The organism is Arthrobacter sp. CMU6, from assembly GCF_059090205.1.
In genome coordinates this window covers 171,424-226,479 of the sequence record NZ_JBNHFL010000002.1, presented here as the reverse complement: position 1 = coordinate 226,479, position 55,056 = coordinate 171,424, and the positions used below count along the sequence as shown (strand labels likewise).

Genomic DNA, 55,056 nt, shown 5'->3' with positions numbered 1-55,056 from the left:
CAAGATCGCCGAGGACTTCGCCATGCTTCAGCACCTGTCCGACGGCCGCGTGGACCTGGTGCTGGGCCGCGGCAACACGGCCCCGGTCTACCCCTGGTTCGGCAAAAACATCCAGGACGGGATCGAGCTCGCCATCGAAAACTACAGCCTGCTGCGCAAGCTGTGGGACGAAGACACCGTCAACTGGTCCGGAAAGTTCCGCACGCCGCTGCAGAACTTCACCTCCACCCCGCGCCCGCTCGACGGCGTGGCCCCCTTTGTATGGCACGGCTCCATCCGCACGCCGCAGATCGCGGAGGTGGCGGCGTACTACGGTGACGGGTTCTTCGCCAACAACATTTTCTGGCCCAAGGAGCACTACCAGCAGCTGATCGGCCTGTACCGTGAGCGCTACGAGCACTACGGCCACGGCAAGGCGGACCAGGCCATCGTGGGGCTGGGCGGGCAGTTCTTCATGCGGAAGAACTCCCAGGACGCGGTCAGGGAATTCCGGCCGTACTTCGACAACGCCCCCGTCTACGGCCACGGCCCGTCGCTCGAGGACTTCACCTCGCAGACCCCGCTCACCGTCGGCAGCCCGCAGGAGGTCATCGAGAAGACCCTCACGTTCCGCGAGTTCTTCGGCGACTACCAGCGCCAGCTGTTCCTGATCGACCACGCCGGCCTGCCGCTGAAGACCGTCCTGGAGCAGCTGGACCTGTTCGGCGAGGAAGTCCTGCCGGTCCTGCGCAAGGAGTACGCGGAGCGCACCCCCGCCCACATCCCGGCTCCGCCCACGCACGCCGGACGCGTCGCCGCACGGATCGCAGCCGAAGGCGCTGCCGGCGAGGGAGTTGCCTCCGGCGCCGGGATCGGCCAGGACACGGCTGCCGTGTCCTCCCCGACGGAGGCGTGATGGCACCCCGGAATGCACCGGCGACGTCCGCCGTCAGGCTGGCTGCAGAAACCTGGGAGTCGCTGTTCCGTGCGCAGGTCGCCGTGATGCGCCGGCTGCAGTCCGGCCCTGCATTCCGGAGCCTGGCGGTCAATGAGTACGACGTGCTGTTCACGCTGTCGCGGTGCCCGTCAGGCTGGCTGCGGCTGAACGAACTGAACGACAACGTGCTCCTGAGCCAGTCCAGCCTGAGCAGGCTGGTGGACCGGCTGGAGAAGCGCGGCCTGGTGGAGCGCATGGCGGCCCCGGACGACGGCCGCGGCGTGCTGCTGAAGCTGACGGAGGAGGGCGCGGCCCTGCAGAAGGAAATCGGCCGGGAGCACGTGCGGGACATCGCCGAGCTTGTTGGCCCGGCGCTGACGGCGGCGGAGCAGCGGGAGCTGCTCCGCCTCACGGAGAAGCTGCGCGCGTCGCTCCCGCCCCGTTAGCGGGACGGCCGGCGGCCCAGGTTATCGGGATGGACGACGGCGGGACCCCGGACCCGCCGTCGTCCGCCTTCCCCGCCCTGCGGTCAGCGGATGACGGCCAGCTTGTCCGGATCATCCGCCGGCAGGTCCCCGTTCACCGTGGCGGAGACCCTGATCTCCCGGAGGGAGAGGCTTCCGCCCACGGTGGACAGGAAGGCGGTGTCGGAGGAGTCGCGGCCGGAGGTGATGCGCAGCATGGCAGTCCTGGGCGCCAGGCCGGTGGGGTCGATCACGTGCCAGGCCCCGTTGATGTGGGCCTCGGCCACGGCATGGAAGTCCATCGGGGACAGGCCCGGCGCATACACGGCCGCGAGCCGCGCAGGCACGTTCTTGGCTCGCAGCAGCGAGATCGCCAGGTGGGCGTAGTCGCGGCAGACGCCGCGCCGGTTCAGGAGGGTCTCCACGGCGCCGTCCGTGCCCCGGGAGGAGCCGCTGACGTAGCGCAGTTCGTTGAACACCCAATTGCGTATGGCGTGCAGGAGTTCCTCGCCCTGGAGTCCGCCGAACTCGGCATAGGACGTGGGAAGCAGGCGGTCGGACTCGGCGTACCGGCTGGGCCGGACATAGCGGATCAGCTCCATCAGGGAGGGCTCCTCCGGTTGCGCGAGGCCTGCAACGGTAGCCGAGTAGTCCACGGTGACCTCAGTGGGTTCAGCAAACTCCATGTAATGGAACCTGCCCCCGTGGTGGTCCGAAAGCTCCGTCAGGGGAACCTGTTCCCCGTCGGCCGTGACGCTGAGGTTCTCGTCCAACGACGAGTAGCCGGCGTTCCTCGCCACGGAGATGGCCATTGCCACCTTGGTGTCGGCCACGGTCTTGAATACCAGGCGGGCAGCAACAGTACGTTCCATCGGTCTCCGGGGTTTGAGGCGCCGTCAGTCGCGGCTGCGGGCTGGGGTGTGCTGGAGGCAGCGGGACTAGTTCTTGATCTCCAGAGACATTAGCATCCGCTGGACGTTGGCGAATTCGGAGCCCTTGTTGACGTAGCCGGCGGCCTGGTCGAGGGTGTCGAAAGCCTTGGCCGGAGCCACCTTTTCATCCGGCGCAAACGCCTTCAGTGAGCGCACGTCGCTGAAGGAGTAGTTGCCCTTGCCCGCCAGGCCCAGCACAACGTTCTGCAGCTGGCAGGCCTTGGAATCGGCGCCGCCCACCAGGTTGGTGATGCCGTAGGAGCCGAAGTAGCGGTAGCCCTGGATCACCCTGAACACCACGTGCGGATCGATGGTGCCCTGCCCGCCGCTGTGCGGCAGCTCCACGGGAACACTGCTGACGACGACGTAGGGCTTGCGGGCAGATGCGGCGCAGCTCGCCGCGTTGGTGTCGGGCAGGCCTGTCTGCAGGGTGGCGAGGTAAGCGCCGTCGGCATCCTTGACCTCGATCTTCACGGCGCCGGGAAGGGTTCCCTTGTCAGGGTCAACGGACTGGGCTATCCAGTCCTGCGGCAGCTCGAAACTCACGGTCTTGGCAGGGTCGCTGAAGACCTTCCAGGCGGCTGCCGTGGCCCCGGCTGTTGCGGTGGCACTGGCCGAGGCGGTTGCGGAAGGCCCCGCGGAACCCGATGCGGGACCGGCAGCCGTGCTGGTGCCCGGCTCCGCGGTCCAGGCGGGGGTGCCCTTGCCGTCGCTGCTGCAGCCGGTCAGCAGGCCCGCCGTCAACAGTACGACGGCGGCGATGCCCCTGCGTCCAGAAGCCGTGATCCCTGTCATGGCTCCAGCCTAACCGCGAGGCCGGTCCCATCCGGGGGCTGCCGGCCAGCGTTTCGCGGTCCCACCGCTTCCCGGCGGCCTGGGCAGACGGTCATCACAAAGGGGCTAGGCTGAGATCATGGCCGAACATGAGCTGGACCCAGCGGAGCAGACCCTGGCGAACATGTCCGCGCTCGACATTGCAGACTGGCGGCTGCGGACTTTCGCCCTCTACGACACCGTGCGCAAGATTGCCGCAGACAGCCCGGAAGAGGCCCACGCCTACTGGCGCCAGGAGCGCGACCGCATGTTCGGCACCCACCCCGCCTCGGCCCTGACAGCCGAGGCCAAGGCGTCCTTCTACGGCCTCAAGACCGCCGACTACGATCCCATCTACCGCTTCTACGTACCCCTGACCAAGGAGGGTGCCGGGCGTGAAATGAACGTCGACACAGGGACCGACGGCGTGGTCCGGTTTGTCCGGCTGGGAACATTCGACCTGCCGGAAATGGGACAGCTGGCCGTGTGGAAGCTGATGGGCTACGGGGGCGGGATCTTCGTTCCGTTCCGGGACGCCACCGCTGGCCAGCCCGGCGGAAGCTACGGCGCTGGCCGCTACCTGCTGGACACCATCAAGGGCGCATTCCATGGCGTCGTCCGCGGTCCGGGGCAGGACGTCCAGTATGTGCTGGACTTCAACTTTGCCTACAACCCGTCGTGCGCGTACAACGAGGCCTGGGCCTGCCCGCTCGCCGGCCCGGCCAACCGGTTGGCTGTGGAGATCCCCGTCGGTGAGCTGTACTGATCCCATGCAGTTCCGGATGGCACTGTCACACAGTTCCTGACGGCACTGCCATGCAGTTGCGGACGGCCTACGATGGCTGAATGACCCCAGCTCTCCCGCGGCGAATCGCCCGCGTCCGGCCCCTCGCCCCTGCCCCGGGGCCGTCTTCAGTCTCGTCGCCGTCCACGGCCCCAGACTCAGATTCAGACGCAGCTCAGCTCCCTGAACAGTTCTTCATAGCCAACGACGCTGCGGACTTCACGGGCACCGCGGGACGGACATGGACGGTGGTGGAGTCGCCGTTTCCCGGTTCACGCGCCAACGCCGGCAGCGGCCACCGCAAGGGATGGGAACCAGGGGCTGAGGTCTCCGAGGACAGCTTCACGTTCCTGGCGCCCAGCGTGCCGGCCAATGTCCTAGGAATGGCCCACAACACGGGGCAGGCCGGGCGGGACCTTCCCCCACAGGCCTTCCACAAGGCGGCCACCAGCGTGATCGGGCCGGGCGAGGCGATTGAGCTGCCCGGCGGTATCGGACTGGTGGAGCCGGAAGCGGAACTTACCGTCGTCGTCGGACGGACCGCGAAAAACCTGACGCCCGGCAACGCACGGACCGCAGTACTGGGCTACACCATCGGCAACGACGTCACCGCGCGCCGGCGGCAGAAGTCGGATGAGCTGTGGCTGAGCGCCAAAAGCCAGGACACCTTCACACCGGCCGGCCCGTGGATTGTCACCGGGCTGGACCACGCGGACCTGCCCGTCGGCGTCGTCCACAACGGCGCCGAACTGCCCGCGGCATCCACGGCGGACCTGGGCTGGAAGGTGGACGAGATCCTCGTCTACCTCACCTCGTTCATGACCCTGCACCCCGGCGACCTGGTGCTCACCGGGTTCCCGGCCGCGAGCGCCGGCATCCAGCCTGGCGACACGGTCACCTGCAGGGTGGGCGGAATCGGCGAGCTGTCCAACCCCGTCACGGCCGCTGGCTCAGCGGCACCCTAACCCGGAATCAGGCCCAGGTTCCGGACGCTTCCGACGGCGGCCGTCACCGCCTCGGCGGCAGCTTCCAGGTCGGCGGCGGTCACCGATGAATCAAAGCTGAACCGCACGGCGGTCTGTGCCGCCTCCGCCTCGATGCCGAGGGCCACCAGCACCGGCGACGGAGCATCCGATCCGGCCGCGCACGCCGAGCCGCTGGAGCACACCACATCCTGGCGCTCGAGTTCCAGGAGAACGGACTCGCCGCTGGTTCCCGGGAAGCAGAAGGACGCCACCGAGGGCAGCCGTTCGGACGGATGGCCGGTCAGCACGGCACCGGGAACGCTGCTAAGCACCGCGGCGACAAAACGGTCGCGGAGGCCCGTGACGCGTCCCGCGAGCGCGGGCCGGTCCGCGTGCGCCAGGGTGAGGGCGGTGGCCAGGGCCACGGCGCCCGCAACGTTTTCGGTGCCGGACCGCCGGCCGCGTTCCTGGCCGCCGCCATGCACCAGCGGCTCGACGCGGGTCCGGCCCCGAACGAACAGGACCCCGTTGCCCTTGGGCGCGCCGAGCTTGTGCCCGGAGATGCTCAGGGCGTCCACCCCGAGTGCCTTCACGTCCAGCGGCAGCCAGCCGGCGGCCTGCACGGCGTCAGTGTGGAAGGGAATCCCCTGCCTCCTCGCCAGGGCCGCGAGTTCGGCCACCGGCTGGACGGTGCCCACCTCGTTGTTGGCGTACATGATGCTGACTAGCGCGGTTTCATCCCGCAGCACCGCAGCGAGTGCCGCCGGGGTCACCGTCCCGTTCCCGTCGACCGGCACGACGTCCACGGTGAAGCCGTGAAAGCGTTCGAGGTAGCGTGCGGACTCCTCCACGGCGGGATGCTCGACGGCGCTGATCACCACCCGGTTCAGGGCCGGGTCCGCGGCCTGCCGCGCCAGGCCAATACCCTTGACGGCGAGGTTGTCCGCCTCCGTGCCGCCCGACGTGAAGGTGATCTCCGCGGCCCTGCAGCCCAAAACCGCGGCCACGGTCTTGCGGGCATCCGCGAGCGCCCGCGCGGCCGAGTCACCGAGCGAATGGTGGCTTGACGGGTTGCCGAATTCGCCGGTGAGGTAGGGCCACATGGCCTCCAGCACTTCGCGGCGGACGGGAGTTGTTGCTGCTGCGTCCAGGAAGATCATGGTGCGTTCACCCCACTGTCAGTTCGACGTCCAGGCCAAGGTCCAGGGCCGTGACGCTGTGCGTCAGGGCCCCGACGGAGATGACGTCCACACCGGCGGCGGCGATGTCCGCCACCGTGCGGAGGTTGACGTTGCCGCTGGCTTCCACCACGGCCCGCCCGGCGACCTGCTGGACGCCGGCGCGGAGTTCCTCAAGGCTGAAGTTGTCCAGCATGATGGTGTCCACCCCGGCGGCCAGGACGGGTTCGATCTGGTCGGCGCTGTCCACCTCCACCTCGAAGTGGGTAGTGTGTCCGAGCTGGGCCTTCGCGTCGGCCAGCAGCGCGGTCAGCCGTGCCGGGTCTCCGCCGGTCATGACGGCCAGGTGGTTGTCCTTGGCCAGTACGGCGTCGGAAAGGCTGTAGCGGTGGTTGGCGCCGCCGCCGCAGCGGACCGCGTACCGTTCCAGGACGCGGAGTCCGGGGGTGGTCTTGCGGGTGTCCGTGATGCGTGCCTTGGTGCCGGCGGCCAGGGCCACGAATTCCGCGGTCTTGGTGGCGATGGCGCTCATTCGCTGCGCCAGGTTCAGGCCGACCCGTTCGGCGAGCAGCACGCTTCGTGCCCGGCCGGTGACCCGCGCGAGCTTTGTTCCGGCCGCGAAGGCCTCGCCGTCGGCCACGAGCAGCTCCACCTGCGTGTCCGGATCCACCATCAGCATGGCGTCACGGAAGACGCTGCCGCCGCTGAAGACCCCCGGGACGCGGGCGTTCAGCACGGCGGTGGCGCGGGCCTCGGCCGGGATCAGCAGCTGCGAGGTGATGTCACCGCTGGGCGCATCCTCCGTGAAGGCCCGCTCCAGGATCTCGCGGACGGGTGCTGCTGGGAGGGTCAGGCTAGTCATGGACAAGGCTCGCTTTCGGGCTCATTCTGAATTCTTCGTCTAGGTCGTGTGCCTGGCCGTCCAGGCTGGTGACCGGTTCCAGCAGGCCGTCGTCGCGGTAGTGCGCGCCGAGCGACGCCCGCCGCTCCCTCGCCGCGTGGACCAGCAGCTGCGCGGCGAGCAGCAGGTTGGCGTCCTCGTGGGTCCGCGGGTCCGCTGCCTGCGGCACCGCTTCAGGGCGTACGACGGCGGCCCACGCCGCCAGCGTGGCCCCTACCTCCCGCAACAGCTCGCCACTGCGAAGCACCCCAGCCTTGGCAGTCATCACCCGCCGGAGAGCACCACGGGAGAACTCCCCAGGTGCGGCATCTCCCAATATCTCCTCGGGGTAGGGCTGGGCGACTCGGTCACTAGCCTCTCGGTCGCGGGTCAGGGCAAGGTTAGCCGACGCCACCGGCGGAGTAGTGCTGTCTTGCGACGCCCCGAGCGTAGGAGCGTCGCCAAGAAACGCCTCAACAGCCCGCCGGCCGAACACCAATCCTTCGAGGAGCGAGTTGCTGGCCAGGCGGTTGGCGCCCTGGACGCCGGTGCAGGCCACTTCGCCGGCTGCGAAGAGCCCGGGAACGGTGGTCCGGCCGTGCAGGTCGGTGGAGACCCCGCCCATCCAGTAGTGTGCCGCCGGCGCGACCGGGACGAGCTCCCGGGTCCAGTCGATGCCGGCCTCCAGGGTGCGGCGGGTGATCGTGGGGAAGCGGCGCGCCAGGAACCCTGCTCCCCGGGCGTCCTCGATGCCCCGGGCATCGAGGTAGACGTGGCCGTTGGGGTCGCCGAGCGCGGCCAGATGCAGGGCAATGCTGCGGGAAACGACGTCGCGCGGGGCGAGTTCGGCGTCGGAGTGGTAGCCGTGCAGGAACCGGCTGCCCCGGGCGTCAACGAGGATGGCGCCCTCGCCGCGCACAGCCTCGGAGATCAGCAGCGGATCCTGGCCGTCCCCGGCCGCCGGCCCGCCGTCGGGCCGTGCCAGGCAGGTGGGGTGGAACTGGAAGAATTCCAGGTCCGCGACGGCAGCACCGGCACGCCAGGCGAGGGCGAGACCGTCCGCGGTGGCAACGGAAGGGTTGGTGGTCTGCGCGAATAGCTGCCCTGCCCCGCCCGTGGCCAGCAGTACGGCGTCGGCCTGGATCCTGCCCGGCCGGCCGTCCTGCAGGAACTCGACTCCCGTGACCCGGCGGCCCTGCTGCAGAAGGGCGGTGACGCTGGCGTGGCCCAGCAGCCGGATCCTGCCTGTGGCCTGTGCTGCCAGCACGGCGCAGATCAGGGCGTTCGCGATGCCGGCGCCGGTGGCGTCGCCGCCGGCGTGCAGGATGCGCGGCGCGGAGTGGGCGGCTTCGAGACCCAGGGCGGGGTCGCCGTCGTCGTCCAGGTCGAAGCGGACGCCAAAGCGGCCGAGCCCGGCGATGTCCCGGCGCGCCTCCGTGCAGAGCACGCGGACAGCCTCCGGGTTGCAGTGCCCGGCGCCGGCCCTCAGGGTGTCGGCGATGTGGGCGGCCACGGTGTCGCCCGGCGACGGTTCGTCGAGGACGGCGGAAATGCCGCCCTGGGCGAAGTAGGTGTTGCTCTCCGCGAGCGCGCCCTTGGTCAGCAGCACCACGTCGGCGCCTGCCTCCGCCGCGAGCAGGGCGGCGTAGAGGCCGGCGATGCCGCTGCCGACGACGGCGAACCGCCGGCGGCCGGCCCTTCCGTTTTCGCTGGTCATTGTGGGCTCTCTATCAGGGCTTGGCGGCGAGCATGCGCTCGAGTGCCGTCCTGGCGTCCTGCTGCACGTCATCATCGACGGTGATGCGGTTGACCACGCGGCCGGCAACGAGCTCTTCGAGGACCCAGGCCAGGTAGCCGGGGTGGATCCGGTACATGGTGCTGCAGGGGCAGATGACCGGATCCAGGCAGAAGATGGTGTGCTGCGGGTACTGGGCCGCCAGCCGGTTCACCATGTTGATCTCGGTGCCGATCGCGAAGACCGTGGGCTCGGTGGCCGCCGCAATGGCCTTCTGGATGAAGTCCGTGGACCCTGCGGAGTCGGCTGCGTCCACCACTTCCATGGGGCATTCGGGGTGCACAATGACGTTGACGCCGGGGAAGTCGGCGCGGGCCTTCTCGATCTGGGCGACGCTGAAGCGCTTGTGGACCGAGCAGAAGCCGTGCCAGAGGATGACGCGGGAGTCCAGCAGCGCCTGCTCGTCGTTGCCGCCGAGCTCCTTGCGCGGGTTCCACATGGGCATCTGTTCAAGCGGGACGCCCAGCGCCTTCGCCGTGTTCCGGCCGAGGTGCTGGTCCGGGAAGAACAGGACCCGCTGGCCGCGCTCGAAGGCCCATTCGAGGACCGTCTTGGCGTTGGAGGAGGTGCAGACGATGCCGCCGTTCCGGCCGCAGAAGGCCTTCAGCGCGGCGGAGGAATTCATGTAGGTGACGGGGATGACCGGAACGCGGCCTTCGGCGTCGGGTTCGGTGCCGAAGATTTCCTCGAGCTGTTCCCAGCAGTCCTCCACGGAATCGGCGTCGGCCATGTCCGCCATCGAGCATCCGGCGGCGAGGTTGGGCAGGATGACAGCCTGCTCGGGCCTGGAGAGGGTGTCAGCGGTTTCGGCCATGAAGTGCACGCCGCAGAACACGATCGCTTCGGCGTCGGGCCGGGTCAGTGCGGCGTTGGCCAGCTGGAAGGAGTCGCCGACGAAGTCGGCGTACTGGACAACCTCATCGCGCTGGTAGAAGTGGCCCAGGATGACCGCCCGGTCGCCCAGCGCCGCTTTGGCAGCCCGGATCCGGGCATCGAGCTCGGCTTCGCTGGCCAGCTTGTACTCCTCGGGAAGCTGGCCCTGGCGCGGCGTGGAGGCAGGGGCCACGTCCGCGCTGGAGGCTCCTGGACCGTAGGCCGGAACACCGGCGAGCGTTTCCGCCAGGTCATACTCCCAGGGCCCCTTGGCAAGCGCCGGGCTGCAGGTGCCGCCGGTGCCAGCGGCAGCGGCCTTCTCGGCCTGTTCACGCGTGATCAGCTGGATGGCAGTGTTGACGCTGCTCATGGGGTGCTCCTGTTATCTGGGTCGAGGCCGGGGCGGCCGGTAAATCGGTAAAGACGCGGCGGGCGGTGCTTGCCGCCCTGGAGGTATTCACCGGTTTCTTCGATTTCCGGCGTCGACTTGATCTGCCGGCGGAAGTTGGCGGGATCCAGCTGCGTGTCCAGCACGGCTTCGTAGACCTCGCGGACCTGGGCGAGGGTGAAGTACTCCCCCAGGAAGTGGTAGGCGATGGAGCCGTAGGCCAGCTTGTTCCGCAGGCGCCAGAGGGCATAGTCCACAATCGCGTTGTGGTCGAAGGCCAGGCTGCCGAGCTTGTCCGCGCGGAACCACCGGACGTTCTCTGATTCGTCCGCGAGCGCGGCTTCGGTGGGCTGGACCAGCGCCCAGTAGACGATGGACACCACGCGCTGGGTGGGTGAGCGGTGCAGGCCGCCGAAGGCGTAGAGCTGCTCGAGGTAGCTGGGTGCCAGGCCGGTGGTTTCCCGCAGGTTCCGCGAAGCGGCGTCCTGCAGTGACTCTGCGTGCGTCAGCGGACCGCCGGGCAGCGCCCACTGGCCCTTGAACGGTTCCCGGATCCGGCGGACCAGCGGGATCCAGAGCGTGGGGCGGCCGGAGGACTCGCTGGGGCGGAGTGCGAAGATCACCGTGGAGATGGCGAGCGACGGCGGCGCGGACTGCCGCTCCGCCACATTGGCTGAGGTGGTGTACACGGTGATCACCCGCTTCGCTGCGATTGGGAAGCCCTGTCGGGCTCACCCTGGATTAGTTATAGTCATTTTGACTCGAACTGATTCTACGGCCGGTTGCCCGGGATGCAAAATGTTTCGCCGGAAGTTGGGTGTAAATTCGAAAGGTCCCAAAAGGACCAGTTCCCCCAACCCCAAGAAGGTACGCAGCATGACGATGAAGTCCACAGCAGACCGACCCGCAGTCCAGCTCCGCCACAGCATGAAGCCCCGCCAGCTCACCATGATGGGCTTGGGCAGTGCCATAGGTGCCGGGCTCTTCCTGGGCTCCGGCGCCGGCGTGCAGGCAGCCGGCCCCGCAGTCCTGGTTTCGTACCTTGTGGCCGGCACGCTCATCATCCTGGTTATGTGGGCGCTCGGCGAGATGGCAGCAGCCAACCCCGACAGCGGCGCCTTCTCCGTGTACGCCGAACGCGCCATGGGCAAGACCGCCGGGGCGACCGTGGGTTGGCTCTGGTGGCTGCAGCTGGTGGTGGTCATCGCCGCCGAGGCGCTCGGTGCCGCGGGGCTGCTGTTTTCGGTCTGGCCGGTGGTTCCGGTGTGGGCGCTCTCCCTGGTGTTCATGGTGGTTTTCACGGGCATCAACCTCGCCGGCGTGAAGAACTTCGGCGAGTTCGAGTTCTGGTTTGCCATTCTCAAGGTGGCCGCGATCGTCCTGTTCCTCGCCATCGGCGTCGCGCTGCTGCTGGGGCTCCTGCCGGATGTGGCCTCCCCGGCACTGGCCAACATCACGGGAGACTTCGCGCCATCGGGCTTGGCCGGCATTGCCACGGCACTGTTCGTGGTGATCTTTGCGTTTGGCGGCACGGAGATCGTGAGCGTCGCAGCTGCTGAAACTGAAGACCCCGAGCACAGCGTCACCAAGGCCATCCGGACTGTCGTATGGCGGATCCTCGTCTTCTACATCGGCTCCGTCTTCGTGATCGCCGCTGTACTTCCGGCCACGTCGGAGGCCCTGTCCTCGCCGTTCGCGGGCGTGCTGGATGCCGCGCGCATCCCGGGTGCCGCCACGGCCATCACCCTGGTGGCCGTCGTCGCCCTGCTGTCCGCCCTCAACGCCAACCTCTACGGGGCGTCGCGCATGGTGTTCTCGCTCGCAGAGCGCGGCGAGGCTCCCGGCTTCCTGTCCCGGCTCAGCCGCGCAGGCGTGCCCATGGTGGCCGTCGGCGTCTCCGTCGCGTTCGGCTTCATCGCCACGGTCCTGGAACTGCTGTTTCCCGAGCGCATCCTGCCCGCCCTGTTCCAGTTGGTCGGGTCCACCTGCCTCGTGGTCTGGGGTTCGGCACTGGTCTCCCAGCTCATCCTGCGTCGGCGGGCGGATCGCGAGGGTTCCCCCTTGCCGCTGCGGATGAAGGGCTTCCCGGGGCTGACCGTGTTCGGCCTCGTGCTGCTTGGGCTGGTGTTTGCCGTGGGTTTCAGCGCAGAGAGCAGCCGCATCCAGCTGATCAGCACACTGCTGCTCATTGCCGGCATCGCAGCCGCCTGTTGGGCAGGCGCCCGGTTGGCGGCATCCCGGCGCGCCCGGCGCTCCTAGCCATGGATTTCCCTGGTCCGCTGGCAGGTAGAGTGGTGCCCATCCACGGCGGACCGGCGACGAAGCAGTTCCGGCGAGCCTTGTACCTGACGAGGATTGAGACTTGACGAGGACTGAGGCGATGAGCGGCAGACACACCGGCGAACAGCACTCCCACACGGTTGAGGGCACCGACCCGCAGCTTTACGTTGAAGTGCACGATCCCCGGAACGACGCCGGCCTCCGCCCCGTCCTCCTCATCCATGGCTTCTCTGCGTCCAGCAAGCTGAACTGGGAGGACACCGGCTGGATCGCCGCGCTCCTGGAGGCCGGCCGCCGCGTCATCGCCGTCGACCTTCCCGGCCACGGCCGGAGCGGCGCGCCGGAGGACATGGACTCCTACTCCCCCAGCCGGATCAGGGCAGACCTCCTGCAGATCGCGTTCGACGCCGGCGCCCGGCCTTTGCGCGACGGTGACCTCGCCAGCGGGCTCGACGTGATCGGCTATTCCCTCGGCTCCCGGCTCGCCTGGGAGTTCGGCGCCACCCAGCCGGAGCTGGTCCACCGGCTGGTCCTGGGCGGCCCGAACATGGCCGACCCGCTGGCGGCCTTCGACCTCGTGGCCGCCCAGCGATACCTGGCCGACGGCACGCCCATTGACGACGCATCGACGGCTGGGCTGCTGAGCATGGCGCAGGCGCTGCCGAGCAACAACATCTTCGCCCTGCTGTCCCTGGTTGAGGCCATCAAGGGTGAACCGTACGATCCGGCCGAGGCCGTGCCGCACATGCCCGTGCTGCTGGTGGCCGGTGAAAACGACGAGCGCGCCGCGTCCATGCCACAGCTTGCCGAACTGGCCCTGAAGGCCGGCTCCATGGCCGAGCAGCTCGTCCTGCCCGGTCGCACGCACACCAACGCCATCACCAGCCGCGCCTTCAAGCAGGCGGCCATCGCGTTCCTCGGCAGCTAGGGCCAGCCGCAGCCGACCGGCGTAGGCTGGACTTTGGGGGCGGAGACACCGGAAGAGGAACCCATGGCCATGGTTTTTGAAGACCGGGAAGACGCAGGACGGCAGCTTGCGGCCGCCCTTCCGCAGTTCCGCGAGCGCCCGGACACCTTGGTGCTGGGCCTGGCCCGAGGCGGCATCCCGGTGGCCGCCGCCACGGCCGAGGTCCTCCACCTGCCCTTCGGCGCCCTGCTAGTCCGCAAACTCGGCATTCCGGGCCATGACGAGACCGCATTCGGCGCACTGGCCTACTCGGGCGGAAGGATCGTCCGCCTTCTCAACAGGCCGCTCGTGGAACGCATCCTTGACGACGGCGTGCGGCAGGAGTGGCTCGAGCAGGTGGAGCACCGGGAGCGGGCCGAACTGATGCGACGCGCCGGCAGCTATCCCGCAGTGGACCCCGATGTGCATGGCAAGACAGTCCTGCTGGTGGACGACGGCCTGGCGACGGGGGCCACCATGCGGGCGGCGGTCGAGGCCGTACGGATGGCCGGCGCAGCAGAAGTAGTGGCCGCCGCGCCCGTCGGATCGATCGAGGCAGAGAAGTCACTGTCCCGGGTTTGCAACGTCCTGTGCCTCCATCTGCCGGGAAGATTCCGGGCTGTGGGAGCCTTTTACCGGCGTTTCGACCAACTGAGCGACGAGGACGCCATTGCCCTTCTGCATGGCGCCCGCATCTAGGGCCGGCTTACCCCAGGTTCAGTGCCGGCTGCCAGGTTCAGTGCCGGCTGACGCCGAGCGGACGGCCCCTCGTCTCCTTTGCCAGGAGCACGCCGACGGCCGAGATGACGCACAGGATCATGATGTAGATGCCGATGGACCCGGTCCACTTCGTGCTCTGCATCAACGCTTCGGCGATGGTGGCGGCGAATGCGCCGCCCAGGATCGCACCGAAGGCGTAGCCGATCGAGATGCCGGAATAGCGGACGTTGGCCGGGAACATCTCGGCATACATGGCTGACATCGGGCCGTAGGACAGACCGAGGCTAATGGTCAGCACGAACAGCGCCACGCCGTAGAGCATGATGTCCTTCGTGTCGATCAGGGCGAACATCGGGATCATCCAGGCGAACACGATGCCGTAGCCGATGAGGAACGTCTTGACCCGGCCGATCTTGTCGGAAAGCCAGCCGCCCACGAGCGTGAAGATCAGCCAGCCGAATGACGCCAGCGTGGTGGCCAGCAGGATCTCCGCGACCGGCATCTTCAGCGTCCTGGTGGCGTAGGAGATGAAGAACGCAATCAGCAGGTAGCCCGCCGCGTTGTTGCCGATGAAGATCATCGTGGAGTAAAGCACGGACTTCTTGTGGTGCTTGATCAGCTCGCCGAGCGGGGCCTTGGCTTTCTCCTTGCGTTCGATCATTTGCCGGAAGACGGGACTCTCGGCAACTGCGCGCCGGATCAGGTAGCCCACCACGATCAGCACGATGGAGAGCAGGAACGGAACGCGCCAGCCCCACGCGGCGAAGTCTTCCTTGGACATGCTGGTGTTGATGAAGAACAGCAGCCCGGTGGCCAGGATCATGCCGACGGGGACGCCGATCTGCGGGTAGGCGCCGAACAGGCCCCGCTTGCTCCTGGGCGCGTGTTCCACGGCCATCAGGGCGGCACCGCCCCATTCGCCGCCGGCGGAGAAGCCCTGGACGATGCGGAGGGTGATCAGCAGGACCGGAGCCCAGAAGCCGATCTGGGCGTAGGTCGGCAGCATGCCGATCAGCGCCGTCGCTGCACCCATCATGATGAGCGTGAAGACCAGCATTGCCTTGCGGCCGAGGCGGTCTCCCAGATGACCGGCAATGATCGCGCCGAGCGGGCGGAACAGGAAGCTGATGCCGATCAGGGCAAAGGACAGGATCTGCGCCAGCCCCGGGTTGGACTGGTTCAGCGGGGCCAGGAACAGCGGCGAGAGCAGCGTTGCCGTCAGCTGGGCGAAGATGAAGAAGTCATACCATTCGATGGTTGTGCCCACCAGCGTGCCTGCGAGGACTTTGCGTTCCTCACGCTTACTGCTGGGGCCCGCCTCTGAATCGACGTGTGAAGTTGCGGTCATTGGAACTCCGTGGCTGAGGGCAGGGATGCTGCCGGTGATGATGAAGAGCAGTCCGATTTACTGATCGAACGGTCAGTTAGTGTGAGGATACTACGAAAGTGTGACCTGGCGCACCCCTTAGTCCGTCCGGTGCAGGAACTCGCGCAGCCGTGCCCTGGCCGGCTCGCGGTCGTAGGTGTTAACCAGGGCCCCGGCCATCCGGACCGGATCCCCGAAGAAGAAGTACTCGTAGAGGGACTGCCGGCCGGAGAAACCCGAGATCGAGGCGTCGAACGCAAGCTTGAACAGCCGGACCCGCTCCGGCCCGGTCAGGGTCTTTCCCTGCAGGTACAGATCGATGTCCGCCCGGGCATCACCGTTGACGTCCGCTTCGCCGGGCAGGGCCATCAGTCCCGAGGCGGAGAACTTACGGATGATCTGCGGGAAGCGCTGCGCCACCTTCGGATACCAGTTGCGGGCAGCGTTGAGGGTGGTCCATTTGGGCAGCAGCATGCCTGCCTCGTTGGGTTCGGCGTCGGCCTCCGACGCGCGGACCAGGGCCTTTCCGATTTCGACGTCGATGATCAGCTCGGCGATGTCCTCCTGGATGTGCTGGAACCCGTCGATGCCGATCGAATCGGCGAGTTCGGATGCGAGGCCCAGGAAGAACTCACTCTTGGCGATGGTCCGGGTCACCACCTGATGGGTCATAAGGGCACCGGCACCGGTCTCGGCGTAGAACGAGTTGCAGAGCTGCGGATTGCCGAGCATGAAGATGCGGTCGCCTGGAACAAAGACGTCGTCAAAGACGGCCACCGCATCCATTTCCTCATAGCGGGATGCCAGTGGTTCATCGTGGACACTGCCGCCGTTGTACAGGGACGTCCTGCAGAGGTACCGGAGCCCCGGCGTGTCATTGGGGATGGCGAAGGCAAAGGAATAGGGCGCGTCCTCCGGCGTGCCGCGCAGCACCGTGGACGGAAAGACCAGCAGCTCGTCGGCGATGGGTGCGATCGTGGCGAGCATGCGAGCGCCGCGGACCACGATGCCGCCGTCCCGCTCCTCTACGATGTGGGCCGTGAGCTGTCCGCCCAGCTGCTCCGAGCCGGAGACCGACCGGTTCACTTGCGGCGGGATCAGCGTATGGGTGGCCAGCATGTCGTTTTCGCGCGCCCACTCGTAGTAATTGCCAATGTTCTCGGCAAACTTGGGATCCGCTTGGGCGAACCACGTCCCGGCCGTGCCCAGGGCGGTGAGTGCGGAGTTCATGTAGTCACCCGTGCGGCCGAGGAATCCGTTGGTCGCCTCAGCCCATGTGGAGGTCGCCCGGCGGCGGTGCTGCAGATCCTCGATGGTCCGGGGCACCAGGAAGGACGCGTTGACCAGGTCCCCCGTGGTGGGCGAGGCATAGGTCAGCGCGTCCTGGTACCGAGGGTCGTGCTGCATGTCGAACAGCTTCGCGTACTGCCGGGCAACGTTGTGGAAGGCCGGGTGTTCGGCAACTTTTTCGCTGACCACTTCTCCGTCGATCGCGATGTGCGGGGTCATCGCATTGAGTTTGTCCAGGTACTGCTGGCCGGTCCTGATGCCCATGGCTGCCTCCATTCGTCGTTGAACTTTCAATAGGTGTGGAATGTGCCGCCTACAGCAGGTCCTCTATCCCCAGCTGGCTCTCCGGGATGGTGGTGAAGGCGCTGTTGGCGAACGCCAGCGCGTCGCCGCTGCGGTGGTCGAAGTCCACCACCTCACCGAGGTAGAGGGTGTGGTCGCCGCCGTCGTACGCTGCCCAGGGCCGGCATTCAAAATAGGCGAGCACGCCGGAGAGCCGGGGCGCCGTTGTCCCTTCCACCCATCTGGGCTCCGGACCCGGACTTCCCGCAAAGTGCATGGCCAGCTGCCGCTGCTCGGCCCCCAGGATGTTGACGGTGAAGGGCCGGCCGGCCAGTTCGTCGTGGGCTTTGGCAGTGCGGGCGATGCTGGCGAGGACCAGGGGCGGGTCCATGGAGACCGACGTGAAGGAGTTGACGGTGATGCCGTGCCGCTTGGTGACGCCGTCGAAAGTGACGATGGCAACACCGGTGGCGAATCGGCCCAGGCTGCCGCGAAAACGGTGGGCCCGGGGCACCGAGGTCCTGCCCGGAATGCCGGGGCCTGCTGCTGGATTGGCCGTCATCATTGATCCTCTGGCTGCGCAGTTCCTGTCTCTGGCGCATCATGCCGCAGTCGCTCTAAACTGTTCCGTAGATGAACTGTTCTATAGTTGAACAGGCAATTCCTATATGGAACGGTAGCCCAAGGTGACGGGCCACACAAGCCCCTTTGGCTACCCGCCCCGCTTACATGCCTAGGATGGACAGCATGACTCCCAACGCCGGTGCCTCAACGCAGGTTGCGCCCGCCCAGGCCTCCCCCTCGCAGACCCTCTCCCGGGGCATCCGCGCATTGGAAATCCTTGCCGAAGCCGACCGCCCGCTGACCATCGCCGAGCTTTCGGAGGCCATGGGCGTCCACCGCTCCGTCGCCTACCGGATTCTGCGGACCCTTGAGGACCACTCCCTGCTGGTACGCGACGACGCTGGCCGGGTCCAGCCCGGCCCCGGCCTCGCGGTGCTGGCGCGCGGCGTTTCGCGGAACCTGCAGACCGCTGCCCTTCCGGAGCTGACCCAGCTGGCCAACACACTCAACATGACGGCCTTCGTGGCTGTGTGGGACCATCAGGACTGCGTAACCCTCGTCACCGTAGAGCCCCGACATTCAGCCGCCACAGTGGTCCAGCATCCAGGGTCCCGCCATCCGATCAGCTCCGGTGCACCCGGCATCGCCATCCAGTCCGCGCTGACGGAGCACGAGTGGGGCCAATTGGCTCCCGCCGTGCCGTATCGTCCCGAAGCCGCCGAGGCGCGCAAGCGCGGTTACGCGGCAAGCCATGACGAGGTTATCGCCGGGGTTTCCTCGCTCGCCGCGCCGGTGCGGGTGCCCGGCGGACGCCCGGCGGCTGTCGCCGTCGTCTACATCCGCTCGTCGCAGGATCCGTCCGAGGTGGCCGCTGCCCTGACCGCCAGCGCGGCCCGGATCGAAGGTCAGCTCGCCTGAGCTGACCGCTTCCGGGAGCGGACGACGACGGCGGCGACCGCCCCGAGGACGAACAGCGCCGCCGCGGCGGCTGCCGAAACGAGGAAGGCGGCCTGGTGGCCCCCTTCCTGCGCCAGCTGGCCGCCGACGGACGAACCAAGGGCGGTGCCGGCGACGATGCCGCTGGCGAGCGCCGTCATCACGGTGGCCAGCCGGCCAGCCGGCGCCACGAGCCCGCCGATGGCAAACACCGTGACCATGACCGGCCCCACCGGCAGGCCCAGTGCGAGCAGTACCAGCACCATGCCCCAGCCGTCGGTGGGAAGGAACAGCAGGGCCGACAACCCGGCCATGGCTGCCGCCCCGGTCACCCAGCGCGCAGTCACCGGAAAGCGTGTCGGCCAGTAGGCCACCGAGATCGCGGCCGCGGCCGAGCTGATTCCCATGACGGCATACAGGAGTCCGGCCGCCTCTGACGTTGCGAAACCGGCGGCAAAAGCGCTCAAGGCTGCCTGAGTGGAGCCGAAAAACGTGCCCATGCAGACCATGGCCAGGACCGGAAGTGCAACGGGGGCCAGGCCGGCAAGCCTGCTGCCGGCCCGGGTTCCTGCCCGGCCGCTGCCCTTGCTTGTGCCGACAGCGGCCAGCCGCGGAACGGCCGTGTGGGTGCGGTGGGTGGCGAAGGCGGGAACGAGCGTCAGCGTGAGCGCGGCGGCCAAGGCCAGCGGCAGCCAGGGGGCGACCAGGCTGGCGAGGACGCCCACGAGGGCCGGACCGAGCACGAAGGTCAGTTCATCGGCTGTGCTCTCATAGGACAGCGCGACGTCCAGATCGGTGCTGTCCCCTCCGCGCCGGCTTTCGGCTGTGAGGGCCATCCACCGGACACGGGCCAGCGGGCCGACCTGCGGGCAGCTGAGGCCTGCCGCCAACGCGGCCGCGATGACGCCCCACGCGGCGCCGACGTCGTGCACCCCGGGAAGCAAATACGCGGCCCCTATGACGGCAAGCACGGCCACAACATTCAGGACCGCCGAGATCAGCAGTACCGGTCGCTGGCCCAGCCGGTCTGCCAGCCAGCCGAGAATGGGCGCGCCGACGGCCGAGCCGATACCGACGGCCCCGGCAGCAGCTCCGCCAACGGCGTACGAGCCGGTGACCGAGGTGGCAAGGGTGAGGGTTCCCAGCGTCAGCATCGCGAGGGGCAGGCGGGCAAACAGGCCCACGGGCAGGAATCCCTTGCCTGCCAGCGCCGGCAGGCGCGCGAAACGGCCGCCGAACTGCGGCGCTGACGCCGGAGTGCTGGCGGCGGGGGTGACGGGGCGGGGGTTGGCGGATGGCTGGGGCGCCGTTGAAGTGTTCATGTATGCGGGCTCGTTCAGTCGTGCGCATCGTCCCTCCTCCCGATGCGCCGAACCCGGTAACAGTCCAATGATAGTGGACCCGTGATACCCGCCTCACGGCGGGCATCACCGGTCAGACCGTTACGAGTGCGTCAACGATGTGCACCGTGGAGCCGTTGCGCTGCTTCACTACTTGAAGCTGGCTGCCGATGCGCTGCTTCATCTCACCCACGTGGCTCACCAGGCCGACCACGCGGCCTCCGTCCCGGAGGCCCTCGAGTGCATCCATGACCTGCTCCAGCGCCTGCTCGTCGAGGCTGCCGAAGCCCTCGTCGACGAACAGCGTTTCAATGTCAACACCGCCAGCTTCCTGCTGGACCACGTCCGCCAAGCCCAGGGCGAGCGACAGCGAAGCCATGAAGGATTCCCCGCCGGAGAGGGTGGAGGTGTCGCGGCGGCGGCCGGTCCATTCGTCAACGACTTCCAGCCCCAGCCCGGACTTGGCGTTCCGGGCCGCTCTCGCGTCCGAGTGCTGCAGCGTGTAGCGGCCGTCGCTCATGGCGACGAGCCGTTCCGACGCGGCGATGGCAACCTGCTCGAGCCGCGCCGCCAGGACGTACGCGTTCAGGCTCATGCGGTAGCTGTTGTCGCCTGAGCCGCGGGCCGCTTCGGCGAGGCTTTTCAGGGCTTCCGCGCGTTCCCGGGGCTCCCGTCCGGATTCAGCCAGTTCCTCATACTCGGCACGGAGGCGTCCCAGGGTCTTGGCTGCCTGCCGCGCCATGCCCGCCGCGAGTCCAATCTCCTTTGCCGCCTGCGCGGCCTGTTCGGCTTCGGCGCGCAGCACCTCCACGTCCGGTGCGGCGGCCACGTAGCCGTTGTCGCTTTCCCTGGCTGCCTGTTCCTTTGCTGCGACAACGAGCTCTTCGCTGGCGAACAGTTCCTCAAGCCGGGCCTCCTCGTCCCGCCCGGCCTGGACAACAGACTCCAGCCGCCCCGCCTCCGCCGCCGGCAGCAGGGCCTGGCGGGCCTCGTCAGCCGATGCAAATCCGGCCTCGGGAAGCGCGCGGTCCAGTTCGCTCCGGGCCTCTGCCAGTCGGGCCGCAGCCTGCTCCAGCTGCGTGCGGGCAGTGTCAGCCTGTTCGAGAATACTGACGGCTCGGGCGATGGCGTCACTGCGGAGACCGAGGCTGGCGTGTTCGGCACGAAGCGCTTCGAGCGACGATTCCAGGGCGGCCGACTGCTCCTCGATTTCGGTCAGGGCGGATTCCGTCTGCGCCAGCTGAGACAACGCATCCACGCGTACCTTCTCTGTGGCGTCGATGCGTTCGGCCAGTTCCTCCTGCCGGCTCCTGCTGGCTGCCAGCTCCGTTACGGCTGCTGCCGCCTCGGCAGCTGCTACCCGGGCGGCCCTGGCGGCCTCTTCCGCCTCGCCGGGATCGGTGTCGCCGCCTTGGCCCGCGAGAACCGCGACCAGCTGTCTGGTTTCGGAGAGCTCAGCTTCCACTGCAGAGAGCACCCTCTCGGCCGCTTCGCTGCGCTCCTTGGCTCGTTCCTCTTTCTCGGCAAGCCCCAGGACGGAGTCCCCTGCGGGTACCGGCTCGGGGTGCTCCGGGCTGCCGCAGACGGGACAGGGCATCCCGTGTTCCAGGCGCGAAGCCAATTCCGCGGCAGCATTGGACAGGCGTTCCTCCCGGACGTCCAGCCACTGGCGGCGCAGTTCCTGGTGGTGTTCCCGGGCTTTGAGGTGCCGCTCAGTGACGGCAGCGCACCCGGCCGCCGCCGTCCCGTAGCGCCGAACTACATCCACCAGCTCGTCGGCGGCTGCCGCCTCCTTGGTGCGCAGTACGGATTCCCCTGCCAGCTGTTCAAGCGGCTGCAGGGCTGCACGCAGGGTTTCCATCTCGGTGCGCAGGGAAAGCAGCCGAACGGCGTGGTCATCTCCGGCACGGCTGAGTTCCTGACGCCGCTGCGCAAGTCCGGCGGCCCGCGCGCGCAGGCCGCCCAGCCGGCCCTCATCAGCCAGGCGTTCGCCGATCACGGCGGCCAGCGCCCGCAGCCGCGAAAGCTCCGAGGCCACGTCGACGGTGCCGTGTTCGGCAGCGCTGCGTTCTGCAGCGCCCTGTACTGCAACGCTGGACTTCGTGGCGACCACTTCCGAGCCGGACCTCGCTGCCTCCCGCACGCCGGCGGAGGCGAGATCCAGGGCTCTTTCCGCCCGGGCAAACAGAGCCTCGGCGGTGGTCACGGCCTTCAGCTGGCCGCCGAGGAGCCCGGCCTTCCGGTGCAGGTCAAGCGCGGCTCCCGCGCTGGCCAGTCCGGGGGCGGCGGCCTCTGCGTCTGCCCTCCGGCGCAGGGCGGCAGCAAGCTTCAGGCGTCTTCCCTCCCGTGCCAGCTCCGTTTCGAGCCGCTCCGCGCAACCGCGGCGCTGCTCCTCGCAGGATTCTGCGTTCACGGCCAGTACCGAGGCACGCTCCGCGGCTGCAGCCTCCAGCCACGACAGGAGTTCGGGATGACCGGAAGGTTCCGGCGCGGCGTCCGGATCGACTTCGAGGGCCGTGGCCTCCGCTTTGGCCCTCTCCACCAGCAGGCCCAGCCTGCCCTCGAGATCGGCTACCTGCCTCGCGGCGCCGGCAGCCTGTAACGCAAGCTCCCGCTCCACTGCCTCAAAACGTTCGGTTCCGAAAAGCTTCTGCAGCAGTTCGAGGCGGTCCGAAGCCTTGGACCGGAGGAACGCGGCGAAGTCCCCCTGGGGAAGCAGGACCACGCGGGTGAACTGCTCGCGGTCCATGCCAAGGAGCGCGGTGATTTCCGCCCCGGCTTCGTCGTTCCGGCCGGACTTTTCCACCCACGCGCCAGCCACCCGTTCGCGCAGGAGGGTCTTGGCCTGCTGCGTGGTGAATCCGTTCCGGCCGCGGGCGCTGGGCTTGTCCCAGGCCGGCATCCGCGAAACCTCAAACCGCCTGCCCCGGGCTGTAAATTCACAGGTCACGCGGGGTTCAGCAGCCGCATCCGCATGGTCGCTGCGCAGCCGCTTGCCGTCCTGCCGTGCGCCGGGAACGGACCCGTAGAGGGCATAGCAGATGGCGTCCAACACGCTGGTCTTGCCGGCGCCGGTGGGGCCATTGAGCAGGAACAGACCGTGGGCGCTCAGCCGGTCAAAATCGATTTCCTCGGTTCCGGCAAAAGGCCCGAACGCGGAGATTTCCAGACGGTGAATCCTCACAGTGATGCCTCCTGCAGACGCACGTTCTCCAATGCTTCGGTCAGGGCGGCCTGTTCCGCGGTGTCCGGCTCCCGGCCGCGGACGTGTTCCAGAAATCCGCAGCAGACGGCGAGGTCGTCCTCGGCCTCCGCCAGCCGGCTGCTGTAGCTGGCGCCGGAGGCGGCGGGTGCCCCCTCGGGCTCGAAACCGAGGACGAGTGTGTCCGGGAACCTGGCCCGCAGCCGTTCCATGGCCTGGGCCGGACGCTGGGCGTCCGTGAGGGTTACCTGGCAGTAGGCTTGCTCGGCCCAGGCGTGTTCAGGTGACTCCAGCAGCGCGCCGAGCGTCCCCCGGAGGATGGCAAGTTTCCGTGGCGCGTCCCAGAGGATCTCCTCCACCGCCGTAATCCCGGACTCGTCAACGTCAACAAGCCAGCCGCCCTTCTGGTGCTTTGCTTCCGAGAAGGAGTAGGCCAGCGGCGAGCCCGAGTACCGCACCTCCGCGGACAGGGACTGTCGGCCATGCAGATGGCCGAGTGCCGTGTAGCTGAAGCCGTCGAACAGGTCCAGCGGCACGGCCCCCACTCCCCCGATGCTCAGGTCGCGTTCGCTGTCCGAGCTGATGCCCCCGCTGGCAAAAGTGTGGGCCAGCACAACCGAATGGACCGTCCCGGATTCGGCCCGCGCGGCGACGTCGGCCCTGATGCGTTCCGTAGCAGCGTGGGTGACTTCGAAGTGGCTGGCGGTGTCCACCCCAAGCTGATCGGCGACCAGCCGGGGTTCGAGCCAGGGGATGCCATAGATCGCCAGTACCGGGTCAGTCCCTGCGCCGCCGAGCGGCAGGATCACCGGGACGTCCAGCTCCTGGAGGCGCGTGCGCAGGTGGACGCCGCCCTTCTCCAGCAGCCGGGAGGCGAAGCCGAGCCGGATGGCGGAGTCGTGGTTTCCGCTGGTCAGCATCACCTGTGCGCCTGCCCCAGTCAGCCGGACCAGGGCGTCGTCCAGGAGGTTGACGACGTCGACGCCGGGCAGCGCCCTGTCGTAAACGTCACCGGCGATCAGCACGACGTCGACGGAGAGTTCCCTGACCCGGGACACCAATTGGTCGACAAAGGCGCGCTGGGCGTCCAGCATGCCGACGCCGTGGAAAGACCGGCCCAGATGCCAGTCGGAAGTGTGCAATAACCGCATATTCATAAGCTAGACGCGGGCACTGACAATTTAGCCGACCCCGCGCTTCGGCGCGTCAGGACTCCTTGCTGCGCGGCCCGTCGAACTTGCTGCGGGACCCGTCGAAGAAGTCGCGCGCCTCGTCGGGGCCCGCGTCGGCCGATGCGGCACCCCGGGATTCCACGTCGGCCGCTGGCAGCTGGTCCGGCTCTTCGTCGAAGTCGGCAGTGAGGTCAGTCTCAGGGTCTGCCGCGTCGCGGGAGTGGGCCGCGTCGGCTGCACTCCGGCCCCGGGCGTCGGCGAACCCGCGGAAAACAAGGCCTGCAATGCCGGCACCGACGATCGGGGCCACCCAGAACAGCCACAGCTGCCCCAGCGCCCAGCTGCTGCTGAAGAGCGCGGAGGCGGTGGCCCGGGCCGGGTTGAAGGGCGCGTTGCCAAGGGCCTGGCCCAGCTGCAGCAGCACGGCAAACGCCAGCCCGACGGCGAACGGGGCGGCGGCCGCGTGATTGTTGCGGCGGGCCGTCGTGCCAAGGAATACGGCGACCAGGAGTGCTGCTCCCAGCACTTCGGCGAGGAGCACGCCGGCCATCGACGTCTGGATCACGGAGTGCTCGCCGAATCCCGCGGTGACGGTGTCAAACGCCGTGCGCGCGTCCGGAATGTTGGGCACCGTGCGGAGGATGCCGAACAGCGCCAGCGCGCCCGCCGCCGCGCCGACCAGCTGCGCGCCGATGTACGCCGCTGCGGCGGCGATCCCGATCCTGCCCGCCACCAGGTTGCCCAGCGTGATGGCCGGGTTGAAGTGCCCGCCCGAGATGTACGCGAAGGCCAGCATCGCCGCTGTCACGGCGAGGCCTCCCGCGAGCGCTCCGGGCAGCGGGTTGGACTGCGGCAGGGTGAAGAGCGGCACACCCAGCCCGGCGACCACCAGAAACAGTGTTCCGAACGCCTCCGCGCCAACCCTGGACAGCAGCCCTGGCCGGAATCCGTTGTCACCGGCAGCATGCCGGTCGTCGGTCGGGGGAACGGACACAGGGGTGGTCATGGCGTAGGGAATTCCTTTGTTTCGGTCAGCGGGGAACGCCGCTCACGTGGGGAGCCGGCCCCAGCAGTCTGGCAGCAAAGTCTGGACGGTTGCTGAATCCGAGCTTATCGTCCGGTGGCCGGACACCCGGCATTGGGAGTGCCCCATCACAGCAGGGACCGGGATCACAGCGCTCAACCTCTCCAGCGTCCAACCACGTCCGAAACCATGTCCAAAACCACTGAGTCGGGCGATGTCCGGCGGGGAGGTAAATTGGCCTGCATGAGCAATAATCCCGGTCCCGGTGTTTCTCCTGGCACAGCGCCGTCCGCTGAGTCCCGCATCCATGGCTGCCTGCTCGGCGGTGCACTGGGCGACTCGCTCGGCTACGCCGTCGAGTTCGATCCGATAGGCGAGATCCGGCGCCGTTTCGGTGCCGCCGGGCTCCGGGATTTTTCCGCGCTCGACGGCGGCACCCACTTCTCGGACGACACCCAGATGACGCTGTACACAGTCGACGGGATCGTCGAGGCCCTGGAGTGGGCCAACTCGGGTGTCGGTGCAGACGCCAACGCCTGCGTGTGGCTTGCGTACCTGCGCTGGCTGGACACGCAGGGCGTGTCCCTTCCCGAATCGGCGCCGCGGCCGCAGCCCCGCTGGATTGACGGCCAGGAAGTGCTGCGGCACAGGCGGGATCCCGGCAACGCGTGCCTGAGCGGGCTGGCCACCGGCGAGATGGGAACGGTCTTCCGGCAGGTCAACCCTGATTCGAAGGGCTGCGGAACCGTGATGCGCTCGGCGCCTTTCGGCTTGGTTCCGCACATCCCGGCAGAGTCCGTCTACAAGCTGAGCACCGACGCGGCCTCACTCACGCACGGGCATCCTTCGGCCCGGCAGAGCGCAGGTGTCTTCAGCCTGCTCATCCATTCACTGGTGCAGGGCTCCAGCCTGGCCGAGGCGGCGCAGGCAGCCCTCGCCCATGTGCAGGCTGATCCGGAGGCGGCCCCTGAGCTCCAGGAGCGGCTGGAGGCCGCAATCCGCCTGGCGGGCAAGGCCGGACCGGATACAATGCTCAGCCCGGAGGAACTGGTCCGTGAACTGGGTGAGGGCTGGGTGGCGGAGGAGGCTCTCGCCGTCGGGCTTTACTCTGTCCTGGCCACAGCTCAGGGGACGCAGGGAGGTGGCGCGGCCGGTCCGGCGGAGCACTTCAAGGCCGCCGTCGCCCTGGCGATCAACCACAGCGGTGACAGCGATTCCACCGGCTCCATCGCGGGCAACATCCTGGGTGCGTACTACGGCACGGACTGCCTGCCCGAGGACTGGGTGGCGGCTCTCGAGGCCCCCGAGGTGATACGCGGCATGGCCGGGCAGCTGGTCGCCGTCACATCCGGCTGAGGGGAATGTTGTTGCACGCCTCGCAGACGTCCCCGGGGATGAGGCCACGGCGCTGCAGCAGGCCGAAGATCGCACAGCCGAGGCAGAAGCCGGCGAAGGCCTCCAGCGAGGCGGCAACAATCAGCACGGCCAGCAGAATCCACGCGGCGGGGGCAAGGCCGGCGGCCAGCAGGATGGCGGCAGCCGTGGACATCGCGGCGCCGATGCCCTGCGCGAAACGCTTCGGCGGCCCTGGCACCAGCTTGACCCGTCCCAGCCGCGGAGCGAGGACCCTCACCGAGAGCAGGGCGAGCGGGGATACCCTTGGGCCGAACAGGACACGCAGCCAAAACCCGGCCGCAATGGCCGAGAGGCCCCAGCCGAAGCCGGTGAGCAGTGTGACGGCCGCCAGCAGGACCACCAGTCCGGCAGTGATGCGGGCCGCGTATTCGTTGACCGGGTTGGGAAAGGCGAAGATGGAACCAAGCCCCCCAGTTCTGTTCAGTCTGCCCATGGGGCAAGGCTAGGAGAGGCGCGGCGGCGGAGGAAGCTTTATTGCGCCATGTGTAGGGGTGCGCCGCCCACCATCTGCAGGAATTCCCCTTCGGAGATCACCTCGATGGCCTGGCCGCGGTCATGCAGCTCCAGCACGCGCTTGGCCTTGCCGGTGAGCCGGCCGGAGCGCAGGTCGCCGGCCACGAAGCCGTCCCCCACCACCAGGACGCTGGTCCGCGCCGTGACCCGGCTTTCCGGACGTGCCCCCAGTTCAGCGGACCGCGTCTTCGCTTCCGGCCGCGGCATCGCGAGCTGGCCGGTGAACACGACGGTCTGGCCGAACAGCGGGTTCCCCGGTTCGGCGCCGGGATTGGGCTCGGGGTTGGGACCTTCCTCAGGCCATCCGCTGCGGAACGGCCGGGCCACACCGGTGCCGCCCGCGGCGGCTAGTGCCGAAGCAGTTGCCTTTGACAGCTCACCGCTGGAAGGATCGAACGCGGCCTGCTGCGGGATGGACAGCCCCAGCGAAAGGTAGAGCTCGGCAATGCTGTTGGCCCGGTTGCGCCCCGCGATGTCGATGAGGATGCCGGCGCAGGCCCGGGCGTCCTCGGCCGCGTCGTGGTGGTTCACGAGGGGCACGCCCGCCTCCTCGGCGGCAAAGGGCAGTGAGTTTGAAACCAGGGAGTAGCAGCGCCGGGACAGCATTACGGTGCACACATAGTCGTAGGCCGGGCCTGGTAGCCCCGAGACCTCAAGCCCGGACCGGATCACCCCGAGGTCGAAGGCGGCGTTGTGGGCCGCGAGGATATCGCCGCCGATGAACGCGCCGATTTCCGGAAACAGCTCCCCGAAGCGTGGCCGGTCCGCAACCTGTTCGGGCCTGATGCCGTGGACCCGGACGTTGTGGTAGTCGAAGGAGTCGTGGTTTTCGGGCGGCCGCATCAGCCATGAGGCTTCCTCGACGATGACGCCGCCGCGGACCTTGGTGAGGCCAACGGCGCACGGCGAACCGCGGAAGCCGTTGGCGGTCTCAAAGTCGATCGCCGTAAAGTCCAAACTCACGGGGACAACTGTAGCCCGGCGGGGGCGCCGAGCCCGTCAAGTACCCTTGGAAAGTGAACTTTAATGCATTGAGCGACTTTGCCGTGCCCGCGCTGGGTGGCGCGGGCCCCGTCCAGCCGCATCTGGCATCATTCCTGCCCGATTGGCTCAACCCCCAGGTCTTCCTCGCCGACCCGGCCCTTGCCCCGTGGGTTGTTTTGCTGGTGTGCGGGATTATCTTTGCCGAAACCGGGCTGCTGATCGGATTCTTCCTGCCCGGCGATTCCATGCTGTTTACGGCGGGCCTGCTCGTGGCCACGGACACCATCAAATTCAACATCTGGCTGTTCGCCGCGCTGATTATTGTGTCGGCCATCATTGGCAACCAGACGGGCTATCTCATCGGGTCCAAGGCCGGCCCTGCCATCTTCAACAAGCCGGACTCAAGGCTCTTCAAGCATGAGAACGTCGACAGTGCACACAAGTTCTTCGAGAAGCACGGCGGCAAGGCCCTGATCCTCGCCCGCTTCGTCCCCATCATCAGGACGTTCGTTCCCGTCATCGTGGGCGTGGCCCAGATGGACAAGAGGAAGTTTTTCCTGTTCAACGTGATCGGTGCGCTCCTGTGGGGCGGCGGCGTGACGCTCCTCGGCTACCTGCTGGGCGACAGGATTCCGTGGGTCCGCGAGAACCTGGACATCATCTTCATCGTGATTGTCCTGCTCTCGGTGATCCCGGTGGGCATTGAAGTTGTCCGCGGCATGACCGCGAAGCGCGAGGCGGCCGCCTTCGGGACGGATCCGGTGGAAGAGTTCATTGAAGAGCACGCGCCCGAGGCCGAGCGCAAAACGAACCTCGACTGACTGACCGGATCTCCGGCAGGCTGCAAAAGAGACAGCGGAACCCAAACGCGGAAAGGCACCTCAATTCTGAGATGCCTTTCCTGTATACCGAAGCATCTGTTGACAGAGCCGTCTGCCTACAGCGACTTCACCGCAGGGCCTCGATGATTGAGGGAAGCAGCGCACGGAACGCCCGGCCGCGGTGGCTGATGGCGTTCTTCTCCTCCGGGCTGAGCTCGGCACAGCTGCGGTCCAGGCCCAAGGGTTCCAGGACGGGGTCGTAGCCGAAGCCGCCTTCGCCCCGCGGTTCATGCAGCAGCGTGCCGGCAAGCTCCCCGTACTCCACCACTTCGCGGGCCCCGTCCGCGGATGCAGACGCCGGCACGGCAAGGGCCGCCGCGCACACAAAGGCGGCACCGCGGTGGCCATCCGGCACGTCCGCCAGCTGGGCAAGCAGCAGGTGCAGGTTGGCGTCGTCGTCACCGTGCCGGCCGGCCCAGCGCGCGGAGAAAATTCCCGGCGCACCGCCGAGGACATCCACTGCCAGTCCGGAGTCGTCGGCGATGGCCACCAGCCCGGTGGCTTCGGCCACGGTACGTGCCTTCAGCAGCGAGTTTTCCGCAAAGGTCACCCCGGTTTCCGCTACATCGGGGGCTCCGACGGCGGCGGCGTCCACCACCTGCGTGTCCACATCGAGCCCCGGGATCTGCCCGCGCAGCAGCTCACGCAGCTCCCGCAGTTTGCCGGCGTTTCGGGTGGCCAGCACAAGCCGCGGTGCAGGTCCGCCGTTCACAGCGTTCCCACTCACGGCGCTTCGGCCAGGGTCTCGCGCTGGATGGCCGCAAGCTGTTCGGTCCCCAGCAGGGCCAGGTCCAGCAGCTTGTTGAGTTCGTCCCGGTCAAAGGGAGCGCCTTCGGCCGTGCCCTGGACCTCCACGAACTTGCCGGAGCCGGTCACCACCACGTTCATGTCGGTTTCGGCCCGCACGTCCTCGATGTACGGCAGGTCCAGCATGGGGATGCCGTCGATGATCCCCACGGACACAGCGGCAATGGTGTCAATCAGGGGCTGGGCGTTGCGGGCGATCATCTTGTTCTCGCGGGCAAAGCGGATGGCCTCGGCGAGCGCAACGTAGGCGCCGGTGATGGCCGCCGTCCGCGTGCCGCCGTCGGCCTGCAGGACATCGCAGTCCAGCACGATGGTGTTCTCGCCCAGGGCCTTGGTGTCGATGATCGAACGCAGCGAGCGCCCGATGAGCCGGGAGATTTCGTGCGTGCGGCCGCCGATCTTGCCCTTGACGGACTCGCGGTCGGAGCGGGTGTTCGTGGCACGCGGGAGCATGGCGTATTCGGCCGTCACCCAGCCGCGGCCTTCGCCCTTGAGCCAGCGCGGAACGCCTTCGGTGAGGGAAGCGGTGCACAGGACCCGGGTATTGCCGAACTCGATGAGGGCCGATCCCTCGGCCTGCTTGGACCAGCCGCGGGTGATGCTGATGGGCCGGAGCTGGTCCGGGGTGCGGCCGTCGGCACGGATGACGGGGGCAGTGGTTGCTTCGGAAGTCATGCCTTTAGCTTATCGAGGCTGCAGGCGGGACGGAGCCACACGGGACCGGGCCCCGACAGACCAGTGCCACAGACAAGTGCCAGGGTCAGACGGTGTAGTGCACGCCCGCCACGGCCACGGCCACGTCACCGGCGAAGGCGGGACGCGCCTCGGACATGACCTTAGTGTGCGACGTCCACACCGGAATATGGGTGAGGAGGAGGCGGCGGGCGCCGGCGGCGGTGGCTGCCTCCCCGGCCCGCTTGCCGGTCAGGTGGACGTCTTTGATGCCGTCGTCGCGGCCTTCCTCGAAGGCCGCCTCGCAGAGGAAGAGGTCGGCGTCCTTGGCCGCTTCTTCCAGCCCGCGGCATGAATCGGTGTCGCCCGAATAGGTCAGCACGCGGGTCACGGCATTGCCGGCGGCGTCCGGTTCGGTTACCTCCACGCGCAGCGCGTACGCCTCCTCCACGGGGTGGTTCACGGCAAACGGCGTCACGGTGAAAGGTCCGACGGTGACGGACTGGCGCTCGGTCCAGTTGGTGAAGTCGAACTCCTCGTGCATCCCCGGATCCAGGTCCAGCCCGTACGCGGTCGCCATCCTGTCGGCGGTGGCGGCGGGGCCCCAAACGGGGATCCGTCCCCTGTCCCAGCCGCCCGGCTTCCAGCGCACCGCAACGTGCAGCCCGCAAAGGTCCATACAGTGGTCGGGGTGCAAATGTGTGAGGAAAATCGCGTCGATGTCCTCGAGGTCGGTGTACCGCTGGATGGCGCCCAGGGCCCCGCTGCCGAGGTCCATGACCACCTTCCAGACCCGTTCGCCGTCGTTGGCGGTCAACAGGTAGCAGGAGGCGGGTGATCCGGGGCCGGGAAAGGAGCCGGTGCAGCCGACGATGGTGAGTTTCACAGGAAGGTCCCCCCGGGGGCTGCTCCGCTGCCGGCGGTCTGCCCGACGAAGTTGGAGATGCGCGGGCGAGCTGCCGCGTTCCGCGCGGCGGCAATCATTTCAGGGGTGATCCGTGCCAGGCTGCCCGTGGGGTACTGCGCCGCAACGTGGTCCACATGCTTGACGCTGAGCACCTCCGGCCCGAGGAACCTGCGGGCCAGGGCTTCGAACTGGCCCGGATCCCCGGTGGCGATGAAGCTGTGTTCCGGGGGCGCCGGGTCCGTCCGTTCCAGGCCGTTGCTGGCCAGCGCCCGGTAGACGTCCTTGGCGGTTTCCTCGGCGCTGGAGACCAGGGTGACGTCCTCACCCATGACGTAGGAGATCACGCCGGTCAGGAGCGGATAGTGCGTGCAGCCCAGTACCACGGTATCCACGCCCGCCGCCTTCAGCGGTTCCAGGTACTCGCGGGCGACGTCGAGCAGTTCCGGCCCCGTGGTGATGCCGGCCTCCACATAGGGCACGAACGCCGGGCAGGCCACGGACGTGATTTCCAGGTCGGGTGCCGCGGCGAATGTGTCCTCGTAGGCCCGGGACCCTACCGTGGCGGAGGTGCCGATTACGCCCACCCGGCCGGTGCGGGTGGCCGCGACGGCACGGCGCACGGCCGGCTGGATCACCTCGATGACGGGAATGCCGTAACGGGCCGTGTAACGCTCACGGGCGTCCCGGAGCACCGCGGCCGACGCCGAGTTGCAGGCGATGGTGAGCAGTTTGACGCCGGAGTCCACGAGTTCGTCCATGACACCGAGGGCGTTGGCGCGCACCTCCGCGATGGGCAGCGGCCCGTACGGGCCGTGTGCGGTGTCGCCGACGTAGAGGATGGATTCGTTCGGCAGCTGGTCGATGATCGACCGCGCCACTGTGAGGCCGCCGACCCCGGAGTCGAAGACGCCGATCGGCAGCGATCCCACATTTACGCCGTCGGCCGTTGCGGACTCCGCTGCAGCTCCTGCTGCCGGATCCATGCTCGATGCTGAAGTCATGATTATCTGAGGATAGGTCTTCCCGTGAGGTGCGGCCATCACTTGTGGCGAGCGACTCATGTCGAATTTGTCACATCCGGCGCAGCCGATACCGGTCAGGGCCGAAGGGGCCTCCCGCCGGCGGAACCGCTCAGGGCCGCGAGTCCAGCGACTGCAGCATCGCCTGCACCAGCGACTCCTGCAGCCACGTGGTGAAGTTGTAGACCAGGGCGAGGTAGCTTTCCACGTCCTCGGCCTGGGACCAGTCCTGCATCTGGTGGACGTGGTCGGCGTCCGCTTCGTCCCGGATGTCGAGGCGCTCTGCGAGCACCAGCCGTACGTCGTTGAGCGCCGTGGACCAGTGCCGGGCATCAGCCGGGGTCAGGACGAGCTCGTCCTTGTCCAGGCCAAGCGCGGCAGCGCGCAGCGCGCCAATCTTGCTTTCCCGCAGTGAGCGTTCGGTGAGCTGGCGGAACTCAAGCGAGGCAGCGGCGTCGTCCTTCACTGCGTTGGGCAGCAGCCGGCGGAGTGCGCGGTCCGACGGTTCCCGGACCTCCATGTCCAGTCCGATCATCGCCGCGAGCGGATCCTCGGAACCGCGGTCCGCCGGCTCCAGCATGGAGATGACGTCGGCGAACAGGCTGCGCAGCAGTTCCCTCTCGGCCGGTTCCAGGAAACCGGTGATGCCCTTTAGTCCGTACTTGAAAGCCTTAGCCACGTTTTCCCTTGCCCTTGCCCGGGCCGCCGCTTTTGCCGCCCCCGCTGTCTCCGCCGGTGGCCTTCTCCACGGTGGCCCACAGGCCGAACCCGTGCATGGCGACCGCATGCTGCTCCACCTGTTCCTTGCTGCCGTGCGCAACGATGGACCGGCCCTTCCTGTGGACCTCGAGCATCAGCTTGTTGGCCTTCGTCTCCGAGTAGCCGAAGTAACTCTGGAAGACGTAGCTGACGTAGCTCATCAGATTGACTGGGTCATTCCAGATGACAAGGTTCCAAGGGACGTCCGGGGCGGTCAGGGCATCGGTGGACACCGCCGTTCCGGTCTGGATGCTCTCCTGGGTGTCAGGGCCGAGCGCAACGCTTAAGGTCATCTGTCCATTCTATGGCGATGCCGGGCCCACGCCGGCGAGGGCCCCGCGGCGAAGCGAAGCGAGACGTGGGAGCCGGTGCTGGGCCCACGCCGGCGAGGGCCCCGCGGCGAAGCGAAGCGAGACGTGGGAGCCGGTGGGGACTAGAGTGATTTTTGTGAGTAACTCCGCCGGCTGGGAGCAGCCCCGCACGTCCCTGTTCACCGACCATTACGAGCTGACCATGCTGCAGGGGGCCCTCCATTCCGGCGCCGCGCACCGCAAAGCAGTGTTCGAGGCGTTCGCGCGCCGTCTCCCGGACGGCCGCCGCTACGGGATCGTGGGCGGTACGGGCAGGCTGCTCGAAGGCATCATGGCGTTCCGGTTCGGCGAGGCGGAGCTCGAATTCCTGGCCCGCACCGACGTGGTCAACAAGGAGACCCTCGACTACCTGGCCGATTTCCGGTTCACCGGCGACATCTGGGGCTATGCCGAGGGCGAGGCGTACTTCCCCAACTCCCCCATCCTGATTGTCGAATCGACGTTTGCCGAGGCGTGCATCCTGGAGACGTACGTGCTGTCCGTCCTCAACCATGACAGCGCCATCGCTTCGGCGGCATCGCGCATGGTGATGGCCGCCGGCCAGCGGCCCTGCATCGAGATGGGGTCACGGCGGACGCAGGAGGAATCAGCCACGGCTGCCGCCCGCGCGGCTGTCATCGCCGGGTTCGACAGCACCTCGAACCTCGAGGCCGGGCTGCGGTACGGCCTGAAGACGGTGGGCACCGCCGCCCACTCCTTCACGCTGCTCCATGACACCGAGCGGGACGCCTTTGAGGCGCAGGTCGCCGCCCTGGGGGCCGGCACCTCGCTGCTGGTGGACACGTACGACGTCGAAACCGCCGTCCGTACGGCCGTTGACATCGCCGGGGATAAGTTGGGCGCCGTGCGCCTGGACTCCGGCGACCTGGTGGAGCAGGCACAGTGGGTCCGGCAGCTGCTGGATGACCTCGGCAACGAGCGCACCCGCATCACGGTGACCTCGGACCTGGACGAATACGCCATTGCGGCCCTGCAGTCCGCCCCCGTTGACTCGTACGGGGTGGGCACCTCCCTCGTGACCGGCTCCGGGGCACCCACCGCAAGCATGGTTTACAAGCTGGTCAGCCGGACCGACGACGCCGGGGAGTTCGTCTCCGTCGCCAAGGCGGCCAAGAACAAGGCGAGCAAGGGCGGGCGGAAGTACGCCCTCCGCCGGCTCAACGAGCACGGCACGGCAACCCAGGAGCTCATCGGCGTGGGCCACAGGCCTGCGGACGACGGCAACGACCGCGCGCTTCTGCAGCAGTTCATCAAGAACGGCGAGCTCCTGCCGGGCTGGACCGGCCACGAAGGTGTCCTGCGTGCCCGGCAGCGCCACGCCGATTCATTGGCCGAACTGCCGGCTGTGGTCCACCGCCTGCACCGCGGCGAGCCGGCCATACCGACGCTCTATGAGGACAACTGAAGGGAACTGAGGAGATCTGATGGCACGTGCACTCATCATCGTCGACGTCCAGAACGACTTCTGCGAGGGCGGCGCGCTTCCGGTGGAGGGCGGGGCTGCCGTGGCCGGGGCCATCAGCGAGTACGTCGAGAACCACCACGGCCAGTTCGACCACATCGTGGCGACGCAGGACTGGCACATCGATCCGGGCGCCCATTTCTCCGAAGCCCCGGACTTCAAGGACACCTGGCCACCGCACTGCGTCGCCGGGACCCCGGGCGCCGAGCTTCATCCTGAGCTCGACACCGAACACATCCAGGCGTACTTCCACAAGGGCCTGTACACCGCTGCATACTCCGGGTTCGAGGGCCTGCTGGCACCGGACGACGCCGTCCCCACGGGTGAACGGCAGCCCGGCTCCCTGCCCGGACCGGCCGATCCCGGCTACGCCCCCGAGGAAGACGCGATCGGCCTCGACGACTGGCTCCAGAGCCATGACGTGGAGGACGTCGTGGTGGTGGGCCTCGCCACCGACCACTGCGTCATGGCCACATCGCTGGACGCGGTCCAGGCCGGCTACTCCGTCACCGTGATCAAACGCCTGACGGCGGGCATCGCCGATAACCTCGACGACACCTACGCCGAAATGGAGCTGGGCGGCGTGGACCTCGAGTAGGTTCAGCCGCGCTACTTCCTGCCGATGAACCAGTCCTGAAGCTTCTTCAGCCGGGACTGAAGCTGCTCCTCGTTCGCCTGGGCCACGGGAGGCCCGCCGCAGACCGTACGGAGCTTCGTGTGCACCACGCCATGCGGGGTGCCCGTCCGCGCAGACCAGGCCGCCACGTTCTTCGCCAGCTCGTTCCGCAGGTCCATCAGCATCCGGTGGTCCGGTACCGCGGGGGCCGCAGGCTCGGCAGCCGGACCCTGGCGTTTCTTCCGGCCCTGCTGCTCGTGCTGGCGCTGACGCAGCAGCATGCCCACCTGCTCGGCGTCCAGCAGGCCCGGAATGCCGAGGAAGTCGAGTTCGTCCTCGGAGCCGATGTCGCCTCCGGTGCCGAACTCGCCGCCGTCGAACAGCACGCGGTCGAAGGACGCCTGCGAGTCCAGCGCCTCGAACTTGCCCTTGGTCAGGCTGTCCGAGGCCTTCTCCTCGCGGTTCGCCTCGTCCATCAACGACTCTTCGAGGTCCATCAGACCGTCCGGGTCATCGTTCTGCGGCCGGTCCAGGGCATGGTCACGTTCGGCTTCCATGCTGTTGGCCAGCGCCATCAGCTGGGGAACGGACGGGAGGAAGACAGAGGCCGTCTCGCCGCGCTTCCGGGAACGCACAAAGCGCCCCACGGCCTGGGCGAAGAACAAGGGGGTGGAGGTGGAGGTGGCATAGACGCCCACCGAAAGGCGCGGCACGTCCACGCCTTCAGACACCATGCGCACGGCTACCATCCAGCGCTTGTCGCCCGCGCTGAACTCCTCGATCTTGTTGGAGGCCTTGGCATCATCGGACAGAATCACCGTCGGCGACTCGCCCGTGATCTTCTTCAGCTGGCCGGCGTACGCCCGGGCGTCCTCGTGGTCGGTGGCGATCACCAGGCCGCCGGCGTCGGGAACGGACCGCCGGACCTCGCTGAGCCGTTTGTCCGCTCCTGCCAGAACGGCGGGGATCCATTCCCCGGCCGGATTCAGGGCGGTCCGCCAGGCCTGTGACGTGATGTCCTTGGTGACCGCCGCCTCGCCGAGGGAAGCGGCCATCTCGTCACCTGCGCTGGTGCGCCAGCGCATTTGCCCCGAGTACGCCATGAAGATAACCGGACGCACCACGTGGTCACGCAGCGCGTTGCCGTAACCGTACGTGTAGTCCGACTTCGAGCGGCGGATGCCCTCGTGGTCCTCGGTGTACTCCACAAACGGAATGGGCGAGGTGTCCGACCGGAACGGCGTACCGGTCAGGGACAGCCGCCGGGCTGCGGGGTCGAAGGCCTCGCGGAGACCGTCGCCCCAGGACAGCGCCTCGCCGCCATGGTGGATTTCGTCAAGAATCACCAGGGTGCGGGCCGCCTCGGTCTTGGCGCGGTGCAGCATGGGCTTGCTGGCCACCTGCGCGTAGGTCACTGCCACGCCGATGAACCCGCGGCCGTGCTGGCCGTCGGAATTCTTGAAGTTTGGGTCAATGGCGATGCCGACTCGCGCGGCGGCGTCAGCCCACTGCCGCTTTAGGTGGTCGGTGGGCGCGACGATGGTCACACGGTTGACTGTGCCGGCCTCGATCAGCATGGAGGCCACCCTGAGTGCGAAGGTGGTCTTGCCGGCGCCGGGGGTGGCCACGGCCATGAAATCGCGCGGAGCCTTGCTGAAGTAGAGGTCCAGGGCTTCCTGCTGCCAGGCACGGAGCTTCGGGGCGGTTCCCCAGGCTGCACGTTCCGGATAAGCCGGGGGCAGGGTGGGTCCGCCGAAGAGTGTCTCCGTCACTATTTGTTGTTGCCTGAGTCTCCGCCGGACCCGCTGCCGCCGTCGTTACCCGGGCGGAGGCCGTCATAGACCTCTTTGCACATTGGGCAGACCGGAAACTTCTGCGGATCCCGCCCGGGCGTCCAGACCTTGCCGCACAGCGCGATGACCGGTTCGCCGGTCATGGCGGACTCCATGATCTTTTCCTTGCGCACGTAGTGTGAAAAGCGCTCGCGGTCGCCGGGCTCCACTTCCTGGCGCAGTTCCTCGCGCTCAATCGTTGCGGTGGACGATCCGGCGCCGGAAAGCTCACGCATGGGGTCGTTGTCGAGAGGATCCGTCATGCTACTCATGGCATCCATCTTAGCCGTTCCGCAGGTGCGGCCGCGGGAGGACCCGGACGCAGGTTCCGGTCAAAGGCCCTGCCACGCCGGTTTGTGGTCGTAGGTGTGCCGGTAGTAGTCGGCGAGCTTCAGTGACGACGCGGCGGCCTCGTCCACCACGATGGAGGCGTGCGGGTGCAGCTGCAGGACTGAGGCCGGGCAGATCGCGGCGAGGGGCCCCTCCACCAGGTCGTGGACGGCTTGCGCCTTCTGGGCTCCGGTGGCCAGCAGGATGGCGTGCCGCGACTCGAGGATGGTGCCCAGCCCCTGGGTCACCACGTGGTGCGGCACCTCGTCAATGCTGCGGAAGAAGCGGGCGTTGTCGCGGCGTGTCTGCTCGATGAGCGTCTTGATCCGGGTGCGGGAGGCCAGGGACGAGCCCGGCTCGTTGAAGCCGATGTGTCCGTCGGTGCCCAGGCCCAGAAGCTGCAGATCGATGCCGCCGCGCTCCCTGATCCGGTCCTCGTAGGCGCGGCAGGCCGCCGGGATGTCCGGGGCGGTTCCGTCCGGTCCGAGGATGTTGTCCGGGTCGATGTTGACCCGGTTCGCGAAGTCGCGGCGGATCACCTCCCGGTAGGACTCGGGATGTCCGGGTTCCAGCCCGACGTACTCATCCAGGGTGAATCCGTAGGCACGGCTGAAGTCCAGGCCGGCGTGCTCATGGCGCCGGGCGAGTTCGTCGTAGACCGGCAGCGGCGATGATCCCGTGGCAAGCCCCAGCACGGCGCCGGGCTTGCCACGCAGCAGGTTTTCCACTGCGTCTGCCACGAGGGAGGCAATCTGCCTGCCGCCCGGAAGAATGACGACCTCCATGTTCGGCCTTTCTCTCGGCTGTCCTGCTAGTCAACCACGGCGGGCCGCCGCCCGGCAGATGCATCCGGCGGCGGGGGTTTCAGCGGTTGACGCTGACCTGCGCCAGGAGCTCCGGGCCGCGGGCATCGAGCCAGCGCCCGCCCACCCGGACCCCCACGATGAACAGCGCCGCGCCCAGGACGGGCCCCAGTGCCAGGTTGATCCAGCCAAACAGCGGGTCTCCGGTGAGCACCTGCGCCAGGATCAGGCCAGCCTCCGGGAGGACCAGCACCAGAAGGACACCCATCCCGCCAAACTGGACGGCGAGGGTCTGCCCCACATTGCCCGGGGGCTTTTTGAACGGGCTGTCGCCGGGAAGGGGCACGGCAATCGTGTAGCGGGCGGACACCACGGAGGACAGGCCCAGCCCGGTCAGCAGCACCCCCACGGACATCCCCAGGATGGCAGGGCACCACGCCCAGTCCCCCGTGATGAAGAACGGCACGACGGCGAGGATCAGCACCGCCGGCAACGCGAAGGCAAGGCAGGCCAGGGCACGCCCCAGCCGGTCATGGACTCCCCGCACCCCGGCCGCGACGTGCAGGGCAAATGCCGTGTTGTCGTAGGACACATCCCCCGAAATGGACCACGCCAGGAGGAACGCCGTGAGCGGCCCGGTGATCATCAGAACGCCGTAGTCGTTGGTCTGGCTGCCCTGGAAAGCCAGCACAACCGGCAGCAGCGGAATGACCACCAGCGAACCTGAATACCGGGGATCACGGAACCAGTAGGTAAGGGCCCGTGCCGTGACGGCACCGGCCGGCGTCGCGGGCAGCAGGGAAAACAGCCCCAGCCGCCCGCCCTTCCGGCGGTTGCTTCCGCTGTAGGGCGGCGTGACCAGGGCACGTTCCAGCAGCAGCTTCCAGCACCAGGAAAGTCCCGCCAGGGTGGTCGTGGCGATGAGCAGCTTGAGTGCAGCCGGGCCCGGCTGTCCGGCCTCGAGGTCTCCGCCCAGCGACCAGGCGGCCCCCAGCGGCGTCCAGGAAATGTGGCCGGCCAGGCCGGACAGGAAAGCCCCGGAACCGGCCATGCCCTGGAAGATGCCGGCGGTGATCGGACCCAGGAGGACCAGGGGAATCATAAAAGCGATGCCGCTGACGTCCTTGAACCGGCGTGAGGCTGCCAGGCTCGCAGTAGCTGTAGTGACGACCCGGCAGAACACCACGCAGGTCAGCACGCCCAGGACGGCACCCACCAGCGCGCCCGCGGCCGGCAGCACACCCCGGGACCAGGTCACCACGGTGCCCAGGGCTACGAGCGATGTGGCCAGCCCCGGGAGTCCGATGAGTCCGCCGAGCGCGAGGCCGGCCAGAAGCTGCGGCATGGGCACGGCCGAGGTCGTGAACCGCGCAGGGTCCAGCGTCATGTCCACGGCCGAGGCAATGACCGGCACGATTCCCCAGCCCAACAGGGCCGCCGAGCCACCAAGCACCACGACGGTCTGGGCCAGGCCCGCGTCCTCCTGCCGGAGCAGGACCAGCAGCACCACACACATGCCGACGATGAACAGTGCATACAGTCCGCCGAACGCCAGCCCAACCAGCTGCCAGGGGCTCCGCCGCAGGCCGTTCCGCAGCAGCGTGAGCTTCAGCCTCAGGAGGTGCGCAACCATTCGAGCCCCTCCGTCTGGCTCCTGCCGCCCACGAGCTGCACGAACCGATCCTCCAGGGTGGCACCGGCACGCACCTGGTCGACCGTTCCGGCGGCCAGGATCCGGCCACCCGCTATAACGGCCACGTGGTCGCACATCCGCTGCACGAGGTCCATCACGTGGCTGGACACGATCACGGTCCCGCCCGTGGCCACGTACCTGTCCAGGATGTCCCTGATGTTGGCGGCGGAGACGGGATCCACGGATTCGAAAGGCTCATCCAGCACCAGGACCTTCGGCGCATGGATCAGTGCGGATGCCAGCGCGATCTTCTTGGTCATGCCGGCGGAGTAATCCACCACCAGGGTGCCCGCGTCCTGGCCGAGGTCCAACGCTGCGAGCAACTCCCCCACCCGGGCAGACACCACGTTCCGGTCCATGCCCCGGAGCAGCCCGGCATAGGTGACCAGCTGCTCACCGCTGAGCCGGTCAAACAGCCGCACGCCGTCGGGCAGGATGCCCATCAGCTTTTTGGCTTCCAGCGGCCGCGACCAGACGTCCACCCCGTGGACCACCGCCGTGCCGAAGTCCGGGCGCAGAAGGCCCGTGGCCATGGACAGGGTGGTGGTCTTGCCAGCACCGTTGGGCCCGACGATTCCGAAGAACGACCCGGCGGGAACGTCGAGGCTGATGCCGTCCACCGCGATCTTGGTGCCAAAGCGCTTGGCAAGCCCCCTGATCGAGAGGGCTGTTAAGGGAGAGCTCATGCACTTACCCTAGCCGCGGCCTGTCCCCGGAGGGATCCCCCGGAAGGAGTAGAAAACCCAGGCGGCCAGGCCGTCAAAAAGAACGGCGCGGCACGGCCCGTTCGTACTGCGGCGCCCAGCGCAGGTCGTGGCCAAGTTCAAAGGCGGCCCGGAGCCACCAGTGCGGATCCCGCAGTGCTGCCCGGGCGATGAAGACGCCGTCAGCCTGTCCGGTGGCCACCACATGCTCGGCCTGGTCCGGGGACGTCAGCAGCCCGACGGTGCCGGTGGGGACTCCTGTTTCGCGGCGGATCCGGGCTGCGAAGTCCGTCTGGTACCCCGGTCCCGGCTGGATCTGCTGGTGCGCCACGGCCCCGCCGCTGGACACGTCCACAAGGTCCACGCCACGCTCGGCGGCCTGCGCGGCGAGGCTGACCGAGTTCTCGACGCTGATTCCGCCCTCAGCCCAGTCGGTTGCCGAAATGCGGAGCAGCAGCGGCATGGACTCCGGGATGACGTTGCGGACGGCGTCGATGACGGCCAGGGTCAGCCGGTTCCGCCCCTCCGCGTTGCCGCCCCAAGAGTCAGTGCGGTCGTTGATCAGGGGGCTTTGAAACTCGTGCAGCAGGTATCCGTGGGCACCATGCAGTTCAATGGTGTCGAAGCCGATGTCCACGGCACGGGACGCTGCGGCGGCAAAATCGGCGATGACGCCCTGGATGGCATCCTCCGTCATGGCGGCCGGCGGCGCGTAGCCGTCGAAGGCCTGGGCGCCCGGACCCACTGTCTCCCAGCCGCCGTCGGACGCCGGAACCGATCCGCTCCGGCCGGAAAACGGCCAGTAGGTGGACGCTTTGCGTCCTGCATGGGCGAGCTGGGCACCGATCTTTGTGCCGGCGACACCGTGGCGGTGCACGAAGCGAACGATCCGCTCCCAGCCCAGCGCCTGCTCGTCGTTGTACAGCCCCGCGTCACGCGGACTGATGCGGCCCTCGGCATTCACTGCCGCAGCCTCCGCCAGGATGAGGGCCGCTCCCCCGGCGGCGAACGATCCCAGGTGCATGAGGTGCCAGTCGTTGGGCACCCCGGGGGCCTCGTCAGGTTCGCAGCTGTACTGGCACATCGGCGAAACCCAGCCGCGGTGCTGCAGTTCCAGGGATCGCAGCGTCAGGGGACGGAACAGGGCGGGCACCACCACTAAAACAGCACCCGGGCCAGTGCCTGGCGGGCCTTGCCAACACGTTCGTCCGTGGTCCCGACAACTTCGAACAGTTCGAGCAGGCGCACGCGGGCGGTCTCGCGTTCCGGCCCGAAGTTCCTGCCGATGAACGCGACAACGCGGTTCAGGGCATCCTCCACGTGGCCGCCAGCGAGATCGAGATCCGCCACGCCGAGCTGGGCCGTAAGGTTGTCGGGTTCGTCCGCGGCCTGCTGGCGCAGGGCCTCGCCCTCGGGTCCGGAAAGGCTCTGCAGGCGTTCCATGAGCTCCACCTGTGCCAGGCCCGCCTTGGCTTCGGCGTCCGCAGGCATCTCAGCCAGCGCCTGCCGGTAGGCAGCGGCCGCAGCGGCGTAGTCACCCTCTTCAATGGCGTCGAAGGCCTTCTGGTGAAGCGGCGGCAAAGGGGCGGGGGCTGGTTCATCAGATGCACCTGCGCCTCCTCCGACGTTGCCGGTCACCCCGTTGGCGGCGGCAACCGTCAGCAGCTCGTCCAGCAGCGGGCGGATCTGCTGCTCGTCCGCGCCGCCCTGGAAGAGCGGAACCGGCTGGCCTTTGAGCACGGCGACGGCGGTGGGGACGGCCTGCACCTGAAAGGCCTGGGCAAGCTGCGGGAACGCCTCGACGTCCGCAGCGGCGAGGACCAGCCGGCCGCCGTAGCTCTGGATGTTCCGGTCAAGCGCATCCAGCACGCCGGCTGATTCGGGTGAATAGGCGGCCCAGAGGACAAACACCACGGGCACTTGGGCCGAGAGCTCGATAAGGCTCTGGAAGTTTGCCTCGGTGACCTCCACCCGGAGGGCGGGTCCGCCGTCGGCGTGCTGGAGCTGGGGGCCGCCTGCTGCGGGCGGATTGTTCGTTGCCGGCGGTGCCGGCCGCTGCTTGAGGGCGGAGAGATCGACGGCGCCGCGAAGATTAAGCTGGCTCGCGGCCGGAGGGACAGGGCGGGAAGCTGGCGAACTCATAGCTCCCACTCTAGCCACAAGAGCGGCCGCGGTAAGCACCGCGGCCGCTCCAGTGACGGCAGGTTTACGGAAAGCCGTTCCCTACTTGAAGCTGGCGCCAACCAGTCCGCGCGTTGCAGCCACGAGCTTCATCGGATCCTTTGAGGCAGCTGGCGGAACGTACACGGCCACGGATTCGGCGAATTTCAGCACCATGCCGGTGGTGGTTTCCTTGCCGCCGGCGAGGACGGCCGCATCGTTGCCGATGGACAGCTTGTCGCCGTCCGCCTTGGGCGTGCCGTCGAAGTTGAAGGTCAGGCGGCCGAGGACCAGGGCCCCGCCGTCCTCCGTGCGGAACACGACAGTGCTCTCCGGAACAACCTTGTGCGTGAACGCGAATTTGCCGTCCACGCCGTCCTTCACGATGTCAGCCTGGTAGGACAGGGTGTCCGCGATGTACGGGGAGGACTCCCCTTCCACCAGCTTGCTCTTGAACGTGGAATTGGACTTGGTCAGCCGGTCCGCCAGGCCGGCGAGGGCTTCCTGCCCGCTGTAGAGCAGGCCGGACTTGTCGCCCGCGGCAAGCGACTCCGTGCCGCCGCGTACGATCGCCGGGAACGTGGTGCCGGGCTGCAGCGGTGAGGTGCCCACGAGCTTGTAGTTCTCCCGCGGGGATTTCTGCACGAGCGTGAGCAGCTGCGGCACAACGTTGCCTTCACCCTGTGTGACGGCAAGGACGGAGCGCGGCCATTCGCGCTTGTCCGTGACCACCGTGGTCAGCAGCTTGGTGGAACGCACGGGCATGCGCGCATCGTAGGAGGCCACCCGCGACCTGATCTTGTAGTTCTGGGTGCGGACCTCAAGTTCCGTCCCGGCAACGCGGGCGGCAAGCTTCTTGGCGTCCTTCGCGGCGTCGCCGGCGTCGGTGGCGCTGGCCACCTGTTCGAGGATGCGGCGGAACTGGGCGTCCAGAACCACCGGAGTGCCGGCGGCCTCGGGCGCCGCGGACGCGCTCGTCGTGGGTGCCGTGGAGCTAGAAGCCGGGGCCGAGGACGTGCTGGCCTGGGCGGCAGCTGCGCCGCCGGCAAGGACAGCGGCCGTGGTGGCCGCAACCACCACGCTGAGCCGGGCCGAGGAGGACCGTTCGCCGGCCTTGGCTGCTGCCTTGGCGCGGGCGCGCCGGGCGAGCGGGCTGCCCTTGTCGCCGGCCGTGTCGCTTGCCTTGTCAGCGGGCCTGTTGCCTGCCGGCCCGCCGTCGCGGGATCCGCCCTTGGGCTTGAGGACCAGCAGAGCCCCGCCGGCGAGGATCAGGAGCCCGCCGATGACCATGAGCGGCACGGCCCACGGCATGGAGGTGTCATTCGGGAACGTCATGGAGATGGACGACGGCGCGGGCTTCTTTCCGTCCGCTGCGAGCAGCAGGGTCCAATCGCCGTCGGCCGGTGCGGACCACGTGTAGTCAAGCTCGCCGCTGGCGTTCTCGGCGCTGACCCAGAGGTCAGAGCCGGCCGGCGACGGTGCGCTGGCTTCGCCGTCGGTGTGCTTTACCTGCAGCGACTTCTTGTCATCGGAGAGTCCGGTGACCGTGTTGTGGGCGGTCTTGCCCACCCAGGCGTCGACGTCATCCGGGCGTCCTGCGGCGAGCAGGAAGCTGCCCTCGCCCTTGACGTTGATGGTGACCGTTCCACCTTCGAGGGTGCGCAGCTTCTGGTCGATAACGGTCAGGGGCGCGGCTTCGCCGGCGGCGGCCGTTGCCGTCACTGTCTCGGCGGGGGCCCAGAAGGTCTTCTGCCCGATGCCGGCCAGCAGTGTCAGGAGGCCCAGCAGCACAAGTGCAACTGCAGTCTTGAAACGCAAAGGAATACCTATCATCAGCGGGGGTTTACCCCCAATAGTAACCGTTTTGTTATCAATAGGCCGGATCGGGGGGTCCAGGGCCCCGGCTGCCACTCCGGGAAAACGCCGCCCGCCCTGCTATTCACAAGGCTGCTGATAGTGTTTGCGATGATCATCACACCCGGCCCGCAGCCGCGGCGCCACGCACGGAAAAGGCATCAAAAGCAGTGACTGAACACACGGATCCGTCCATGCGCGGCCCCGAGGATCTGCCCGAAGCCGACTCCCCCCAGAGCCTGCCGGCACCCCAGGACACAGCCGCAAAGAACCCTGCGGGTCACGGCACCGGGCCGCAGCCCGCGTTGCCGCAAAAACCTGCTCGGACGAAGGGCCGTCCCGCTGCCTTGGGCGCTGTGCTGAAGCGCCTGCGCCAGCCAATCCCCGGCGCCCAGCCCCGGCTCCGCTTTGAGTTCCCCCCGGAGCATCCCGACAACGTTGAGGCCGGGGAACCCGGGGACACCGCACGTTTCGGCTCGCCCGGCCCCCGCATCTCCGCACAGCACCCGCTCTACCTGGGATTCATGGGCACTGTAGGCGTGGGCCTGGCCCTGCTGGTCTACTGGATCGGATCCCACACCACCCAGCTCCTGCTGTGGATCGTGGCTGCCCTGTTCATCGCCCTCGGCCTGGATCCGGTGGTGCGCTGGCTTGAGGGCCGGAAGATTCCCCGGCCCGCCGGCATCCTCGTGTCAGTCTCCGTACTGATGCTCGCGGTGGTCGGATTCTTTGCCACCCTCATCCCCACGATCGTGGAGCAGGTGACCGAACTCGTGAAGCAGGCCCCGGTCTGGGTCCGCGACTTCATCAACTCGGACTTCTTCCGGACGGTGGACAACCAGTTCGGCGTGCGCGACCGCATCACGGAGGAGCTGGACAAGTTCGTCAAGAACCCGGAGGCCATGAGCGGAATTTTCGGCGGCGTGGTCGGCTTCGGCTCCACGGTGGCCAACGGCCTCTTCGGCACGCTGATCGTCCTGGTACTCAGCCTCTACTTCCTGGCGGCGCTGCCGGCGATGAAGAAGTGGGGCTACCGGCTGGCGCCCCGCTCCCGGCGCTCACGGGTCGAGGCGCTGTCCGAGGAGATCACCCGCTCCGTGGGCAACTACGTCATCGGCCAGGCCGTGGTGGCCCTCCTGAACGCCACCTTCGCCTTCATCGTCATGTCCATCATCGGCGTGCCGTTCGCCGTGTTGCTGGCGTTCGTCGTGGCGCTGCTGGCGTTCATACCGCTGGTTGGCGGGCTGATCGCCGGTGTGGTGGTCATCCTGATCACCCTCACGCTGGGGTGGCAGTCCGCCCTGGCCTACGCCATCTGCTACTTCGCCTACCTGCAGTTCGAGGCGTACTTCATCTCGCCGCGCATCATGCAGAAGGCTGTGGCGGTGCCCGGCGCCGTTGCGGTGATCTCGGTGATCGCAGGCGGCAGCCTGCTCGGCGTCCTCGGGGCACTGATTGCCATCCCGACGGCGGCTGCCACCCTGCTGCTCATCAAGGAGATCTACATCGTCCGCCAGGACAAGCACTAGGCGCAGGCCGTGGGCCTAATCGCCTCAGACGGCGGCAGTGGCCACCGGCCCTTTCCACTCCTGCGGGAGGCCCGCGGCTCCTGAGCCGTTGTGCGTAACGTCGTCGACGATCTCGTTCAGCACCCGGGCGGCCTGCTTCTCCCCCACCCATAGGTGCTTGGCGCCGTCGACCCCCACCACCCGGGCCTGGGACACGAGGCTGAAGCGGGCCTCCGCTGCGGCGGGCCGGAGGTAGTCGTCGTGCTCGGGCACCAGGACGGTCAGCGGCTTGCCCGCATCCGCCCACAGCTTCAAATGCTCGTCAGTGGCGCGGTGCAGCGGCGGGGACAGCAGGACGGCGCCTTCCACCTGCGAGGCCACCGGTTCCACGGCGCCGTACATGAGGGCGAGTTCGGTGCCGAAGGACCAGCCCACGAGCCAACGGTTGGGCAGCCCGCGTTCGACGGCGAAGCGGACCGCCGCCTCCACGTCGTACCGCTCGCCGATGCCTTCTTCAAAGGCTCCGTCACTGGTTCCGCGCGGCGAGGACGTGCCCCGGGTGTTGAAGCGCAGTACGGCCACCCCCGCCAGCGCCGGCAACCGGTACGACGCTTTGCGGTACACGTGGGAATCCATGAAGCCGCCGTGCGTGGGCAGCGGGTGGAGGGTGATCAGCGTGGCAGCGACCGGACCTGATTCCGGCAGCGCCAGTTCGCCCACCAGCGTGTGGCCGTCCTCGGTGTGGATTTCGATGTTTTCGCGCCGGGCGGGAAGCACCGTGGAGGCGCGGATCGCGGTGGCTGCTGATGGCTGGCTGAAAACGTACGACGCCGGGTCAAAAGTCATGCGCACCAGCTTATCTTCCGGCCGGGTTGCCCCGGGCACGGGCCACATTGCGTTACCGGTACCGGAAGTTGCGGGACGTCCAGCAGTTGGTGTGCCAGTGACGCCGCTCGGCGAGCCCCGCCGCTGCTCCGAACAGGTGGTCGTCAGCCCAGACCACAAGGTGGGCGATTCCGGGCGGCACAGCGGTGGAGCAGCCCGGGCAGATGTATGTCTTTTCGGCGTTGCGGGCCGTCATGGTCCGCACCATCCAGTCGCCGTCCGGCGCACTTTCCCGGCGGGCAATTCCCGCGCGCGCCCGCTCCAAGTCAAGTTCCGGCGCGGGACCGGCACCGTGCTTTCCTCTGCCCTGGGCATTCCCGGCCGTACCGCGGCCGGCTTTGGCGCGGCGGGGACGGTTGGAGCGGGGCATGCCTCCATTCTGCCTTAGCCGGCGGCCTCCCCTGCCCCCGCATGACACCGTGCTACCGCAGGCCGTGTGTCCTGCCCGTGCGCCGGCAGAGAAGGGACCGGCAAAGAAGGCACGGCGGGAGAAGGTATGGTGTAGGGCGTGCGTCTCGTCATAGCCCGTTGCTCCGTAGATTATGTTGGCCGGCTTAAAGCCCATCTCCCCCTCGCCACCCGGCTCCTGCTGGTGAAGGCCGACGGTTCCGTGCTGGTGCACTCCGACGGCGGCTCCTACAAGCCCCTGAACTGGATGAGCCCGCCCGCCGTTCTCCGCGTCACCACCCCCGAGGAGGCCGACGTCGAAGTGGGCGTCGTCGAGCAGTGGACCGTGCAGTCTGCCAAGACGGACGACCGGCTCATCATCAATATCCATGAACAGATCCACGACAGCTCCCACGAACTGGGTCAGGACCCGGGCCTGATCAAGGACGGCGTCGAGGCCGACCTGCAGCGGCTCCTCGCCGACCAGATCGAAACTCTCGGCGAGGGGTTCTCCCTGATTCGTCGGGAGTACTTTACCGCCATCGGGCCAGTGGACATCCTTGCCCGGGATGCCGACGGCGCTACCGTCGCCATCGAACTGAAGCGCCGCGGCGACATCGACGGCGTGGAGCAGCTGACAAGGTACCTTGAACTGCTCAACCGGGATCCTCTGCTGGCACCGGTCCGCGGCATCTTCGCCGCCCAGCAAATCAAGCCGCAGGCCAGAGTGCTCGCGACCGACCGCGGCATTGACTGCGTGACCCTGGATTACGACGCGATGCGCGGCGTTGACGACATCGAATCCCGGCTTTTCTGACCGCCCGGGGCCGGTATCCAAAGGGTGATCAGGCGTTTACTCCGGATTTGCCCAAAATTTCCCGGAATTCCCGTTTTGCCCGTTGACCAGACGGTTTGCCCGTGAAATTCTTGTATCAGTCTTTGTGTAGGTGTTTTTCATGCTCGCAAGACATGTTGCGAGCGCGAAGCTCCTGCAACGCAATTCCGGTTATCGGGGGTGCAGGCCAGGATTCTTCTCGCGGAGTAACCAAGACCAGTACGAGGTGTGCTGGCCTTAAAAAAGTTCCATACTGAGGAGAAATAAATGGCACAGGGAACCGTCAAGTGGTTCAACGCTGAAAAGGGCTTCGGCTTCATCACCCCGGACGACTCCGATGGCGATGTCTTCGTTCACTACTCCGAGATCCAGACCGGCGGCTTCAAGACCCTCGACGAGAACCAGCGCGTTCAGTTCGAAATCGGCCAGGGCGCCAAGGGTCCCCAGGCTACGGGCGTAACCGTCGTCTAAGTTTGTCTCAAAAAGAAATGATCCTCGGCATTCGTGCCGGGGATCATTTTTTTGTCACTAATATTTTCAGATCTTGAAACTTCAGGACGGCGTATTGGGGCCGGGGCAGCTTTCAGCGCCAGGTCCCGACGCCGATGACCGGCCCGGCTTCGAGCCACGAGGACAGGCCAGTGTAGGCGTCGAACTTCATGGCCAGGAAAACGTCCTGTCCCTCGTACCGAAGTTCCACGATTACAACGTCGGGCTGGACCTTGACCAGCTCAGCCTCCGTGGGCTGGCGCCGGCCCAGCAGCTCCAAGGAGCTCCGTTTGAAGCGGTGGCGGGGCCGGACGCTGAGCGAGATCAGTTTGAACCACTCAAGCTCATTGTCCTGATAACGACAAACCCCCATCCGCCAGCTCTTTCCAGCCGTACGAATGGAGGCGTCCACCGTGCCCAGGGCGCGCCGCAGGTTGAAGCGGCGCACCCCAAAAAGGCACAACGTAAAAATCAGCACCGCAAACACGGTTGCTATGGCGATGAACGGAAAGGAAGTAACGTCCATCAGGGTTGTGCTATCGGATCCCCGCAGTGGCCGCGTCACCCAGCTGGGCGTTGTCAGCAACGATTACCACCCGGTTGTTGTCGACGGAGAAGAACCCGCCGTCAACATCTACGGCAATGCGGTCGCCGGAAACCGGCTCGATTGCCAGCTGACCCTCGGCCAAAATCGCCAGCACGGGCGAGTGGCCGGGCAGGATTCCGATTTCACCATCGCTGGTGCGGGCCTTGACCATCTTGGCCGCTCCGGACCACACGAAGTGGTCCGCTGCGACAATCTCAACCTCAAGCTCAGCCATATTACTTGGTCTGTTCCTGAATCTTGGCCCACTGGCGCTCGACGTCGTCCAGGCCGCCGACGTTGAAGAACGCCTGCTCTGCTACGTGGTCGAGCTCGCCGTCGCAGATGGCCGAGAAGCCTTCCACGGTGTCCTTGATGGAAACGGTGGAGCCCTCAACGCCGGTGAACTGCTTGGCAGTGTAGGTGTTCTGGGAGAGGAACTGCTGGATGCGGCGTGCACGCGACACGACGATCTTGTCCTCTTCCGACAGTTCGTCAACACCGAGGATGGCGATGATGTCCTGGAGTTCCTTGTTCTTCTGCAGGATCTGCTTCACACGGACAGCCGTGTTGTAGTGGTCCTTGCCGATGTACTGCGGGTCCAGGATTCGGGACGTCGACGTCAGCGGGTCCACGGCCGGGTACAGACCACGAGAGGCGATTTCACGGGAAAGTTCCGTGGTCGCGTCGAGGTGTGCGAAGGTCGTGGCCGGTGCCGGGTCGGTGTAGTCATCTGCGGGAACGTAGATGGCCTGCATCGAGGTGATGGAGTGGCCCTTGGTGGACGTGATGCGCTCCTGCAGGAGACCCATCTCGTCGGCAAGGTTCGGCTGGTAACCCACGGCGGAAGGCATGCGGCCCAGCAGCGTGGAAACCTCGGAACCTGCCTGCGTGAAGCGGAAGATGTTGTCGATGAAGAGCAGCACGTCCTGGTTCTGGACATCGCGGAAGTACTCCGCCATGGTCAGGGCGGACAGTGCCACGCGCAGACGCGTTCCCGGCGGCTCGTCCATCTGGCCGAACACAAGGGCGGTGTCCTTGAGGACGCCTGCCTCTTCCATTTCAACCCAGAGGTCGTTACCTTCACGGGTACGCTCGCCGACACCGGCAAACACGGAAGTACCACCGAAGTTGCGGGCAACACGGGTGATCATTTCCTGGATCAGAACGGTCTTGCCCACGCCGGCGCCGCCGAACAGGCCGATCTTTCCACCCTTGATGTACGGCGTGAGGAGGTCAATGACCTTGATGCCCGTTTCGAGCATTTCGGTGGAGCCCTCAAGGGACGCGAAGGACGGGGCCTTGCGGTGGATCGGCCAGTAGTCCGAAGCCTGGATCTCGGACTCGTCGACATCCAGCGGCTTGCCGAGGACGTTGAAGATGTGGCCCTTGACGCCGTCGCCAACAGGCACGGAGATCGGCGAGCCGCTGTCCACTACGGACGTGCCGCGGACCAGGCCGTCGGTTGCCTGCAGGGAGATGGCGCGGACGAGGTTGTCACCCAGGTGCTGGGAGGTCTCGAACGTGATGGTTCTGGTCTCACCGTTGAGAGTGATCTCGGTGGTGAGTGCGTTGTAAATCGAGGGGATTGCGTCAGCCGGGAATTCGACGTCGACAACCGGGCCAATGACACGTGCAATACGGCCGGTGGCACCGGACGTTGCGGCTACGTGTTCGGTAGCGGTGGCAGTCATCTCTCTCACTTCACTCGTAGATGGCGTGGGGTTAAGTTTATCTGTTGGTGCAGGTCTGGCTGAATCCGAGATCCCGGCGGCTAGGACGCGAGTGCGTCGGCGCCGGCCACGATTTCGGAAAGCTCCTGCGTAATCTCTGCCTGGCGCGCGGTGTTGCGCAGACGCGTGTACTTCTTGATGAGGTCCGTCGCGTTGTCGCCGGCGGATTTCATCGCCCGCTGGCGTGCAGCAAGCTCAGAGGCCGCAGCCTGCAGCATGGCCGCGAAAATACGGGACTCGATGTAGCGCGGCAGCAGGGCGTTGAGCACCTGTTCCGGCTCCGGTTCGAACTCGTACAGCGGCAGCAGCTCAGCTTCGGAGGTCGCCTGCTCTTCCACAACTTCGAGGGGAAGAAGACGGATGACGGTTGGCTCCTGGGTGACCATGGACTTGAAACGGGTGTACACAACATGGATCTCGTCCACGCCGCCCTCTTCGAAGTCGATGGCGAAATCCTCAAGCAGTGCCGCGCCGATTTCCTGTGCCGTGGCGAACTCCGGGGCATCGGTGCTTCCGGTCCAGACGCGCCCGTACGGGCGGCTCCGGAAATCGAAGTACGCCTGCGCCTTGCGGCCCACCAGGTACGTCTTGACTTCCTTGCCTTCGGCACGGAGCAGTTCGTTCAGGCCTTCGGCCTGCTTGAGCACGCTGGCGGAGTACGAGCCTGCAAGGCCGCGGTCCGAGGTGATGACCAGGACTGCGGCCCGGCGGATTGACTCCGGCTCGGTGGTCAACGGGTGGTCGATTTCGCTCTGGCTTGCGACGGCGGAAACAGCGCGCGTGATCGCGTTCGCGTAAGGCAGTGAAGCTGCTACCCTGGCGCGGGCCTTGCCGATGCGCGAGGTAGCGATCAGTTCCATCGCCTTGAAGATCTTGCGCATCGACGTCGTCGAGCTGATCTTCTGACGGTAGACCCGGATCTGGGCTCCCATACTTATCCTTTCCTAAGATCCCGATGGCCGGGACTGCCGGATCCCCGAAGGGTTCCGGCAGTCCCTGCCAGCGAAACTAGCGCTTCTGCCTGACGATTTTTTCCTGGTCGACCTGACCCTCCGAGATAGCTTCATGCTCCTCGTGGCCTGCACCTACCAGCTTGTCGTCCCCTTCGCCGAAGAAGCCCTTCTTGAAGTCCACAATCGCGGTCTTCAGAGCTGCCACGGTGTCGTCGTCCAGGACGTTGGTCTGGGCCAGCGTCGTAAGGATGGAGGACTTGTGGTTGAGGTGCTCCAGGAATTCGGACTCAAAGCGGCTGATGTCCTCGACCGGGACATCGTCCAGGTAGCCCTGGGTGCCTGCCCAGATGGACACGACCTGGTTCTCAACCGGGAACGGCGAGTACTGGCCCTGCTTGAGCAGCTCCATGAGGCGTGCACCTCGGGTCAGCTGCTGGCGGGATGCAGCATCGAGGTCGGACGCGAACATCGCGAACGCCTGCATGTCGCGGTACTGGGCGAGGTCCAGCTTCAAGGTACCGGAGACCTTCTTCATGGACTTGACCTGGGCGGCACCGCCAACGCGGGACACCGAGACGCCCACGTCAACAGCGGGGCGCTGGTTGGCGTTGAAGAGGTCCGACTGCAGGAAGATCTGGCCGTCAGTGATGGAGATGACGTTGGTCGGGATGTACGCCGAAACGTCGTTCGCCTTGGTTTCGATAAGCGGAAGACCGGTCATCGAGCCTGCGCCGAGTTCGTCGGAGAGCTTGGCACAACGCTCCAGGAGGCGGGAGTGCAGGTAGAACACGTCGCCGGGGTAGGCTTCGCGTCCCGGCGGACGGCGGAGCAGCAGCGACACGGCGCGGTAGGCTTCTGCCTGCTTCGACAGGTCATCGAACACGATGAGGACGTGCTTGCCGCCGTACATCCAGTGCTGGCCGATTGCCGAACCTGCGTAGGGTGCAAGGTACTTGAAGCCGGCCGGGTCAGAAGCCGGGGAAGCAACGATCGTGGTGTACTCGAGCGCGCCGTTGTCCTCAAGGGTCTGGCGGATCGCAGCGATCGTGGATGCCTTCTGGCCGATCGCAACGTAGATGCAGCGCACCTGCTTGGTCACATCGCCCGAAGCCCAGTTGGCCTTCTGGTTGATGATGGTGTCGATGGCGATCGCAGACTTGCCGGTCTGGCGGTCACCAATGATCAGCTGGCGCTGGCCGCGGCCGATCGGAATCATTGCGTCGATGGCCTTCAGGCCGGTCTGCATCGGTTCGTGCACAGACTTACGCTGGGTAACGCCCGGTGCCTGGAGTTCCAGGGCGCGGGTGGTCTCGGCCTTGATCTCGCCGAGGTCGTCGATGGGCACACCCAGGGGGTCAACCACGCGGCCAAGGAAGGCGTCGCCGACCGGCACGGACAGAACCTGTCCGGTGCGGTGCACTTCCTGGCCCTCTTCGATGCCGGTGAAGTCTCCGAGGATGATGACACCGATCTCGCGCACGTCGAGGTTCTGGGCGAGGCCCAGGGTGCCGTCTTCGAAGCGAAGCAGCTCGTTCGCCATGACCGAGGGAAGGCCCTCAACACGGGCGATGCCGTCACTTGCGGTGGTCACACGGCCGACCTCTACGCGCTCTGCGTTTCCGGGTTCGTAGGACGCCGCGAATTCGTTCAACGCATTACGGACGTCGTCGGCGTTGATGGTCAATTCGGCCATCTGCAGTCCCTGCTCTCCTGTATTCGTGATCATCGTTGCTCACGATGACCGGGGTTTCTATCAGTTTTGTTGTGCTTGTCCGGCTAGCCGGCCAGCTGGCGCTGAAGGTCATTCAGGCGGGTGAGGACCGAAGCGTCGAGCACTTCGTCCCCCACCTGAACCCGGATGCCGCCGATCAGCGTGGGGTCAACGTTGAAGTTGACCTTGAGCTCGCGTCCGTAAAGGGAGTTCAGTCCCGACTGCAGACGGTTCTCCTGCGTCCCGGTGAGGGGACGCGTGACGCTGACCGTCGCAATCCAGCGCTGCTGGCGCTTGGCGGCGAGCTCGGCGAAACGGCTCACGAGTTTGGTTGCCTTGATGCCACGGGGTTGCGCAACCGCCTGTCCGATGAGGACCTTGGCTTCCTCACTTGCGGAAGGAACCAGCCTTCCGGCCAGGGCGATCTTTGCAGCAGCGCTGGCCTGCGGTTCAGACAGGGCACGCTGCACTTCGTGGTTGGCAGCCACAGCCTGGTTGAAGGAGAAAAGATCGTTCTCCAGCTCTTCCAGGCCGGTGATACCGGAGGCAGAAACGGCCGACTTGTTTTCAGCAACGGCAATGACCACCGTTGCGGCAAGCGTCTCGAGTGCATCGCCGATGTCTCGCGCCGATGCCCAGCGTGAGCTGGCCAGACCGGCTGCGATGTCCACGGCTTCGGCGGAAACTTTTCCGCTGAAGAGCTGCTTGATCAACGCCGACTTTTCCTCACCGCTGCGGGAGGGGTCAGTCAGGGCCCGGCGCAAGCCAGCCGAGCTGTCTACCGCTCCCAGGATCCCGAAAAGTTCCTTTGCCAACTGCAGCGATGCAAACGGAAGCTTTGGCTCCAGCTCGGTCAGCGCCTTGGTCAGCGATTCGCTCGATACACCTGCCATTACTTAGCTACACCTGCGTTCTGGGTCTCCAGATCAGCCAGGAAGCGGTCAACAACGCGTGCTGCACGTGCGTCGTCCTCGAGGGTTTCCCCAACGATGCGGCCCGCGAGCGTGGTGGCAAGAGTGCCCACCTCCGAACGCAGCGACACAACTGCCGCCTGGCGCTCGGACTCGATCTGCGTGTGT

At 67.2% G+C, this 55,056-nt stretch carries 54 protein-coding genes (2 of these 54 cut by a window edge); 15 read left to right on the top strand and 39 right to left on the bottom strand.

All coding sequences use genetic code 11. The features are described 5' to 3' along the window. Window positions 1-895: the 3' portion of an LLM class flavin-dependent oxidoreductase gene (locus tag AC5RWD_RS02435; RefSeq protein ID WP_494018520.1), read on the top strand. It extends 266 nt beyond the left edge of the window; only the last 895 of its 1,161 coding nucleotides appear in the window; its start codon lies beyond the left edge, outside the window; it ends in the stop codon at window positions 893-895. Continuing rightward, the gene (locus AC5RWD_RS02430) at window positions 895-1,362 is read left to right on the top strand and encodes a MarR family winged helix-turn-helix transcriptional regulator (protein WP_494018519.1); all 468 of its coding nucleotides are present in this window, start codon (window positions 895-897) and stop codon (window positions 1,360-1,362) included. The genes AC5RWD_RS02435 and AC5RWD_RS02430 overlap by 1 nt, the downstream gene beginning before the upstream one ends. Before the next feature lie 83 nt (window positions 1,363-1,445). Here AC5RWD_RS02430 and AC5RWD_RS02425 read toward each other — a convergent pair whose 3' ends face one another. Together AC5RWD_RS02425 and AC5RWD_RS02420 are read right to left on the bottom strand one after the other, a co-directional pair. Beyond that, window positions 1,446-2,252 (bottom strand): transglutaminase-like domain-containing protein, encoded by an 807-nt coding sequence (locus AC5RWD_RS02425; RefSeq protein ID WP_494018518.1) that lies wholly within the window; start codon window positions 2,250-2,252, stop codon window positions 1,446-1,448. Between the two features lie 66 nt (window positions 2,253-2,318). Then, window positions 2,319-3,107, bottom strand: coding sequence for a hypothetical protein (locus tag AC5RWD_RS02420; RefSeq protein WP_494018517.1), 789 nt, complete (start codon window positions 3,105-3,107; stop codon window positions 2,319-2,321). A 118-nt stretch (window positions 3,108-3,225) separates the two neighbouring features. On the opposite strand from AC5RWD_RS02420, the gene AC5RWD_RS02415 reads away from it, so the two are divergent. Beyond that, a complete protein-coding gene (locus AC5RWD_RS02415) occupies window positions 3,226-3,891 on the top strand; it encodes a DUF1684 domain-containing protein (protein WP_494018516.1) in 666 nt (221 codons plus the stop codon). 80 nt (window positions 3,892-3,971) lie between these two features. Next, window positions 3,972-4,874, top strand: coding sequence for a fumarylacetoacetate hydrolase family protein (locus tag AC5RWD_RS02410; RefSeq protein ID WP_494018515.1), 903 nt, complete (start codon window positions 3,972-3,974; stop codon window positions 4,872-4,874). Here AC5RWD_RS02410 and AC5RWD_RS02405 read toward each other — a convergent pair. From AC5RWD_RS02405 to AC5RWD_RS02385, 5 genes are read right to left on the bottom strand one after another with little or no spacing between them, the layout of a single operon-like run. Then, window positions 4,871-6,034, bottom strand: coding sequence for a cysteine desulfurase family protein (locus tag AC5RWD_RS02405; protein WP_494018514.1), 1,164 nt, complete (start codon window positions 6,032-6,034; stop codon window positions 4,871-4,873). The genes AC5RWD_RS02410 and AC5RWD_RS02405 overlap by 4 nt on opposite strands. A gap of 7 nt (window positions 6,035-6,041) precedes the next feature. Then, window positions 6,042-6,914 carry a carboxylating nicotinate-nucleotide diphosphorylase gene (gene nadC / locus AC5RWD_RS02400; RefSeq protein WP_494018513.1) on the bottom strand — a complete coding sequence of 291 codons (873 nt, stop codon included), beginning with the start codon at window positions 6,912-6,914 and terminating at the stop codon, window positions 6,042-6,044. Then, window positions 6,907-8,649 carry an L-aspartate oxidase gene (gene nadB, locus AC5RWD_RS02395; protein WP_494018512.1) on the bottom strand — a complete coding sequence of 581 codons (1,743 nt, stop codon included), beginning with the start codon at window positions 8,647-8,649 and terminating at the stop codon, window positions 6,907-6,909. Before nadB ends, nadC begins: the two co-directional genes overlap by 8 nt. Window positions 8,650-8,662: 13 nt before the next feature. Beyond that, on the bottom strand, window positions 8,663-9,970 hold the full coding sequence (gene nadA / locus AC5RWD_RS02390) for a quinolinate synthase NadA (protein WP_494018511.1): 1,308 nt from the start codon (window positions 9,968-9,970) through the stop codon (window positions 8,663-8,665). After that, window positions 9,967-10,677, bottom strand: coding sequence for an NUDIX hydrolase (locus AC5RWD_RS02385; protein WP_331574896.1), 711 nt, complete (start codon window positions 10,675-10,677; stop codon window positions 9,967-9,969). Before AC5RWD_RS02385 ends, nadA begins: the two co-directional genes overlap by 4 nt. Window positions 10,678-10,864: 187 nt before the next feature. Between AC5RWD_RS02385 and AC5RWD_RS02380 the strand changes: the two genes are divergently transcribed. The 3 genes from AC5RWD_RS02380 (at window position 10,865) to AC5RWD_RS02370 (ending at window position 13,913) form a co-directional block, all read left to right on the top strand. Further along, entirely contained in the window at window positions 10,865-12,247 is a 1,383-nt protein-coding gene (locus tag AC5RWD_RS02380; RefSeq protein ID WP_494018510.1) for an amino acid permease, read from the top strand. Between the two features lie 121 nt (window positions 12,248-12,368). Then, complete coding sequence (locus tag AC5RWD_RS02375; RefSeq protein WP_494018509.1) at window positions 12,369-13,196, top strand: alpha/beta fold hydrolase; 828 nt, start codon at window positions 12,369-12,371, stop codon at window positions 13,194-13,196. Between the two features lie 63 nt (window positions 13,197-13,259). Further along, on the top strand, window positions 13,260-13,913 hold the full coding sequence (locus AC5RWD_RS02370; RefSeq protein WP_494018508.1) for a phosphoribosyltransferase: 654 nt from the start codon (window positions 13,260-13,262) through the stop codon (window positions 13,911-13,913). A 37-nt stretch (window positions 13,914-13,950) separates the two neighbouring features. Here the strand turns inward: AC5RWD_RS02370 and AC5RWD_RS02365 are convergent, their stop codons facing one another. The 3 genes from AC5RWD_RS02365 to AC5RWD_RS02355 all read right to left on the bottom strand — a co-directional run bounded on the left by AC5RWD_RS02365 (window position 13,951) and on the right by AC5RWD_RS02355 (window position 17,434). Then, window positions 13,951-15,282, bottom strand: a complete 1,332-nt coding sequence (locus tag AC5RWD_RS02365) for an MFS transporter (protein WP_494018507.1) — start codon at window positions 15,280-15,282, stop codon at window positions 13,951-13,953. A 117-nt stretch (window positions 15,283-15,399) separates the two neighbouring features. Continuing rightward, complete coding sequence (gene hpaB, locus AC5RWD_RS02360; RefSeq protein WP_494018506.1) at window positions 15,400-16,854, bottom strand: 4-hydroxyphenylacetate 3-monooxygenase, oxygenase component; 1,455 nt, start codon at window positions 16,852-16,854, stop codon at window positions 15,400-15,402. Window positions 16,855-16,903: 49 nt separating this feature from the next. Continuing rightward, complete coding sequence (locus AC5RWD_RS02355; RefSeq protein ID WP_494018505.1) at window positions 16,904-17,434, bottom strand: flavin reductase family protein; 531 nt, start codon at window positions 17,432-17,434, stop codon at window positions 16,904-16,906. A 185-nt stretch (window positions 17,435-17,619) separates the two neighbouring features. On the opposite strand from AC5RWD_RS02355, the gene AC5RWD_RS02350 reads away from it, so the two are divergent. Next, window positions 17,620-18,354, top strand: coding sequence for an IclR family transcriptional regulator (locus tag AC5RWD_RS02350; RefSeq protein ID WP_494018504.1), 735 nt, complete (start codon window positions 17,620-17,622; stop codon window positions 18,352-18,354). On the opposite strand, the gene AC5RWD_RS02345 is transcribed toward AC5RWD_RS02350, so the two are convergent. The 4 genes from AC5RWD_RS02345 to AC5RWD_RS02330 all read right to left on the bottom strand — a co-directional run bounded on the left by AC5RWD_RS02345 (window position 18,342) and on the right by AC5RWD_RS02330 (window position 25,092). Continuing rightward, window positions 18,342-19,694 carry an MFS transporter gene (locus AC5RWD_RS02345; RefSeq protein ID WP_494018503.1) on the bottom strand — a complete coding sequence of 451 codons (1,353 nt, stop codon included), beginning with the start codon at window positions 19,692-19,694 and terminating at the stop codon, window positions 18,342-18,344. The two genes, AC5RWD_RS02350 and AC5RWD_RS02345, sit on opposite strands and share 13 nt — an antisense overlap. 112 nt (window positions 19,695-19,806) lie before the next feature. Beyond that, window positions 19,807-22,896: an AAA family ATPase gene (locus AC5RWD_RS02340; protein ID WP_494018502.1), complete on the bottom strand. Its 3,090-nt coding sequence runs from the start codon at window positions 22,894-22,896 to the stop codon at window positions 19,807-19,809. Beyond that, window positions 22,893-24,065, bottom strand: coding sequence for an exonuclease SbcCD subunit D (locus AC5RWD_RS02335; protein WP_494018501.1), 1,173 nt, complete (start codon window positions 24,063-24,065; stop codon window positions 22,893-22,895). Before AC5RWD_RS02335 ends, AC5RWD_RS02340 begins: the two co-directional genes overlap by 4 nt. 55 nt (window positions 24,066-24,120) lie before the next feature. After that, a complete protein-coding gene (locus tag AC5RWD_RS02330) occupies window positions 24,121-25,092 on the bottom strand; it encodes an MIP/aquaporin family protein (RefSeq protein WP_494018500.1) in 972 nt (323 codons plus the stop codon). 261 nt (window positions 25,093-25,353) lie between these two features. Between AC5RWD_RS02330 and AC5RWD_RS02325 the strand changes: the two genes are divergently transcribed. Then, window positions 25,354-26,466, top strand: coding sequence for an ADP-ribosylglycohydrolase family protein (locus AC5RWD_RS02325; RefSeq protein WP_494018499.1), 1,113 nt, complete (start codon window positions 25,354-25,356; stop codon window positions 26,464-26,466). Here the strand turns inward: AC5RWD_RS02325 and AC5RWD_RS02320 are convergent. Both AC5RWD_RS02320 and AC5RWD_RS02315 read right to left on the bottom strand, forming a co-directional pair. Beyond that, window positions 26,453-26,959 (bottom strand): DUF4395 domain-containing protein, encoded by a 507-nt coding sequence (locus AC5RWD_RS02320; protein WP_494018498.1) that lies wholly within the window; start codon window positions 26,957-26,959, stop codon window positions 26,453-26,455. The genes AC5RWD_RS02325 and AC5RWD_RS02320 overlap by 14 nt on opposite strands. A gap of 38 nt (window positions 26,960-26,997) precedes the next feature. Then, window positions 26,998-28,002 carry a 3'-5' exonuclease gene (locus AC5RWD_RS02315; protein WP_494018497.1) on the bottom strand — a complete coding sequence of 335 codons (1,005 nt, stop codon included), beginning with the start codon at window positions 28,000-28,002 and terminating at the stop codon, window positions 26,998-27,000. A 68-nt stretch (window positions 28,003-28,070) separates the two neighbouring features. On the opposite strand from AC5RWD_RS02315, the gene AC5RWD_RS02310 reads away from it, so the two are divergent. Next, window positions 28,071-28,844 carry a DedA family protein gene (locus tag AC5RWD_RS02310; protein WP_494018542.1) on the top strand — a complete coding sequence of 258 codons (774 nt, stop codon included), beginning with the start codon at window positions 28,071-28,073 and terminating at the stop codon, window positions 28,842-28,844. Between the two features lie 127 nt (window positions 28,845-28,971). Here the strand turns inward: AC5RWD_RS02310 and rdgB are convergent, their stop codons facing one another. From rdgB to clpS, 6 genes are all read right to left on the bottom strand, one after another. Then, window positions 28,972-29,631 carry an RdgB/HAM1 family non-canonical purine NTP pyrophosphatase gene (gene rdgB / locus AC5RWD_RS02305; RefSeq protein ID WP_494018496.1) on the bottom strand — a complete coding sequence of 220 codons (660 nt, stop codon included), beginning with the start codon at window positions 29,629-29,631 and terminating at the stop codon, window positions 28,972-28,974. Next, on the bottom strand, window positions 29,628-30,386 hold the full coding sequence (gene rph, locus AC5RWD_RS02300; RefSeq protein WP_003805875.1) for a ribonuclease PH: 759 nt from the start codon (window positions 30,384-30,386) through the stop codon (window positions 29,628-29,630). The genes rdgB and rph overlap by 4 nt, the downstream gene beginning before the upstream one ends. Before the next feature lie 85 nt (window positions 30,387-30,471). Next, window positions 30,472-31,269, bottom strand: coding sequence for an MBL fold metallo-hydrolase (locus tag AC5RWD_RS02295; RefSeq protein WP_494018495.1), 798 nt, complete (start codon window positions 31,267-31,269; stop codon window positions 30,472-30,474). Next, window positions 31,266-32,291 carry a glutamate racemase gene (murI, locus tag AC5RWD_RS02290; RefSeq protein ID WP_494018494.1) on the bottom strand — a complete coding sequence of 342 codons (1,026 nt, stop codon included), beginning with the start codon at window positions 32,289-32,291 and terminating at the stop codon, window positions 31,266-31,268. Before murI ends, AC5RWD_RS02295 begins: the two co-directional genes overlap by 4 nt. 130 nt (window positions 32,292-32,421) lie before the next feature. After that, window positions 32,422-32,988 carry a DUF2017 domain-containing protein gene (locus AC5RWD_RS02285; protein ID WP_494018493.1) on the bottom strand — a complete coding sequence of 189 codons (567 nt, stop codon included), beginning with the start codon at window positions 32,986-32,988 and terminating at the stop codon, window positions 32,422-32,424. Beyond that, complete coding sequence (clpS, locus tag AC5RWD_RS02280; RefSeq protein WP_307103739.1) at window positions 32,981-33,361, bottom strand: ATP-dependent Clp protease adapter ClpS; 381 nt, start codon at window positions 33,359-33,361, stop codon at window positions 32,981-32,983. The genes AC5RWD_RS02285 and clpS overlap by 8 nt, the downstream gene beginning before the upstream one ends. Window positions 33,362-33,515: 154 nt before the next feature. On the opposite strand from clpS, the gene AC5RWD_RS02275 reads away from it, so the two are divergent. Both AC5RWD_RS02275 and AC5RWD_RS02270 read left to right on the top strand, forming a co-directional pair. Continuing rightward, a complete protein-coding gene (locus AC5RWD_RS02275; protein WP_494018492.1) occupies window positions 33,516-34,844 on the top strand; it encodes a nicotinate phosphoribosyltransferase in 1,329 nt (442 codons plus the stop codon). Between the two features lie 19 nt (window positions 34,845-34,863). Then, a complete protein-coding gene (locus tag AC5RWD_RS02270; protein WP_494018491.1) occupies window positions 34,864-35,499 on the top strand; it encodes an isochorismatase family protein in 636 nt (211 codons plus the stop codon). An 11-nt stretch (window positions 35,500-35,510) separates the two neighbouring features. Here the strand turns inward: AC5RWD_RS02270 and AC5RWD_RS02265 are convergent, their stop codons facing one another. The 8 genes from AC5RWD_RS02265 to AC5RWD_RS02230 form a co-directional block, all read right to left on the bottom strand. Then, window positions 35,511-37,289 (bottom strand): DEAD/DEAH box helicase, encoded by a 1,779-nt coding sequence (locus AC5RWD_RS02265; protein ID WP_494018490.1) that lies wholly within the window; start codon window positions 37,287-37,289, stop codon window positions 35,511-35,513. Beyond that, window positions 37,289-37,630: a DUF3039 domain-containing protein gene (locus AC5RWD_RS02260; protein ID WP_494018489.1), complete on the bottom strand. Its 342-nt coding sequence runs from the start codon at window positions 37,628-37,630 to the stop codon at window positions 37,289-37,291. The genes AC5RWD_RS02265 and AC5RWD_RS02260 overlap by 1 nt, the downstream gene beginning before the upstream one ends. Before the next feature lie 51 nt (window positions 37,631-37,681). Further along, window positions 37,682-38,464 carry a glucosamine-6-phosphate deaminase gene (nagB, locus tag AC5RWD_RS02255; RefSeq protein ID WP_494018488.1) on the bottom strand — a complete coding sequence of 261 codons (783 nt, stop codon included), beginning with the start codon at window positions 38,462-38,464 and terminating at the stop codon, window positions 37,682-37,684. 79 nt (window positions 38,465-38,543) lie between these two features. Beyond that, on the bottom strand, window positions 38,544-40,115 hold the full coding sequence (locus tag AC5RWD_RS02250) for a transporter (protein ID WP_494018487.1): 1,572 nt from the start codon (window positions 40,113-40,115) through the stop codon (window positions 38,544-38,546). Then, window positions 40,097-40,861 carry an ABC transporter ATP-binding protein gene (locus tag AC5RWD_RS02245; RefSeq protein ID WP_494018486.1) on the bottom strand — a complete coding sequence of 255 codons (765 nt, stop codon included), beginning with the start codon at window positions 40,859-40,861 and terminating at the stop codon, window positions 40,097-40,099. The genes AC5RWD_RS02250 and AC5RWD_RS02245 overlap by 19 nt, the downstream gene beginning before the upstream one ends. 73 nt (window positions 40,862-40,934) lie before the next feature. Beyond that, window positions 40,935-42,032: an NADH:flavin oxidoreductase/NADH oxidase gene (locus AC5RWD_RS02240; protein WP_494018541.1), complete on the bottom strand. Its 1,098-nt coding sequence runs from the start codon at window positions 42,030-42,032 to the stop codon at window positions 40,935-40,937. 5 nt (window positions 42,033-42,037) lie between these two features. Further along, on the bottom strand, window positions 42,038-43,021 hold the full coding sequence (locus AC5RWD_RS02235) for a co-chaperone YbbN (protein WP_494018485.1): 984 nt from the start codon (window positions 43,019-43,021) through the stop codon (window positions 42,038-42,040). 81 nt (window positions 43,022-43,102) lie between these two features. Next, entirely contained in the window at window positions 43,103-44,872 is a 1,770-nt protein-coding gene (locus tag AC5RWD_RS02230) for a hypothetical protein (RefSeq protein WP_494018484.1), read from the bottom strand. 191 nt (window positions 44,873-45,063) lie between these two features. Here AC5RWD_RS02230 and AC5RWD_RS02225 point away from each other — a divergent pair, with 191 nt between their 5' ends. Beyond that, entirely contained in the window at window positions 45,064-46,422 is a 1,359-nt protein-coding gene (locus tag AC5RWD_RS02225; protein WP_494018483.1) for an AI-2E family transporter, read from the top strand. Between the two features lie 24 nt (window positions 46,423-46,446). Here the strand turns inward: AC5RWD_RS02225 and AC5RWD_RS02220 are convergent, their stop codons facing one another. After that, window positions 46,447-47,247 carry an alpha/beta hydrolase gene (locus tag AC5RWD_RS02220; protein WP_494018482.1) on the bottom strand — a complete coding sequence of 267 codons (801 nt, stop codon included), beginning with the start codon at window positions 47,245-47,247 and terminating at the stop codon, window positions 46,447-46,449. Window positions 47,248-47,299: 52 nt separating this feature from the next. Continuing rightward, complete coding sequence (locus AC5RWD_RS02215) at window positions 47,300-47,656, bottom strand: Rv1322 family protein (protein WP_494018481.1); 357 nt, start codon at window positions 47,654-47,656, stop codon at window positions 47,300-47,302. A 138-nt stretch (window positions 47,657-47,794) separates the two neighbouring features. On the opposite strand from AC5RWD_RS02215, the gene nucS reads away from it, so the two are divergent. Together nucS and AC5RWD_RS02205 are read left to right on the top strand one after the other, a co-directional pair. Then, a complete protein-coding gene (nucS, locus tag AC5RWD_RS02210; RefSeq protein WP_494018480.1) occupies window positions 47,795-48,490 on the top strand; it encodes an endonuclease NucS in 696 nt (231 codons plus the stop codon). 285 nt (window positions 48,491-48,775) lie between these two features. Next, window positions 48,776-48,979, top strand: coding sequence for a cold-shock protein (locus AC5RWD_RS02205; protein WP_003804766.1), 204 nt, complete (start codon window positions 48,776-48,778; stop codon window positions 48,977-48,979). A 112-nt stretch (window positions 48,980-49,091) separates the two neighbouring features. Here the strand turns inward: AC5RWD_RS02205 and AC5RWD_RS02200 are convergent, their stop codons facing one another. The 7 genes from AC5RWD_RS02200 to AC5RWD_RS02170 all read right to left on the bottom strand — a co-directional run. After that, a complete protein-coding gene (locus AC5RWD_RS02200) occupies window positions 49,092-49,523 on the bottom strand; it encodes a DUF2550 domain-containing protein (protein ID WP_494018479.1) in 432 nt (143 codons plus the stop codon). A 10-nt stretch (window positions 49,524-49,533) separates the two neighbouring features. After that, a complete protein-coding gene (locus AC5RWD_RS02195; RefSeq protein ID WP_306924356.1) occupies window positions 49,534-49,818 on the bottom strand; it encodes a F0F1 ATP synthase subunit epsilon in 285 nt (94 codons plus the stop codon). 1 nt (window position 49,819) lies between these two features. After that, window positions 49,820-51,274 (bottom strand): F0F1 ATP synthase subunit beta, encoded by a 1,455-nt coding sequence (gene atpD, locus AC5RWD_RS02190; protein ID WP_494018478.1) that lies wholly within the window; start codon window positions 51,272-51,274, stop codon window positions 49,820-49,822. An 80-nt stretch (window positions 51,275-51,354) separates the two neighbouring features. Next, window positions 51,355-52,245 (bottom strand): F0F1 ATP synthase subunit gamma, encoded by an 891-nt coding sequence (locus AC5RWD_RS02185; RefSeq protein WP_494018477.1) that lies wholly within the window; start codon window positions 52,243-52,245, stop codon window positions 51,355-51,357. A 76-nt stretch (window positions 52,246-52,321) separates the two neighbouring features. Beyond that, window positions 52,322-53,959 carry a F0F1 ATP synthase subunit alpha gene (gene atpA, locus AC5RWD_RS02180; protein WP_494018540.1) on the bottom strand — a complete coding sequence of 546 codons (1,638 nt, stop codon included), beginning with the start codon at window positions 53,957-53,959 and terminating at the stop codon, window positions 52,322-52,324. An 83-nt stretch (window positions 53,960-54,042) separates the two neighbouring features. Beyond that, window positions 54,043-54,870: a F0F1 ATP synthase subunit delta gene (locus AC5RWD_RS02175; RefSeq protein ID WP_494018476.1), complete on the bottom strand. Its 828-nt coding sequence runs from the start codon at window positions 54,868-54,870 to the stop codon at window positions 54,043-54,045. Further along, a protein-coding gene (locus AC5RWD_RS02170; protein WP_494018475.1) for a F0F1 ATP synthase subunit B crosses the window boundary here: on the bottom strand, window positions 54,870-55,056 show its 3' end. 371 nt of this gene lie beyond the right edge of the window; the window shows 187 of its 558 coding nt (coding positions 372-558); its start codon lies off the right edge, out of view; its stop codon occupies window positions 54,870-54,872. Before AC5RWD_RS02170 ends, AC5RWD_RS02175 begins: the two co-directional genes overlap by 1 nt.

Excerpts from the sequence above, each read along its gene's own strand:
- AC5RWD_RS02260 (WP_494018489.1), bottom strand. The coding sequence starts at position 37,630 with ATGGATGCCATGAGTAGCATGACGGATCCTCTCGACAACGACCCCATG.
- AC5RWD_RS02355 (WP_494018505.1), bottom strand. The coding sequence starts at position 17,434 with ATGACGGCCAATCCAGCAGCAGGCCCCGGCATTCCGGGCAGGACCTCG.
- AC5RWD_RS02345 (WP_494018503.1), bottom strand. The coding sequence starts at position 19,694 with ATGAACACTTCAACGGCGCCCCAGCCATCCGCCAACCCCCGCCCCGTC.
- AC5RWD_RS02230 (WP_494018484.1), bottom strand. The coding sequence starts at position 44,872 with ATGATAGGTATTCCTTTGCGTTTCAAGACTGCAGTTGCACTTGTGCTG.
- AC5RWD_RS02185 (WP_494018477.1), bottom strand. The coding sequence starts at position 52,245 with ATGGGAGCCCAGATCCGGGTCTACCGTCAGAAGATCAGCTCGACGACG.
- atpD (WP_494018478.1), bottom strand. The coding sequence starts at position 51,274 with ATGACTGCCACCGCTACCGAACACGTAGCCGCAACGTCCGGTGCCACC.
- AC5RWD_RS02250 (WP_494018487.1), bottom strand. The coding sequence starts at position 40,115 with ATGGTTGCGCACCTCCTGAGGCTGAAGCTCACGCTGCTGCGGAACGGC.
- AC5RWD_RS02200 (WP_494018479.1), bottom strand. The coding sequence starts at position 49,523 with ATGGACGTTACTTCCTTTCCGTTCATCGCCATAGCAACCGTGTTTGCG.
- AC5RWD_RS02415 (WP_494018516.1), top strand. The coding sequence starts at position 3,226 with ATGGCCGAACATGAGCTGGACCCAGCGGAGCAGACCCTGGCGAACATG.
- nadC (WP_494018513.1), bottom strand. The coding sequence starts at position 6,914 with ATGACTAGCCTGACCCTCCCAGCAGCACCCGTCCGCGAGATCCTGGAG.
- AC5RWD_RS02330 (WP_494018500.1), bottom strand. The coding sequence starts at position 25,092 with ATGACCACCCCTGTGTCCGTTCCCCCGACCGACGACCGGCATGCTGCC.
- AC5RWD_RS02405 (WP_494018514.1), bottom strand. The coding sequence starts at position 6,034 with ATGATCTTCCTGGACGCAGCAGCAACAACTCCCGTCCGCCGCGAAGTG.
- AC5RWD_RS02195 (WP_306924356.1), bottom strand. The coding sequence starts at position 49,818 with ATGGCTGAGCTTGAGGTTGAGATTGTCGCAGCGGACCACTTCGTGTGG.
- nagB (WP_494018488.1), bottom strand. The coding sequence starts at position 38,464 with ATGGAGGTCGTCATTCTTCCGGGCGGCAGGCAGATTGCCTCCCTCGTG.
- AC5RWD_RS02175 (WP_494018476.1), bottom strand. The coding sequence starts at position 54,870 with ATGGCAGGTGTATCGAGCGAATCGCTGACCAAGGCGCTGACCGAGCTG.
- AC5RWD_RS02410 (WP_494018515.1), top strand. The coding sequence starts at position 3,972 with ATGACCCCAGCTCTCCCGCGGCGAATCGCCCGCGTCCGGCCCCTCGCC.
- murI (WP_494018494.1), bottom strand. The coding sequence starts at position 32,291 with ATGACTTCAGCATCGAGCATGGATCCGGCAGCAGGAGCTGCAGCGGAG.
- AC5RWD_RS02270 (WP_494018491.1), top strand. The coding sequence starts at position 34,864 with ATGGCACGTGCACTCATCATCGTCGACGTCCAGAACGACTTCTGCGAG.
- AC5RWD_RS02220 (WP_494018482.1), bottom strand. The coding sequence starts at position 47,247 with ATGACTTTTGACCCGGCGTCGTACGTTTTCAGCCAGCCATCAGCAGCC.
- AC5RWD_RS02365 (WP_494018507.1), bottom strand. The coding sequence starts at position 15,282 with ATGACCGCAACTTCACACGTCGATTCAGAGGCGGGCCCCAGCAGTAAG.
- AC5RWD_RS02235 (WP_494018485.1), bottom strand. The coding sequence starts at position 43,021 with ATGAGTTCGCCAGCTTCCCGCCCTGTCCCTCCGGCCGCGAGCCAGCTT.
- AC5RWD_RS02380 (WP_494018510.1), top strand. The coding sequence starts at position 10,865 with ATGACGATGAAGTCCACAGCAGACCGACCCGCAGTCCAGCTCCGCCAC.
- nadB (WP_494018512.1), bottom strand. The coding sequence starts at position 8,649 with ATGACCAGCGAAAACGGAAGGGCCGGCCGCCGGCGGTTCGCCGTCGTC.
- AC5RWD_RS02320 (WP_494018498.1), bottom strand. The coding sequence starts at position 26,959 with ATGGGCAGACTGAACAGAACTGGGGGGCTTGGTTCCATCTTCGCCTTT.
- AC5RWD_RS02420 (WP_494018517.1), bottom strand. The coding sequence starts at position 3,107 with ATGACAGGGATCACGGCTTCTGGACGCAGGGGCATCGCCGCCGTCGTA.
- nadA (WP_494018511.1), bottom strand. The coding sequence starts at position 9,970 with ATGAGCAGCGTCAACACTGCCATCCAGCTGATCACGCGTGAACAGGCC.
- AC5RWD_RS02245 (WP_494018486.1), bottom strand. The coding sequence starts at position 40,861 with ATGAGCTCTCCCTTAACAGCCCTCTCGATCAGGGGGCTTGCCAAGCGC.
- AC5RWD_RS02325 (WP_494018499.1), top strand. The coding sequence starts at position 25,354 with ATGAGCAATAATCCCGGTCCCGGTGTTTCTCCTGGCACAGCGCCGTCC.
- AC5RWD_RS02215 (WP_494018481.1), bottom strand. The coding sequence starts at position 47,656 with ATGCCCCGCTCCAACCGTCCCCGCCGCGCCAAAGCCGGCCGCGGTACG.
- AC5RWD_RS02370 (WP_494018508.1), top strand. The coding sequence starts at position 13,260 with ATGGCCATGGTTTTTGAAGACCGGGAAGACGCAGGACGGCAGCTTGCG.
- atpA (WP_494018540.1), bottom strand. The coding sequence starts at position 53,959 with ATGGCCGAATTGACCATCAACGCCGACGACGTCCGTAATGCGTTGAAC.
- AC5RWD_RS02430 (WP_494018519.1), top strand. The coding sequence starts at position 895 with ATGGCACCCCGGAATGCACCGGCGACGTCCGCCGTCAGGCTGGCTGCA.
- AC5RWD_RS02335 (WP_494018501.1), bottom strand. The coding sequence starts at position 24,065 with ATGCGGTTATTGCACACTTCCGACTGGCATCTGGGCCGGTCTTTCCAC.
- AC5RWD_RS02375 (WP_494018509.1), top strand. The coding sequence starts at position 12,369 with ATGAGCGGCAGACACACCGGCGAACAGCACTCCCACACGGTTGAGGGC.
- hpaB (WP_494018506.1), bottom strand. The coding sequence starts at position 16,854 with ATGGGCATCAGGACCGGCCAGCAGTACCTGGACAAACTCAATGCGATG.
- AC5RWD_RS02425 (WP_494018518.1), bottom strand. The coding sequence starts at position 2,252 with ATGGAACGTACTGTTGCTGCCCGCCTGGTATTCAAGACCGTGGCCGAC.
- AC5RWD_RS02350 (WP_494018504.1), top strand. The coding sequence starts at position 17,620 with ATGACTCCCAACGCCGGTGCCTCAACGCAGGTTGCGCCCGCCCAGGCC.
- clpS (WP_307103739.1), bottom strand. The coding sequence starts at position 33,361 with ATGACCTTAAGCGTTGCGCTCGGCCCTGACACCCAGGAGAGCATCCAG.
- rph (WP_003805875.1), bottom strand. The coding sequence starts at position 30,386 with ATGACTTCCGAAGCAACCACTGCCCCCGTCATCCGTGCCGACGGCCGC.
- AC5RWD_RS02205 (WP_003804766.1), top strand. The coding sequence starts at position 48,776 with ATGGCACAGGGAACCGTCAAGTGGTTCAACGCTGAAAAGGGCTTCGGC.